At 44.2% G+C, this 57,671-nt stretch carries 27 protein-coding genes (1 of these 27 running past the window's edge); 9 read left to right on the forward strand and 18 right to left on the reverse strand.

The window, feature by feature from the left end:
- Positions 1-215 precede the first annotated feature (215 nt).
- The 3 genes from RMX69_RS16160 to RMX69_RS16170 are packed head-to-tail and all read left to right on the forward strand — an operon-like array spanning position 216 to position 3,096.
- A complete protein-coding gene (locus RMX69_RS16160; RefSeq protein ID WP_322638033.1) occupies positions 216-968 on the forward strand; it encodes a sterol desaturase family protein in 753 nt (250 codons plus the stop codon).
- Complete coding sequence (locus RMX69_RS16165; RefSeq protein WP_322638034.1) at positions 965-1,573, forward strand: acyl transferase; 609 nt, start codon at positions 965-967, stop codon at positions 1,571-1,573. The genes RMX69_RS16160 and RMX69_RS16165 overlap by 4 nt, the downstream gene beginning before the upstream one ends.
- Positions 1,573-3,096, forward strand: coding sequence for a GH3 family domain-containing protein (locus RMX69_RS16170; RefSeq protein ID WP_322638035.1), 1,524 nt, complete (start codon positions 1,573-1,575; stop codon positions 3,094-3,096). The genes RMX69_RS16165 and RMX69_RS16170 overlap by 1 nt, the downstream gene beginning before the upstream one ends.
- 103 nt (positions 3,097-3,199) lie before the next feature.
- Here the strand turns inward: RMX69_RS16170 and RMX69_RS16175 are convergent, their stop codons facing one another.
- The gene (locus RMX69_RS16175) at positions 3,200-3,547 is read right to left on the reverse strand and encodes a hypothetical protein (RefSeq protein ID WP_194045492.1); all 348 of its coding nucleotides are present in this window, start codon (positions 3,545-3,547) and stop codon (positions 3,200-3,202) included.
- Positions 3,548-3,714: 167 nt separating this feature from the next.
- Positions 3,715-5,208: a CIA30 family protein gene (locus RMX69_RS16180; RefSeq protein WP_322638036.1), complete on the reverse strand. Its 1,494-nt coding sequence runs from the start codon at positions 5,206-5,208 to the stop codon at positions 3,715-3,717.
- A 239-nt stretch (positions 5,209-5,447) separates the two neighbouring features.
- Between RMX69_RS16180 and RMX69_RS16185 the strand changes: the two genes are divergently transcribed.
- Together RMX69_RS16185 and RMX69_RS16190 are read left to right on the forward strand one after the other, a co-directional pair.
- On the forward strand, positions 5,448-6,248 hold the full coding sequence (locus RMX69_RS16185) for an RMD1 family protein (protein ID WP_289796010.1): 801 nt from the start codon (positions 5,448-5,450) through the stop codon (positions 6,246-6,248).
- A 203-nt stretch (positions 6,249-6,451) separates the two neighbouring features.
- On the forward strand, positions 6,452-6,973 hold the full coding sequence (locus RMX69_RS16190) for a type IV pilin-like G/H family protein (protein WP_289796011.1): 522 nt from the start codon (positions 6,452-6,454) through the stop codon (positions 6,971-6,973).
- Positions 6,974-7,297: 324 nt separating this feature from the next.
- Here the strand turns inward: RMX69_RS16190 and RMX69_RS16195 are convergent, their stop codons facing one another.
- From RMX69_RS16195 to RMX69_RS16270, 16 genes are all read right to left on the reverse strand, one after another.
- Positions 7,298-12,766, reverse strand: a complete 5,469-nt coding sequence (locus RMX69_RS16195) for an AAA family ATPase (protein WP_322638037.1) — start codon at positions 12,764-12,766, stop codon at positions 7,298-7,300.
- 603 nt (positions 12,767-13,369) lie between these two features.
- Positions 13,370-14,689 carry an ATP-binding cassette domain-containing protein gene (locus RMX69_RS16200; RefSeq protein WP_322638038.1) on the reverse strand — a complete coding sequence of 440 codons (1,320 nt, stop codon included), beginning with the start codon at positions 14,687-14,689 and terminating at the stop codon, positions 13,370-13,372.
- Between the two features lie 33 nt (positions 14,690-14,722).
- Positions 14,723-15,916 carry an ABC transporter permease DevC gene (devC, locus tag RMX69_RS16205; RefSeq protein ID WP_289796013.1) on the reverse strand — a complete coding sequence of 398 codons (1,194 nt, stop codon included), beginning with the start codon at positions 15,914-15,916 and terminating at the stop codon, positions 14,723-14,725.
- A complete protein-coding gene (gene devC, locus RMX69_RS16210) occupies positions 15,906-17,066 on the reverse strand; it encodes an ABC transporter permease DevC (protein WP_289796014.1) in 1,161 nt (386 codons plus the stop codon). Before devC (RMX69_RS16210) ends, devC (RMX69_RS16205) begins: the two co-directional genes overlap by 11 nt.
- 262 nt (positions 17,067-17,328) lie before the next feature.
- Positions 17,329-18,483, reverse strand: coding sequence for an efflux RND transporter periplasmic adaptor subunit (locus RMX69_RS16215; RefSeq protein ID WP_322638039.1), 1,155 nt, complete (start codon positions 18,481-18,483; stop codon positions 17,329-17,331).
- Between the two features lie 22 nt (positions 18,484-18,505).
- The gene (locus RMX69_RS16220) at positions 18,506-19,924 is read right to left on the reverse strand and encodes a lipase family protein (RefSeq protein ID WP_289796016.1); all 1,419 of its coding nucleotides are present in this window, start codon (positions 19,922-19,924) and stop codon (positions 18,506-18,508) included.
- Positions 19,925-20,226: 302 nt separating this feature from the next.
- The gene (locus RMX69_RS16225) at positions 20,227-23,151 is read right to left on the reverse strand and encodes an AMP-binding protein (RefSeq protein WP_322638040.1); all 2,925 of its coding nucleotides are present in this window, start codon (positions 23,149-23,151) and stop codon (positions 20,227-20,229) included.
- A gap of 62 nt (positions 23,152-23,213) precedes the next feature.
- Entirely contained in the window at positions 23,214-25,538 is a 2,325-nt protein-coding gene (locus tag RMX69_RS16230) for a type I polyketide synthase (protein ID WP_322638041.1), read from the reverse strand.
- Positions 25,535-26,638: a hypothetical protein gene (locus RMX69_RS16235; RefSeq protein ID WP_322638042.1), complete on the reverse strand. Its 1,104-nt coding sequence runs from the start codon at positions 26,636-26,638 to the stop codon at positions 25,535-25,537. Before RMX69_RS16235 ends, RMX69_RS16230 begins: the two co-directional genes overlap by 4 nt.
- 39 nt (positions 26,639-26,677) lie before the next feature.
- Complete coding sequence (locus RMX69_RS16240; protein ID WP_322638043.1) at positions 26,678-27,778, reverse strand: radical SAM protein; 1,101 nt, start codon at positions 27,776-27,778, stop codon at positions 26,678-26,680.
- Positions 27,779-28,051: 273 nt separating this feature from the next.
- On the reverse strand, positions 28,052-28,324 hold the full coding sequence (locus RMX69_RS16245; protein WP_289796022.1) for a phosphopantetheine-binding protein: 273 nt from the start codon (positions 28,322-28,324) through the stop codon (positions 28,052-28,054).
- A 39-nt stretch (positions 28,325-28,363) separates the two neighbouring features.
- On the reverse strand, positions 28,364-29,107 hold the full coding sequence (locus RMX69_RS16250) for a polyketide synthase (RefSeq protein ID WP_322638044.1): 744 nt from the start codon (positions 29,105-29,107) through the stop codon (positions 28,364-28,366).
- Positions 29,100-29,900, reverse strand: a complete 801-nt coding sequence (locus tag RMX69_RS16255) for an enoyl-CoA hydratase/isomerase family protein (RefSeq protein ID WP_322638045.1) — start codon at positions 29,898-29,900, stop codon at positions 29,100-29,102. The genes RMX69_RS16250 and RMX69_RS16255 overlap by 8 nt, the downstream gene beginning before the upstream one ends.
- Positions 29,891-31,111: a hydroxymethylglutaryl-CoA synthase family protein gene (locus RMX69_RS16260; protein ID WP_322638046.1), complete on the reverse strand. Its 1,221-nt coding sequence runs from the start codon at positions 31,109-31,111 to the stop codon at positions 29,891-29,893. Before RMX69_RS16260 ends, RMX69_RS16255 begins: the two co-directional genes overlap by 10 nt.
- Before the next feature lie 69 nt (positions 31,112-31,180).
- Positions 31,181-34,060, reverse strand: coding sequence for a type I polyketide synthase (locus RMX69_RS16265; RefSeq protein WP_322638048.1), 2,880 nt, complete (start codon positions 34,058-34,060; stop codon positions 31,181-31,183).
- A complete protein-coding gene (locus RMX69_RS16270) occupies positions 34,057-40,710 on the reverse strand; it encodes a polyketide synthase (protein ID WP_322638049.1) in 6,654 nt (2,217 codons plus the stop codon). Before RMX69_RS16270 ends, RMX69_RS16265 begins: the two co-directional genes overlap by 4 nt.
- Positions 40,711-41,128: 418 nt before the next feature.
- Here RMX69_RS16270 and RMX69_RS16275 point away from each other — a divergent pair, with 418 nt between their 5' ends.
- The 4 genes from RMX69_RS16275 to RMX69_RS16290 form a co-directional block, all read left to right on the forward strand.
- The gene (locus tag RMX69_RS16275) at positions 41,129-42,586 is read left to right on the forward strand and encodes a GAF domain-containing SpoIIE family protein phosphatase (protein ID WP_322638050.1); all 1,458 of its coding nucleotides are present in this window, start codon (positions 41,129-41,131) and stop codon (positions 42,584-42,586) included.
- A 36-nt stretch (positions 42,587-42,622) separates the two neighbouring features.
- Positions 42,623-43,054 (forward strand): ATP-binding protein, encoded by a 432-nt coding sequence (locus tag RMX69_RS16280; RefSeq protein ID WP_289796034.1) that lies wholly within the window; start codon positions 42,623-42,625, stop codon positions 43,052-43,054.
- Between the two features lie 707 nt (positions 43,055-43,761).
- Positions 43,762-54,831 (forward strand): SDR family NAD(P)-dependent oxidoreductase, encoded by an 11,070-nt coding sequence (locus RMX69_RS16285; protein WP_322638051.1) that lies wholly within the window; start codon positions 43,762-43,764, stop codon positions 54,829-54,831.
- Positions 54,828-57,671, forward strand: the 5' portion of a protein-coding gene (locus tag RMX69_RS16290; RefSeq protein ID WP_322638052.1) for a thioester reductase domain-containing protein. The gene runs 2,001 nt beyond the window's last position; 2,844 of the gene's 4,845 nt are visible here — the first part of the coding sequence; the start codon lies at positions 54,828-54,830; its stop codon lies beyond the right edge, outside the window. The genes RMX69_RS16285 and RMX69_RS16290 overlap by 4 nt, the downstream gene beginning before the upstream one ends.

A 57,671-nucleotide genomic window follows, 5' to 3' on the forward strand; every position in this document is an offset into this window, starting at 1 on the left:
CAATGGTCGAGTGAGAAAACTTTTTCTCTCCCGACAATTAATCCACCCTGCTTTTTAAGGGGGGTTGGGGGGATCAAAAGCTTATGAGGCAACTCTTAAAGACTTGTGTGTACACCGTAGCCCCGCAAGCGGGGTGGGGTACTTCAGGTTTAATAAGTAATCAAGCAGACATGATGTAATTGGGAATTAATCAATATCAGTGTGAGTAATCATAAGTGGAAATACAAAATTTTTCACAACTACTAATTTTTGGCTCTTTTATCGGATTAGTTGGTTGGACTATTAGTAATCAGGCTGGACGAACTCAACTTAAAGTTAAAAGTTGTGAAGATTGGTTGCTAGATGCTACAGGACTAACGATTCAAGGAATTTTGATTCCCTTACTACAAGCTACCTTAGTTTATTGGCTTTATCAATATTTACTACCCACTCAACAAGGATATTTAGAAGTATCATTAGTTCCGGCTTTTATTATCAGTTTTGTCATGGTTGATTATTTATATTATTGGAATCATCGTTTATTACATAATAAATTGTTGTGGAAAGTTCATCAAATTCATCATACTGTTACTCAGATGGATGTATTAGGAACTTCTCGCAACACACTTTGGACAAGCTTGTTAATTATATATTTATGGATACACACTTTATTTGTATATCTGTTAGCCGATCCCACAGGTTATTTACTTGGAGTCAGTCTAACTTCTGCCTTAGATTTATGGCGACATAGCCGTTTAATCATTCCTGCAAATACCAGGCTATATCAACTTTTATCTACTTGGTTAATCTTACCACAGGATCATGCTTGGCATCATTGCCGCGAAATCCACAATTATAACTATGGGGCTAATCTGAAAATTTGGGATAAGTTACATGGAACATATTATGAAAGCGAAAAATTGCCATCTATAATTGGAATTCCTATCTCATTAAACTTGTTCCAAAAACTTTTCTTCCCATTTTCATGACAGTTATAAGTAAAATTCTTTCGTTTTTCCCCACCTTTATATTATTGCTAACTGGTGCAGCAATAATTTACCTTGCCTATTCACCCAATATCTTCAGCATTTTGGCGGTGTTCCTTTCTATTTATGGGCTACCAGTGTTAGTTTACCGCTTGCATGAATGCGTTTATCCTGTGCGCGAGGGTATTAGTTATCTACTAGGTGAAGAATATAGTCCCTGGTGGGGTACTCATCAAATCCAGGTAATTTATATTGCAATTCCGGTGTTGGAAGCAGTGTTGCGATTGATTCCGGGGGTATTTTCCTGTTGGTTGCGATTGTGGGGTGCTAAAGTGGGGCGAGATGTATACTGGACAACAAGATTGGAGATTGCCGATCGCAGTTTATTAGAAATTGGCGATCGCGTCGTTATCGGACATGGTGTCGGTATCTATTGCCACATCATTAAACCCCGCAAGCAAAATTTAATGTTGTATGTCAAAAAAGTCAAGATTGGCAGCAATGTTTTTGTCGGTGCTGGATCTAATCTTGCTCCCGGTGTAGTCGTTGCTGATGGTTCTTATTTACCAGCAGCCACCAGGCTTTATCCTAATCAAAAGGTGCAATAATGCGTCCGATTATTCAGCTTTTTGGGCAAATTCTCGCACCAACGGCGAGGCGATTTTATCAAGCTTTGGATAACCCAGAGTTAACGCAGACATCTATACAGAAGGAAATTTGCGATCGCCTAACCAAGAGTGAGTATGGCAAAACTTTGGGTATCCATTCTGTAGACGATTGGCAGCGTGTGCCAATTGTAGATTATGATGCACTGGAACCCTGGTTAAATCAGAAACAGCAGCAAATTGCCCTCACACCAGAACCCATTTTGTTCTATGAAAAAACCTCTGGTAGTAGTGGAGCAGTAAAATGGATTCCTTATACTCAATCTTTGCGGCGATCGTTTAATCAAATGTTCTGTGTATGGGCGCATGATTTGATTGTACATGGCCCAAAATTTTCCACAGGGAAGCTTTATGCTTGTATCTCCCCGCAATTAAGTGTAGCGGAAAGCCAAACTTTACAAGATGATTTAGATTATTTAGATGACTGGTTGCGTTGGTTTTTGCGTCCTTGGTTGGTAATGCCAAATAAACTTAATCAACTGCATAACGCGAATTTGTTTAAACATCAACTGGCTTTGGCATTATTAGAGGCTGATAAACTAGAAATTATCTCTATTTGGAGTCCTAGTTTTCTACAAGTACATTTAAAATATATTCAAGAAAATCAGGATTTATTGCGAAAAGAATTATACAATCGAATTTCACATCATCGCTTGCAACTCCTTAGCAAAAGTAATATTCCCTGGATGCAACTTTGGCCAAATTTGAAACTGATTTCCTGCTGGGATAGCGCCAATGCAGCAGATCAAGCGCAAGGATTAAGATTAAAATTTCCTGGTGTATTAATTCAAGGTAAAGGACTACTAGCAACGGAAGCCCCAATAACGATTCCGTTGATTGTAGCTGGGGGATGTGTGCCGGTTCTTGATGAAATATTTTTCGAGTTCGAGGATGATACTGGTTCCTTGTATGGTTTACATGAACTCAACACTGGCAAGGAATACACGATTATTTTATCGCAGAAAGGCGGATTGTATCGTTATCGAATTGGCGATCGCATCCGGGTAACTCATTACTATCGCCACACTCCCTGTTTAGAGTTTCTCGGACGACATCAAGCTGTTAGCGATTTGGTGGGCGAAAAGTTGCAAGAAACTTTTGTAAAAAATGCTTTGACTCTCTTGAACTTGCAAGAAACTAATTTTAAAAGCTTAATGCCCATTGCCGATCCTCCACACTATATTCTATTACTAGATTCGGCAACACAAACCCCAGAAATTATTGCCGAACAGTTGGATCTGGCTTTATCAGAATCATATCATTACAAGAGAGCGCGATCGCTCGGTCAACTCGCACCACCACAGGTTTTAATTTCTAGTCAAATTCCTGAAATATTAGTTTCCCATCGTATCCGCACTGGAAGTGTCTGGGGAGGTATTAAACATCCAATTCTGGCAAAATCACCCATTAGCACTGAACTTTTACAAGAATTGAAGTTGAAAATTGCCGTCAAGACGAAAGACTGATTATTGTAGAGACGGCGATTCATCGCGTCTCTCGCCTTAATGTGTTCATTTTTAATTTTTAATTCCGCTTGCGGTACTACCCTTTTGAAATTTAATTAAATATTTACCGTGATTCTAATTTAGCAACTCGCTGCTCTAATTTGTTGACTTGTTGCTTCAATTCAACCACCAAAGTGGCAAGCCGATCAAACATCGGATCTTGCTGTGATAAGTTACCTCTAGAACGAGTTGATTGTCGTGGGGTAAGTGTTGTTCTTGAGGATGGAGACTGGCGAGTTTTACCTAGCTGAGACTCTAGCTGATTTAACCGCGACTCAACACGATTCAAATCCGCTTCCAGATTGTAGATGCGGGACTCTACTTGCTGCGATGAGGCAGTTTTAGAAAAAAAACTGCCCCAAATAATTGTTACTAAAATCCCGGCGATTACTAGCACCTTGATTTTTTTCATACCAATAGCTGACTTGTTAGAACAGTCTATCTAACCAGACTTGGTTGAGATAATTTACAGACTAAAAATCTGTAAATATTTTATCTCTTATACCGTTTCCTAATCATATAAGGTACATCATACTCCCCTCCTCGCTTGCGGGGAGGGGTGGGGTTCTTATACCTCACTCAACCGAGAACTTTTATATCTGGTTGTAAGTTAGAAAATAAACTCTGCCAATCGATATTGACAGTCTTTTCTCCCTGTTTAACCTCAAATGTGACGTTAGAAGCTTTTCCTAGTTTTAGCGCTTGCACGCAAAGTTCTGCCACATCTTCACGGCTGATTTTGCCTCTAATATTGTCACCTTGCTCAAATATTAATTCCTTACCCCCTGCCTCTTCAGTTAAAGCACAAGGTCTAATAATTGTATAAGGAATTCCGCTTTCTCTTAAACTATCTTCTCCCTTCAACTTCCAAGTTAAAATTCCTCCCAATTGGTCATTTAATTTCACTGCTGGCGGTTCTTCATCTAAATTAATGCCAGGGCGTCCGGGACGAGTAACACCTGCTGAACTGACTAGGATAAATTGTGGTAAAGCTGTCCCGCCATAAGCTTTAATTGATTCCAACTGGAAAGTAAAACCACCTGGGGAAAATTTGGGATTTAAAGCGCCATCGTATTCAAATTTGCTCAACATCAGTTGGAACGAACAAATTCTACTTTGCTCAATTGGCGGCGCATCTTTGACAACTTTTGCCCGAAAAACGGGAGTCAAATCTGCAAAGGGAATCTGAATATCTATCCAGGTATTAGCTACGGTATCGAAAGAATAGCTATATCCAATACCATCCCATTTTGTATCTGTCCGCAGAAAGATTTTATAACGCTGACCGTCACCTTTGACGCGCAATTTCACTCCTTCATAACCAGATAAGTTGAAGGGTGGATCAAAATTCTTCGTCCTGACAGAAGCAAATCCGCCAGAGTTAGCGGTGGAGACATTACCCGCAAATAAAGCTGTATTTTCTACTAATTGGATATTACTGGCACTGACGCCACCCATGACGACATCATCCAGCGCTCCCCAATTATCCTTTAATTCTGCTGATGGCTTGGTGAAATCAAATATTAGTTTTTCCTTTGGTTGGGGCAAATATTTTGCCGCCGCTTGGACTAAGTTTTTGACTCCTTGATATTCTACATTTTCGGGAGTGTCACCAACAATTTCTGGTTGGTAAAATTTGACACCTTGATAATATTTGGCTCTATCTGCTGTATCTCCCTCGACTGGTTGTACGCGCACTGCTGTGCAACAAATTACAGCTTGGATATCAGAAAGAACTAAAGGAGTTAAAGTTTCTGGTTGCGTAATATCCGCAACTACTAAATCGATATCATTACCAAGAATTGACCGCGCTTTGTCAATATCTCGAACTAGGGCGCGAACTTTATAACCTAGTTTACGCGATCGCTGCACTACTCGTTTACCGACACCACCTGTTGCACCTGCTACTAATATTACACCCACGTTGCTTCCTCCATTGGGTCTATATTGATTATCCTTAGGACGACCTTGGATTAATTGCTGTACCCAGTTAAGGAAAGGAATTACCTCAAAGTAAGTCAGGGTTTCGATAAACCTGCCTAAGTCCCATTGAGAACGATTTTTGTCAGTCATATTTGCGTCCTCATAACTTTATTTACTCTAACAATTTTGGGGAGAGTGGCGAATAATGTAGTTCAATTACTTGAAACGCGCTGCAATTTATTCAGAGCGCAAGAGTATCAAAAACAGGGTATGGGATGTAGAGGAAAGACGAAATGGTAAGCTGAGATTGTAGTTATTTCTGACAACAGGCATAAATTACTATCGCTACCAGAGCAGTAAAGCAGGCAGAATATAGCTTCCGGGCAACAATGCAAAAACTCCTTTTTAATGACAAAGATAAATTTAAAGCCCAGGCCCTATTCCTTGGTAAAAGTATTAACTTACAGACGCTAGATAATTACGTTTGCTTGGCGAGTATGCCAATACTGGTTAGAGTCGGTGAGGAAGGCTACGCAGTACTCCTGGGCTATGGTGCGGTTGTGCTGTTTAACCTTGAGCCTGTAGAAAAGGTAGCCTTTTTAACTAAACTATCCTCTCAAATTAGCGGCCCTTTTGCCGAGCCGGAAACAGAAGAGGTGGAAGTTCATCTCAGTATTAGTGAGAGTGAACGAGCTAAAGAAGGAAAAATTTTACTGCATGAATTGAGTATAGAACGCTTGCAAATAGTGGCTGATATCCTCGCTAAGAGTGTTGTACTGTCTCACTATGAAACCAGCCTAGCGACTGTATTCGATCAAATTGAACCATTTGCAGCTAGTCTCCAGCGTGAAAACAGGAGTAGACAACAAAGCCGGGAATTACTACGTCAACTTGGGACTACCCTATTAGTTCAACATAAGATTGTGGGTCAAGTAGAAATTATCGATAAGCCAGAGTTACTCTGGGAATCTCCACAGCTAGAAAACTTATATCTGCGCTTGGAAGATGAATACGAAATCCGTGAGCGTCATCATGCCCTGGAACGTAAACTAGAGCTAATTGCCCAAACCGCTCAAACGGTGCTGGAGTTTATGCAGCATAGCAGTAGTCAGCGAGTAGAGTGGTATGTGGTGATTCTGATTGTGGTAGAGGTTTTACTGTCACTGTACGATATCCTTTTCAAAGGCTAATGCTAAATTTGGGGTTGTGAGATAGCAAGGGAGCGATCGCAACTACTCAAAATTCAGTGCGAGAAATCGCTTCTCAGAGCGACACTATTAAAAAGTTGCAAGCTCGGCTACGAACTGAAACTAGGTAGAAAAAAGCAGCGATCGCCTTGCTTGATAATGCTAACTTGAAGTATCAATTCCTTCTCAAGTCGTATATGTCAGATATGACTAAACAAAATGACCGTACCAAAATTAACTTTAAAAGCATCTTGTTACTTGTTGGACTTGGAGGATTACCGCTTGGGATTTTAACTATTTTTATTCAAGTTACACCAAGCTGTGGCTGTAGTAATAGCAGTAAAAATACAATTGGAAGTTTTATTAGGGCACAACAAGCATATTTTTCCGAAAAATCAGTTTTCGCTCAATCGTATAGCTTGTTAGAGCTTGGAGATGGAGATGTACCAGCAGCTACAACCTACTATCGATATTCTGTAGAAATGGGTAAGAATAAGTCATTTATATATGCAACGCCTAAAAAAGAGCTACCAACTGATTTATTGAAATTAGGTCTGGCAAAAAAGGGTTTTAACAGCCTTGTAGGTGCAGTTGCTTACGATACAAAAAACAAAACTAATGTTTCAATAATGTGCCGTTCTGAGAAACAGACTTTAGATGAACCTCCCAAACCTGTTTTCAAGCAAGATAAGTTTAGCTGCCCTATCGGTTTTAAAACTATCAACTAAGATGCGTTGATGGAAGAAGAGGGTAGTGGTAAATATGTAGTGAAAACTGATATTTACCACTAAGCTAAAACACATCTAATTTGCAGATGAAAATTTTCTCAATATCTTGTGGGGTGGGCATCTTGCCCGCCCTGATTATGCAACTTGAATGCTGATATCATGTCCGCTTGATTGCTTATTAAACCCGAAGAACCCCACCCCGCCAAAGCTGTGCTTTGTCTCCCCTCCCCGCAGGCGGGGAGGGGGTTGGGGGTGGGGTTATTTTATTATGGGTAATTTGGCGGACATGATATGATTAGCTTACCCAGCAATGTTCTTGCGAACTTACTGGCAAACTGGAATACGGATTTGAAACTCCGCTCCCTCGCCGGGATCTGAAGTGCAAGAGAGTGAACCACCATGTTTTTCGGTAACAATTTGGTAGCTAATCGACAAGCCCATACCTGTTCCTTTACCCACAGGTTTTGTGGTAAAGAAAGGATCGAACAGGCGACGGCGAACAGGCTCTGGTATACTCATCCCATTGTCTGCAATCCGAATTTCGACTTGATGAGCATCAATTTGTGCAGTGTGAATAGTAATAGTTGGAATTTTTATTTGTCCTTGATTGTCCGTTAATGACTCTTCCAAAGCATCGATCGCATTACTCAACACATTCATAAATACTTGATTTAGCTGCCCTGCATAGCATTGCACTTGGGGCAAATTACCGTAATGTTTAACAAGCTCAATACCGGGACGATCTGACTTGGCTTTGAAGCGATGTTGCAGAATCATTATGGTACTGTCAATGCCCTCATGAATATTAACAGCTTTAATTTCGGCTTCGTCCATACGTGAGAAAGTTCGCAGAGAAGCGACAATTTGCCGAATTCGGTCTGCCCCAACCCACATAGAAGATAGTAGCTTCGGCAGGTCTTCTAGCACGAATTCTAGATCGATCGCCTCTGCTTCTGACTGAATCTCTGAATGGGGAGATGGGTAATGTTTCTGGTAAAGTTCCAGCAGTCTTAGTACATCTTGGGTGTAACTGTTGGCATGGGTCAGATTGCCAAAGATAAAATTGACTGGATTGTTGATTTCGTGAGCAACCCCAGCTACCAGTTGCCCCAAGCTCGACATTTTCTCGGTCTGCACAAGTTGAGCCTGGGTTTGTTGTAGTTTATACAGAGATTTTTCGATTTGTTCGGCTTTTTCTCGCTCTCGCGTTTCGGATGCTTGCAAAGCTGCATTTTTAGTTTCGAGTTCTTGTGATTTAGCTTCCAGTTGTTCTGAGTAAGCTTGCAGGTTGCTGTAAAGACGGGCGTTGTCGATCGCAATCGAAATTTGTGCTATCAATAAACTCAGCACATTTACCTGTTCTGAGGTAAATGCACCAGAAATGAGATTATTTTCCAGGTAAATAATACCAGTAAACTTGCCAGAATGAATCAACGGCAAACACAAAATTGACTTGGATTGGTAAGTGGTGATATAAGCATCAGCCACAAAACGTGAGTCTTTAACAGCATTGTCTAAAACCAGATTGTTTCTAGTTCTTTCGACATAATTTAATAAAGCAACCGGGAGTAAGGGGGAATTGGTTTTCTCCTCTGTGTTAACAACAACGCTAACCTCCTTACCTATAACTATTCCCGTCGCTTCTAACATCCATTGATTCTCGTGCTTGGCAATAAAGTAACCTTGTTGAGCGCCAGCATTTTCGACCACAATCTTCATCAATTTTTCGAGCAGCTGAGTTAGCACCATTTCTTCTGACAGCACTTGTGCAGCTTTCATCACTGTCATAAAGTCGAGAATCTGAGCGCCTCCTGTAGTCGTAGAGCTTGTTTGAAGAGTGTGCAGGTAATTCGTTTCTATTTTTTCTGTATTTGACCGCAAAATTAATTGCGGATAGCGTGCTTCTAAATCTTTAACTTTAGCAACAGCACCCCAATGACTATAAGCGTAGTAGGCATTGGTCATGTAGGCTTGAGCAATCGTTTCTTTACCCCATGACAAATAAAATTTGGCTGCGAGTTCGTGGGCGATCGCTTCTTCGTTGATATACTCGTTTTCTTTAGCAAGTGCGATCGCTTTTTCATACATCTCGATCGCTTCGATTTTCTCGCCTAAAACCCGATGCCGTTCTGCCTCTACCAAATAGAATTTGTGTAAATGATTCATTGGGGCATAATCCGCCCATTTTTGGATTTTTTCTTGATTAGCTTGGACGCGATCGAGGATGGCCTTTTGCTCTGATTCTTGGGTATTGGGATAGACTGCTAGCCGTACTAAAGAATCGTAAAAATTGAATATAGGGACAAGGGGCATTCCTACTACTGCATCTAAATACTTCTCTGCTATAGTGAGATTCTCAATCGCTTCCGAGTAATTTTCAAACCAATAACAAAGCAAAAATTTGTTCAAATATATGTAGCCAACTCCCCCATTGTCGTTTGCTTGCTGGTGCAGTGGCAACCTTATCTGTTCATCGCAGGCTTCACCCTTGAGCAGGCAGGGATTTTCATTTTTTCCCAGTAGATTTAAGGTAGCCTGCCAATAGATTTCTATATAATAAAGCGCTGTTTCTTGCTTGGTTTTATGGATAGCATCTCTGCTTCTTGCTATCTCTCTTTCAAGGACAGTCAGTTCTTTACCGCTAAAGTAAGCTAAACAGGAGTACTGGAGTAGACTATAGCCTGCATATTCTAAATCTCCTGTCTCCATTCCGCTAGAGTGACCTGACAGCAAAGGCTCTAAGCTTTCTTTCAGATGCTCTTTCCAATGTCGGATAAATAGATTTACGATGAAAACTGTCTTGGCTTTGATTTCTTGAGCATTTAACTTTGACACTAGATTTAAAGCCAACTGACCAAATTTATAACCTGAATCAATATCTCCCACAATGGCACAAAGAAGAAAACCATAATTGGCATAAGCAAAGGGAGAAACGGTAGCATTACCATATTCGACGGATAATTGTACTTGTTTGCACACCGTCAAGGGCAACAGTGCAGGAGCAACAATATATGCGGGAGCAAAGATACTTGACAAAAGTCTAATGGCTGCTAATTTATAGCGATCGCTCATTTGAGGTAGCTCAATTAAATCTTCAATTCGCGTTCCACTCAAAATTGCCGCAGTGTCCGCCAATCCTTGCCCAATGTCTGACGCGTTCGGTTCTTGAGGAAACTCCACCCCTAACAGCTTTAAAACTTGTAGCGCTGTGTTAACCGCTTCTAGCAGCCTGTTCTGCCCCATATAAGCTTGCATCTGGACTTCATACACTTTAATTTTGTCCAGTAGCGTCACAGCACAGTTTTGGACGATCTCAAACAATCTCTGCATTTCTTCAAAATCACCGCTCAAAAAAGCTGCCTCTGCCGCTTCTGAGTGTAGTGTTAATGTCAGTTCATATTCACACTTCCAGCTTTCTTCTGCTAACAGTCCCAAACCAACTTGCAAATATTTGATGGCGGAATCATGGGCTGTGGCTGCTTTTGCTCTTTGACCAGCGATGAGATTTAGTTCTGCAAGTTGATATTTTTCTGTTTCAGATATCAGTAAATCAGTACCGTAATTGAGTTGATTAACTAAAGCAAATATATTTTCTTTGCGTTCTTCTGGTGTTGTATTTTGTAGCAGTAATTGACCAATTTTCAGATGTGTTGCTTGCTTGCGATCGTCGGGAATTAGAGAGTACGCCGCTTGCTGTACTCTGTCATGTAAAAACTTGTAATCAACTTTGACATCAGTTAAAGTAATTCCGTCAGATTCTTCCTGATTAAACGCTAAGGGAATTTTGTAGTCCTGACTTAACGGTAGAATTAACCCAGCTTGCAGGGCTGGCCACAATTGCGCCGCAGTTGTAAGAGAAGATGCTTCGTTGACGATCGCTAATACATCTAAGTTAAAAGTATTACCAATACAAGCAGCCAGTTTCAGAACTTGTTGCGTTTCTAATGACAGTTTGCGAATATTTCTCGCTGTCAGTTCAACAACATTCAGGTCAGTAATACCAATCCCTTGAATATGTTGGATATTCCATTGCCATACTCCTGAATGGAAGTCGTATGTTAGTAAGTCTTCTTGGTGTAGGGTTTTCAGCAGTTGCGTTAAGAAGAAGGGGTTCCCACCGGTTTTATGGAATAGTAATTCTGCTAGTGGCTGACTGTGTTCTATGTGATTCAATGTATCACTAATTAACGCTTCCACATCCCTTAACTGCAATGGTGACAAAACGATGTTATTCACCACCGCACCAGAGGATTGAATTTTGGACAAACTCATCATCAATGGATGGGTGGGCGACACTTCATTATCACGGTATGCCCCGATTAGCAATAAATATTTGCGATCAGTATCCGTCATCAATAGCTCAATTAAGTTCAGTGATGCCGAATCTGCCCACTGCAAGTCATCCAGAAAGACAACTAAGGGATGGTCTTGGTTCGTAAATACCCCAATGAATTGCCCAAAAACGCGATTGAAACGGTTTTGAGATTCTGTCGCTCCCAATTGTGTTACAGGTGGCACAGTTCCAATAATGAGTTCGACTTCGGGAATCACATCAATAATGACTTGCCCGTTTTCTCCCAACGCGGTTAACAATTTCTCTTTCCACTCTTGGATTTGGGCAACGCTTTCGGTGAGTAATTGCCCAATCAAAGATTGGAACGCCTGAATCAACGACGTGTATGGAATATTGCGTTTGAACTGATCGAACTTACCTGCAATGAAATAACCTCTGGCCCCGACAATCGGTTTATGAACTTCATTGACGACACTCGTCTTGCCAATGCCCGAATAACCAGAGACGAGCATGAGTTCGCTGCTACCACCTGCCACACACTCAAATCCAGTCATTAATGTTGCTACTTCTGCTTCACGTCCGTAGAGTTGTTGTCCAATCAAAAAATGCCCAGATTTGTCTTGTCTCCCTGGTACGAAGTTTTCAATCTTGCCAATTACTTGAAGTTGAAACAAGCATTCCTCTAAATCCGCTTTCAGTCCCCAAGCGCTTTGATACCGATCCTCTGCTGTTTTCGCTAACAGTTTCAAAATAATTGCACTAATCCCCTCTGGCACATCTTCCAGAACACGACACACGGTTTTGCTACAGGGTGCGACTGGCATTTTGGCGATGTGACAGTGGATCAACTCCATCGGATCGCTAGCATAAAACGGCAGCGTACCAGTTAGCATTTCATACAAGGTGACACCCAACGAATAAAAGTCGGTGCGATAGTCGCACACCCGGTTCATTCTGCCTGTTTGCTCAGGCGACATATAGGCAAGTGTACCTTCAAGCAAATTAGGATTGCTCAAGGTGTGATTTTCTCGATCGAGGCGGGAGGAAATACTGAAGTCAATCAGTTTGATTTCCCCTGATTCGGGATTAATTAAAATATTGTGCGGCTTAATATCTTTATGTATAATTTTTTGGGCGTGTAGTTCTCCTAAAGTCTGTGCCAAATTAATTGCCACCTTGAGAAAAGTAATCAAGGTAGTTTTTTGAGTTGTAATCATTTCTTTGAGCAAGCAACCTGGAATATCTTCTAATACCAAAGCCAAACCATGCTGATAATTCTTTAACTCGTAGGCTTTAACAATGCCAGGAATTCGCAGGGACTCAATGATTTGATATTCATGGCGCAGTCGAGCAATATCTTCCAGAGGTGGATGTTCGCACTGAAGAGTTTTGATCGCCACAGAGACATTATCGGTTTCTCGCCGTCCACGATAAATGACGGTTTTACTACCGGAGTGAAGGGTTTCGAGGAGTTGATAACCAGATAAAGTAGCTGTCATTGTTTTTTCTTGCAATATAAGCATTCTTAATATGCCCATGCAAATTTAGCTTTGTAACATCTGAGACGAAAATAAGCATATATTTACGAGATGTTACATAAATAAATTGGAATAACAGTGTCTATTGTTACTTTATTTTCACGGTTTTTTGCATGTTTATTACCTGTGATGAAGTAACGCTTATCTTATTGCAGCCGCAAGTAAAGACATGACACCACAAATCAAAGCCAACGCCTATTTTCTCTTCAAATTGGATAATTTAGCATGGCTGCTATTTTTTGCAATTTTTTGCCTATCTCTTCTAACCCTCTTCTAAGAAACAGAAATGTTTCTTAGAAGAGGGTTATATCATGTCCGCTTGATTACTTACTAAACCCCAAGAACCCCACCCCGCCAAAGCTGCGCTTTGTCTCCCCTCCCGAAGAGCGGGGAGGGGCTGGGGGTGGGGTGCAATGACTCTGGGAATCATAACTAATTATGCGGACATGATATTAGTGGTGTTCAGATCCCCGACTTCTTGAAGAAGTCGGGGATCTAGCCGCCCCACAAAATTAATGAGACAGACCACTAGTGATGTAAAATCCCTCTTATTTCGCGACAAATCTATTGTTGTAACACCGAGAGAGTACCTTCTAGAATCACACTGAGCGGTGCAGTTAGTTCGCGAAGTAGACGTTCATCATTGGCATCAAAGGGGCTATCTCCTAGTTTATTAGTCAACACAACTACTGCAAACACTTGGTTTTTGCTATTGAACATGGGTAAGCAAAGGATGTTACAAGTGTGATATCCAGTTGCTCGATCGATTTCTCTATAGAACTGAGGATTTTGCTGAACATCAGTTATATTTACACTCTCACCAGTTGTGGCAACATAACCGCTAATACTAGCATTCATCGGCAGGAAAATTTCCACCGCTTCTTCATTTTCACTCCGGGAAACTTTAGACCAAAGCTGGTTTTTTTCCCGATCGACCACAAAGATAGTTGCTCGATCCGCACCCATAATTTGGGCAATTTTCCAGGCTAATGCCCTAATCACTTCCTCAATATTTGCTTTTAGCATTTGCTCGCTGAGAATATTCATTGCTTGCAAAACTTGTTCAAATTCTTCTTTGAGCTTCTGAAGCAAACTCAAAAACTGAGGGATTGTCAATTCTTCAAGCGTGCGGCTCAATTCCTCTTTTTTCGCTTTAACTAATGAGGTCGTTGTACTCTCAATGTCTAGAATTGCTTGCTCTGTAGGTGAGGCTAAACGACCATCTTCTAAATGAACAATGCGATCGGCAATATCTAAAATCCGGTTGTCATGGGTTACGAGCAAAATCGTACAATTTTGCTGCTTTGCCAGTTTTTGCATTAGTTCCACCACATCTCGACCGCTGGCTTTGTCTAGCGCTGCTGTTGGTTCATCTGCCAAAATCAGTTGGGGTCGGTTTACCAAAGCCCGCGCGATCGCTACTCGTTGTTTTTGTCCGCCTGATAACTGGTGTGGATAAGAATGAATCCGCTTTTGAAGCCCCACTTGCTCTAATATTGCTTGCGATCGCTCTTGCGCTTCTTCCATTGCGATCGCATCATTCAACACCAAAGACATTTGGACATTTTGGTTTGCGGTTAGGGAACCTAACAAATTATGAGCTTGAAAAATGAACCCGATCTGCTTGCGGACATTTTCCAATAACCGATTATTCACCCCGCTTAACTCGTGTCCTAATACTTGAAGGCTACCTTCCTGAACAGAACGCAATCCCCCAATTAAAGTCAGCAGTGTTGTCTTCCCAGACCCAGATGGGCCGGACATAATCACAATTTCTCCAGGATAAATCTTCAAAGAAATATCAAATAATATTTGTTTGCGTAATTGACCTTTTCCATAGTAATGATTGATGTTTTTGACTTGAATAACTGGTTGGGTAGACATTAGTTTAAATCAACATCTTATTCAAAAATTTTATTAATAAATATCAGCCGGATCTATCTTTTGCAGCTTTCTGGTTGCTATCAGTCCAGAAACAACACACATTAAAACCGTTAAACATAGCACAAAGCTGATAACGTGAAAATTCATCTCTAATTGCAGCCCTGTAGCCGTAGAAATTAACTGATAAAAAACAAAGCTTAAGCAAAAACCCGGAAAAAAACCAAAAAATGAAAGAATGATAGATTGGAGAAAAACAATACCGACAAGATAAAAATTAGAATGACCAATGGCTTTCAAAGTGCCATATTGAGGTAGATTATCTGCAACATTACTATAGATAATGTTGTAAACTACGACAATACCAACCACAAAACCGATGATTGTTCCTAGTCCAAAAATAGCCCCAATTCCAGATGATTGCGTCCAATAATCTAGTTCTTTGGCAATAAAATGTTGTTTCGTGTAAACAACTATATCAGATGGTAAAGATTGATTTAAAAACTTTTCTAGGCGATCGCTATTCGTTCCTGGAGTCACTTTGATTAGACCAATATCAACGTCGTTGAGCGATGAACGAAACTTGGAATCAATTCCAGAAGGTCTAGTTGCAAAGATTCTCAGAAAATTAAGATCGCTAACAATTAAATTACCATCAGTTACAAAGTCAGCACCCAGTTCAAAGGTTCCAATTACTTTGACTTGGACACCAGAAAGCTCAGTTGTCACACCCGGTTGCATAGAACCATAATCTTTGCGAGACCTGCTATCGGCCAATAGAGTGTTGGGCATTTGGAGGGCAAATTCAGCCGCTTGAATCTCAGGTAAGAGAAAAACAGGATCGTCTAGATTAAATCCAAACACTCGGATAGACCTTTCCTCAGCAGTTCCATAACGTCTCCAGCTACCGAGAGTGATATAAAGTGGATAAGCTGCTGCAACGCCTTCAAATTGTCTAACTTGATATAATCGACTTCGATTAAAAGTTTCGTCAATAACGGTAACATAGCGCCGCTGACTGAGCATGATTAAATCAGCATTGAATGCCTGAATAAACGCAACGTTACTATTCAACATTGCATTCTGAAATCCAAGTTGGGAAAACATGAGAAAAACCGCAAATGCGATCGCAGCTAATGCTGTGAAAAACTGCGATCGTTGCTGGAGCAGATTGCGCCAGGCCAGGGAAAACTTAAAGAGGGCAACTCGAACCTTTTTGCTAGAAAACATCGGCGGGATCTGCAACTAAAACTTTGCGAGCAACAACAAATCCAGACGCACTACATGTCACAATCGTCAGAACAAACACGAATAACATCCGACTAACAGTCATGGCGACTGGTAGTCTTGTGGCAATAAAAATGGCATGGTACATCCCCAAAGCCAGAAGGCAACCAGGAATAAACCCCAGCGTCGCCAGCACGAGCGCTTCCTGGATAACGACCGACAACAAACGCAAATTAGTATATCCAATGGCTTTTAAGGTTGCATACTCATGCAAGCGTTCATTGACATCAGAACTCAGGACTTGATACACAATCACAGTCGCAACTAGAAAAGCCATGATCACAGCAACACCAATGATATAACCGAGCGAAGTAGACTTAACCCAATATTCCCGATCTCTAGACATCGCTTCTTGACGACTGAATACTTTAATCGTTGCTGGCATGATTTGGCGTAAGTTTTGCACCACTTCATCAACCTTTACACCAGGCTCAACTGTAATCAACCCCAGACTTACATCATCTAGCGATCGCCCCGGATTCAAACGAATAAAATTTTGATCGCTAACAATTGCAGTGCCATCAGCACGGATAGTATTATTTAAGCTAAACAGCCCTACAATCTCAACTTCTTGCCTGTTCAGTTCAGTTTTCAGACCCACTTCTCTCGGGCCAAATTCAGAGCGTGAGAGGCTATTCATTAACAAGGTATCTTGACGTTGTAGGGCTGGTAAAGACTGATAAACTTCTGGCACGCGCAACACAGGATCTCGGTAATTAAACCCCAAAAGCAAAAGCGCTCGTATTCGCTTTGTTTCTACATTACGCCACGAGCGAAACGCGAGGTAAAGTGGTCTGGCAGCAGCAACGCCATTCGTCCCTCCTGCCTGATATAAATAACGTCGGGAAAAGGGTGGAACATAGGTGGACTCCGGCGACTTGGATGAAATCAATACAATGTCAAAATTGAGGCTGTCATAGAGGAGCGTCGCTCCCTTCATCACTCCGCTAAAGAGTCCAAGTTGCATAAATACTAAGGAAACTGCAAAGCTGATGGCTGATACTCCCGCGCCTAAGCGAGCTTTACTCTGAATTAAGTTTTGCCATGCCAATGGGGGTCCTTTCCAGTGTTTGCGGTGCTGACGGTTAGTCACATTCCCTGACTCCTGATAATTTAGAGACCTTTAAAAATTGTGAAAGTCCAAGTTCCGAATGCCACTAAGTTAAGATACAGCCCTTGCCCTAACTTCCAGCCTGGAGGCTCCGCCTCCATAACTTGACAAGAGGCAGAGCCTCTCATTCCTCGTTCCCAGCCTCCAGGCTGGGAACGAGGAACGAGGATACAATAAGTCTTTGGGCTTTTCTTAGTGCCATTCGCCCAAGTTCCCTATTCCCCTTTGAAAAACCTTTAGCCAATTAATTTAAATCAATCTCGGCATCTACTTGCAGATTACTTAGATCGGAGACAAGTTCGCTTCGATCTAGGCGGATTTTCACTTCTACCACTCGGACATCTGATTTTGCTGTCGGATCGTCCCCAATGATGTCGTTTTTAAACACCAATTGACCAATTTTTGTGACAGTGCCAGTCATTTTTTCTTCAAAAACCGGACTGGTAATTGTTGCTCGCTGTCCGACTTTAATCGACTTAACGTCTGTTTCAAACACCTCTGTTACTACATACATATTACGTGTGTTGCCCAGAGCTAGAAGTCCGCGATCGGAAATCACTTCCCCAGCCTGGGTATAAATCTTCAGGACTTGGCCGTTTTTGGGCGCACGGATAATAGTTTGCTCTAACTGTGCCTGAGCCAGTTTTAAATTTTGGATGGCTGAAATCAACCCACTATGGCTAGCGACTCGCTTTAAATTCATCTCTGAGCGTTTGAGGTTCTCTTGAGCTACTTTGATATCTGCTTGACGGGTGTTGGTTAATTGCTGTAACTTGGCTCTGACTTGACTTAAATTCTCCTGGGTTTGTACAACCAGTAACTTCCTAATCTCATAATCTTCTTTAGGAACTGCACCTTCAGCATAAAGTTTTGCATAGCGATCGCGTATGATAATTGCCTGTTGTAATTCTGCTTGCGATCGGCGAACAGCAGCCTCTTGAGAGCTAATTTCTTGCAAACGAGGAGTAGAAATCTGACTAATCTGTGCTTGTGCCTGACTAATCTCAATCTTATTGACGGAGCTATCTGTTTGTATCTGTTTTTGCACCTCTTCTACCTGGCTAGCAACCAAATTTCGTTTAGCCAGAACTTCTTGATGGCTTTTGAGATAAGCCAAGACTTGTCCGACTTTAACCCAATCACCCTCAGAAACTTTTAATTTATCAATCTGCGCCCCCACTGGAACTGCAACCTTGGTAATCTCCCCCTCTGGTTCCAACCGCCCCAATGCTAGGACTTTTGTTTTTTCAGGGGGCAACGATAACGAAGATGATGAGGCGTTGTTGGCGGGTGACGGGCTAGATACTTTAAACAGGAAAACGTATCCAGCCCCGATACTTAATGCCAGTAGACCAGCAAAGATACTAAGATTGCGAGCAGTAACAGTATGGGTCATCATAAGTAGCAAAAGTTACTAGTTCTTATTCGTTCTTCAAGTTCAGCCCCGATCGCTGAATTTCGCTTTTAAGTTCGTCTAGAGATTGTTTGAGACTACGAATTTCTTCAGATGTCTGTTCTTGAACCCCCCGCATTTGTTCTTCGGTAGTCATCACAATCTCAGCTTCCTGTTCCTGGAGCATTTCTTGTAAAAAGATGCTGAGAATTCCTCTAATGGGTTGCCACAACTGATGCCACCGTTTTTTGTCTTCTTGCAGCAGTTGAATGTAGGTATCGAAGCTGTGAGGAAAAGGAATACCTCCCATAAATTCTGCCGCTCCCCCAAAATTCAGAGAGACACCGTGATTTCCCAGTCCAATTACGTGATGAACTTCTCCCACATGTTCGTAATTGCCTAAGTAAAGTTCGCCCAATCTCAAGCCATTGCCAGCAACCATACTTAAAGGGAAAGGAAGGCTAAAGGGTACTAGGGTAAACAGATCCAGTTGATTTTCGATGCGGTAACTAAATCCTTCTCCTAACTGTTCGTTGTAGTAATTGGCAAAATGGTGATTGCCAACCTTCACAGATCCAAAGGTGTATACTTTGACTCGTAAAGCTGACTCTCCTAAAGAACTAAAACGGCGTTTTAAGAACAGAGCGCCGAGTTGAGCTAAACCACCACCCAAACTATGTCCCCCTACAAAAACTTCAATCCGACTGGCGTTTTTAGGTATCTTAGGTCTAGAACTCAAGCTAGTACCAACCCTGCGACTATTCGATAACTCACTCATTTCTCTAGAGATGTCTTCAAAGTTCAAGAGTTCATCGCGGGCAAAACTCCAGGCTCGATTCAGGTTGCCGATCGCATCATAAGAGAAGACTTCCGAAATTAGTTTTTTTAATCGGCGCTCAAAGGCTAATCCGAATCGGATTCCTCCAGCTGCCGCAATGGCATGGGCAATAGCAATTTGTTTGGCAGGATTTAAGGTTTGAAATATTTCAAAATCTTGAGCATTAATTTGACCTAAGAGAACCTGAAAAAAGGCAGCTAGTTCATCTTTGACGGCTTCAAATCCTTCAAAAAATCCCCGTGCGACTTTGACTCGCGTATCTGGTAGAGAACCATAGTTAATTAATGACCAATTGAGATCGGTCAAAATATCCGTTAATTCAATTTGACCGCGATCGGTAACAATAGTGCCTCGAAAAATCACCGCCAATTGATTACTTCCTTCCCGTTTAAAAATGAAACCTCGGATATTATTTTCATTATTCTGCAAGCTATGAACTAATTTCCAGCCCTCATTCTTATACAGAGAGTTATAGATATCTTGGACTTCGGCATCCTCAACAGAGCCTCCTCCGACTTGAAATATTTCATAACTTCGTTTGGAGAACTTAGCCATTAAAATCGCTTCATCAAAGCTAAAACCACTGCGAAGCTTTAAAGGTATACTCATAAGAAGTAGGTCGGTGTGAATATTTATTATTGGAATCAAGCAGCAGCCAGCTACGCTGGAGGCAGAAGGAAAAAGGATTTAAGCTATTTCATTTTTCTTTACATAGTTTGGTTTTTTGAAGTCGTTCTACTGATGTTTGACTTTTATCCTCTGAATATAGATGGTGACTTGATAGGATAATATCAGTTAGTGCTGTTTTATAACTATCAGTAATCAAATTGGAAACTTTGGTTATTATTTATTTTTATAAATCTCCTGATAGTATTATCAAGCTAATAGAAGACTGCTAGGAAAGGCAAAATCTACAACACCTCCATCTTTTGAACCTGCACGCGATCGAGACAAGCTTTTAGCTTTTCGGCAAGTACCTCTACATGGGGCGGGAGGACTAAATTCAGATGGTTTCCCGGAATTTGATGAATCTCAACTCCGCCGATCGCTAGATCGCCCCAGCCAAGGGTTGCATCTTGGGGATTTTTTCCAGTTTGTTTGCTCGTCCGAAAGAGGGTAACTTTACCTGGATAAGGCTGTGGCTTGTATTTGAGGAGGGCTGAGTTGTTAGCTTGTATGACTTGAAATAGCCGTCGCGCAGCTGGTTGGAAAAGCTTACTCAGCTTGGACTGGTGGGCGACAACCTTAGCTATACTCCCTGGCTCAACCAAAAAATGCAATGGCTTCGAGGTCTTAGTTCCAATCTGTTGGGTAAGTTGTCGTTCTTCGACAGCAGTCAGAAAATGGTCTACTGTCTCATCCAGATAAGGGCCAAGATTGCGAAGCACGGAATTCACCAGAAATTTAGCCATTTGGAAGAAATTCTGAGTGCGATTGTCGCAAAAGGCAGGAGTATCAATCAGTGCCAGTAAGACAATGGTCTGTCCTGCTTGCTGTAGCTGTTGGGCCATTTCAAATGCCACCAGCGCCCCAAAAGACCAACCTCCTAGACAATAGGGGCCTTCTGGCTGCACCTGTTGGATACCGTGGATATACTCAGCAGCAATGTCTTCTATACAATCTTTTGATTTGCCTTCGCCAGTAATCCCCGCAGATTGTAGCCCGTAGAAAGGTTGTTCTTGACCCAATAACTCTGCCAAGTCGGAGTAAACGGAAGCAACACCCATCACCGGATGAATGCAGAAAAAGGGTAGCTTTTCGCCTTGCTGCTGAGAATTGACTCCAGTCAATTGTCTGAGAATTTGAGCAGCGAGATTTGCGATCGTCACACCTTCGAGAAACTTGACTACAGGAACATTGACTCCTAGATCGACTTCGATTTGATGTTTAATCTCGATCGCAGTCAAGGAATCGAGGCCTAGCTGATGCAAGGGTTGTTGGGGATGGAGTTTTGCCAAGTCAACTTTCAATCCCCTGGCTAGTTTTGCTTGAATGTAAGACTCTAAGTGCTGCTGTCTTTGTGTAGGAGCGATCGCTAACAGTTCTGCTGCTGTGAGTTTATATTCGCTATCTGTGCCATCCCATTGGGGCAAGATGTCAGCAGCAATCATGTCCAAACTCTCTGTTTGAAATCCATTGCGGCAAGCAGTACGGGAAATCTTACCACTTGAAGTTTTGGGAATGCTGGCAGTCTTGAGCAACAACACTGCATAAACTGATAACTCATGAACCTGTGACACCGCTTGCCGAATTGCCGCGATCGCTTCATCTGCATTGAGCTTTCTTAAGTAAGTTCGCTCGATTTCTTGAGCCACGACGATTCTTTCTTCTCCTTCTACCTCAATGGCAAACACTGCTCCACAGCCTTGTCTGAGAGCCGAATGGCTTTCCTGCACCGTCAGTTCAATGTCTTGAGGATAGTAATTGCGACCTCGAATCACAATTAAATCCTTGAGTCGCCCGGTAACAAATAATTCACCATTATGCAGAAATCCCAGGTCGCCCGTTCGCAGAAACGAACCCCCGCCTGTATCGTCTAAACAGGCATAGAATGTTTCTTGCGTCTCTTGGGGTTTCTGCCAGTATCCTTGAGCAATACTCGCTCCTGTAACCCAAATTTCTCCAACTGTACCATCTGGACATCTCTGGAAAGATTGCGGATTGGCGATCGCAATTGTTTGACCTAACCCCGTTTTACCTTGCCCAACAATCTTGATACTATGCTGCTGTTGCTCTGCACACAGCACAACTTGGTTTTGTTCGAGAGCAGCACTTTCTAGATTACACACCGTTGGGTAGCACTCTTTTACCCCCCCGGAAATCAACAATGTGCCTTCAGCCATCCCATAGCAAGGATAAAAAGCTTCCGGGCGAAAGCCGTAAGGCTCAAACTTGCTAACAAATCGCTCTAGTGTTTGGGCACGAACTGGTTCGGCACCATTGAAAGCAACTTTCCAACTGCTCAGATCGAGACCCACTAATTGTTCTGGCTGAATCTTCTGTACACACAAATCATAAGCAAAATTCGGCCCGCCGCTAATCGTCGCTTGATAGTGGGAAATTGCTTCTAACCAACGATAGGGCTTCTGCAAAAACGCAACAGGCGACATCAAAATGATTGAGGAACCGACGTAGAGGGGTTGGAGGATGCCGCCGATTAAGCCCATATCATGATAAGGGGGCAGCCAGGATACGTCTAATTGGTTGGGAGTGGTTTGGAAAAACTGATGAATCAGTTCTAAATTGTGTAGTAAGTTGCCATGACTGACCATAACCCCCTTGGGCGTCCCGGTTGAGCCAGAGGTGTATTGCAGAAATGCGATCGCGTTTGGATCGATAACGGGTTCGTGCCATAACTCTGCTTGCTGATTCGCGATGGTGTCTGTAGTTAAAATCTGTTTTGTAGCCAGTTCTGGATGATGCGTAAACTGAGTAGCGATGGTAGTGAGCAGAGAGGTTGTAGTCAGGGCAACACTAGCCTGGGCATCTGCCATAATTGCCATCAGCCTGGAGATGGACTGATTTTGTCGAGGTGGATAAGCAGGAACGGCGATCGCACCAGCATATAAGCAGCCAAAGAAGGCAGTAATGAAATCAAGGCCAGGTGGGTAGAGAAGCAGGACACGCTCATGCTTGGCACTGACAGTTTGCAGTTGCACCGCGATCGCTCGTGCCGATAAATCTAGTTCTCCATAGGTGAGACTAATTACTTCCTTTTCTCCATCCAGCAAAAAACTATAGGCGAGGCGATCGGGTTGTTGTTCGGCGCGATAACGCGTCAACTCTACTAAATTTTTGACTGACAAACTAGATGTTAACAATTCATTGAATACCATATTTAGCCCTCTCCAAAACCCGATCTGCTTTTGCTTGTACTCGTCTCAATACCGAACTGAGGCTAAAGTGTTAACTCCTCTATTTCCTCAACAAAATTAGCAATCTGAATAGTTGGTATCAAATTTTTCAAAATTAATTGTTCGTGGCAAGCTTGAGCTAATTCCGCAATGCTAGGACTAGCAATAAACTGTTCAATTGGCAGTTCAATCTTTAAATTGGTGACAATGTGATTTCTGAGACTCACAGCCATCAGAGAATCGATGCCCATACTATTAAGTGGCTTTTGGACATCAACTTGAACAGCTTCACACTCTAAGGCTTGGACAACTTGTGCTTGAATGTAAGTGCTTAATAAATCGGTGCGTTGGCTATTTGCCGCTACTGACCATTGCTTTATAATATCAATCTGAGAACCGTTGGATATAACCGCACTAGAGGCTTGGGCAGTATTAGATTCTCCTAATCTATCTTGCCGTGAGGCTTCTGATTCCTGCCAGTAACGCTGTCGTTGCCACGGATAGGATGGCAAACGCACAAAACAACCACCATGAGGATAAAGAGCGTTCCAATCAATTGAATCTTCTAGGGTATAGCGCTCTGCTAAGGAATTCAATATCTGAGCGCGTTCAGTAGCAAAATTTAGAATTTTGAATTGAGGACTTCTCCCCTGCCCCTCTGCTCCTCGGTCACTGAGCTTGTCCTGAGCGTAGCCGAAGGGCGTAGCCGTTGGCGTTCGCGTTAGCGTCTCTGAAAGAGAAGCCTCTCGTAGAGAAGTGCTGCCCCTCTGCTCCCCCTGTTGCTCTACATAGCCAGAAAACATCGAGGGGCGGCTTTCTTGTGCGAGAAAAGCCATTAAATGCTCGGTGAGTTGTTTCTTAGAATCAACCACCATTGCCAAACGGTAGGAGTGATGGCTACGGCGCAGACTAGTTGTATAGCAAATGTCTGCCAATAAAATTGCCGCGTCATCCTGGGCAGTAAAAAACTCAATATAAGCTTTAGCAAAGGCTTTCAAAGCCTCTGGAGTACGAGCTGACATTAAAAAAATTTGTGGTTGATTAGCGATCGCAGTATCAATTGGCAAGGATTCTACACCTTGCAGAATCACATGAACATTCGTGCCCCCCAGACCAAAACCATTCACACTCACGATCGGTGGTTGATTATCCTTATTTGTTAGTGGTTCGAGAGATTGTGCCACGCGCAACCGTAGTTCTTGCCAAGGAATTTTGGGATTGGGGGTTTGAAAATGCAGATTGGCTGGAATCTGACGATGGCTAACTGCTAGCGCTGCTTTAATGAGTCCACCAATGCCGGCAGCCGCTTCCATGTGTCCAATATTTGTTTTTACAGATCCGATGGCGCATTCATTGCCCAAAGAGCGATCGCTGCCGATGACAGCCCCGATCGCTTTGGCTTCAATCTCATCCCCCATCGGTGAACCGGAGCCTTGAGTTTCTACATACTGCACCTGCTGAGGGAGAATTCCTGCCCGCTGATAGGCTTTTTCCATGACTACCTGCTGCGCCAAAGTTTCGGGGGCTGTAAAACTGCTGCTGCGACCATTCTGGTTGACAGCACTACTGCGGATCGTTGCATAAATAGCATCACCGTCAGCAAGGGCATGGGATAGCGGCTTCAGAACAACAACCCCCACCCCTTCAGCCCGGACAAAACCATCTGCTGCGGCATCAAAACTCTTGCAACGACCATCCGCAGACAGCAAAAATGCCTTACTCATGGCGATGCTGATTTCTGGTTTGAAGATGACATTGACCCCACCGGCGAGGGCAAGGCTACATTCACCATTCCAGAGACTAGAGCAAGCAAAGTGAACGGCGACTAATGACGAGGCACAGCCAGCGTCAATCGGCAGACTGGGGCCTGTGAAGTCAAAGCAATAGGAAATGCGATTTGGTACCAAGTTGAGGTTTGAGCTAACTATGGTATGGGCATTGATCGCATCACGATTGCGCTCATCCATTTGAATGTAACTGTAATCTCGGTTAAGTACCCCAATAAAAACCCCGGTATCGCTGCCAGCCAGATGTTCCGGTGCTTGCCCAGCATCTTCTAGCGCTTCCCACGCCGTTTCTAACAAGAGTCGTTGTTGAGGGTCAATCCGAGCCGCCTCAGCGCTGGAAATCCCAAAGAATTTGGCATCAAACTGGTCTATTTGGTCGAGAAACCCACCCCAACGGCTGTACATCTTACCTGGTTCTACCGGATCGGGATGATAAAATTTGTTGACGTTCCAGCGATCGCTAGGAATTTCTGTAATTGCATCCCTGCCATTTTGCAACAGGTTCCAGAAGCCAGCTGGGCTTTGGACACCTCCAGGAAAGCGACAACCAATACCAACAATTGCAATGGGTTCTGGAATCATAAGCTATTAACTCTTGTGTGAATCTCAGGTAAAACCTGAACGCCGGCTTCAAAGTCAATAGCTCTGGCAGTCAGGTAAAACATATACATTGTTGTCAGCCAGTTGGTAAACTCCTGCTTAGAACCTAAATGCCGCTCCATATTCAGCATAATCCAGCCAATCTGCGACCAGGTTTGATAACAGGTTGAGCAATCGGGATGTTCGCTGGTGCAGCATGTCCTGGTTGATTTGGCATCAGGATTGTAAGCACGAAAGTGGAGATTATAGGGTTTACCATTTTGGAATCGGGCTGCATTCTCTGGGCGATTTTCACTGATGCAAGGACAGACATCATAGCCCCAGGTTTCATCGTACATTTGCCCTGTAGTAAACACTTGATTCATGTATGAAGTCATCAAGATACGATCGGGATAGCGGGCAATCATCCGGTCGATTTCATGACGCACATCTGCAAACCCGCGATCGTCATCATAAACACCCCCTAACCCCGCTTTATCCCCGTAAAAGTTAAATATTACAAAGTTACCGTTCTCGACACATTGTTCAACAACTCGTTCGATTTCATGGGCATTACCAGCAGTGGTGGTGTAGTACCAAAAGACTCGGCGATCGTCTTTGTAATTTTTGAGAGCCTTGCTGAAAACATCTAATTTGCCTCCTCCGCGTAGCTTTTTATCGGTTTCGCGATCGCCCCACAGAGAAACACTGATTGTTATATTTTCAAACCCCTCATAAGGGATTTTGATCATCCCGTTTGTGACGACAATCATCCAAAAATTTTGCGCCAGCTTTCGCAATCGATCTAGCATTAGGGTAGGCTCACCTCCAACTGCTGTAATGTAGTTAGTGCCTCTAGCTTTTTCTTGTGCAATTAAAGCCTCAAATTCAGCATCGTCTTTAGGTGCTGCATTTTGATCCAAGTCGTCGGTGAAAAAACAACAACCCTCACACCGCAGATTACATAGATGAGTTAAGTCTACAGAGATTCCTTTAATGGCACCCGCCTTTCTAACCTGGGTGAATAGGTGATGTAGAAAGGGGTCTTCTAAATACTCCATTAAGGGATCTTGTACCTCGGTTTCTATTACCTGAGTAGCCATAGCAATTTATTTCCTTTGCGAAAAACCGAGCAATGATGATTAACAATTTACTCGTTGATGAATTTCCGGCAAAAGTTGCACACCGGATTCAAAGTCAACCATGCGGCACATCAAGTAAAACAGGTATGTCGTAGTCAGCCAGTTAGTAAATTCTTGTTTGGAACCGAGGTGTCGTTCCAAATTGATCATGATCCAACCAACCTGCGCCCAAGTTTGGTAACAGGTTGAGCAATCTTGATTATCACCCGTGCAACAACGCCGAGTTGATTTCAGATCGGGATTGTAAGCGCGATAATGGGGGTTATAACGTTTACCATTTTTAATCCGGTTGTGATTAATTTCATGATCTACAGTGAGGCTGGTGCAAACTTCATAACCCCAGGTTTCATCGTAAAGTTGCCGAGTGGTAAACACTTTGCTCATGTACGAAGTCATTAAAATTTTGTCAGGGTAGCGAGCGATCGCTTTGTCAATTTCACCTCGTACATGTTCAAACCCCAGATTGTGATCGTAAACTCCTCCTAAGTCAATGCGATCGCTGTAAAAGTTAAACAAGACGCGATTACCGTTGGCTACGCACTGCTCGACAACGCTAGCGATTTCATGGGCGTTACCCGGTGTGGTAGTGTAATGCCAAATAGCACGCGGATCGTCTTTGTAATTTTTTAAAGCTTTGCTAAAAACATCGAGTTTACCACCCCCTCGGAGTGTTTTGTCAGTTTCGCGATCGCCCCAAAGAGAAATAGCGATCGGCATTGTTTCAAACCCCTCATAAGGAATTTTGATCAGAGCGTTGGTAACAACCATTAATCGAAAATTCTGGTAAAGCTTCTGCAATCGCTCTAGCATCAGGCTGGGTTCTCCTCCAACCACTGTAATAAAATTTGTTCCTCTGCTCTTTTCGTGGTCAATAAATGTATCAAATTCGGCTTCATTTTTGGGTGCTTTGAATTGATCCAATTCATCTAAAAAGAAATAGCATCCCTGACACCGAAGATTGCACGCATGGGTTAAATCAACTGATATCCCTCTAATTTGTTCAGCTTTTCTGATTTGTTTAAAAAGGTAATTTAAAAATGGATCTTCTAAGTATTCTATTAATGAATCTTGGACATCGGACTCGACAACTTGAGTAACCATTTCCACCTGCTTTTATAAAAAGGATTGGGGATTGTGTAAATAGCAGAAAATCCTCCTTGCTTCAATCCCACGTTTTTAAGCGTGGGTTCCTCCTGCTTTATGCCTGGTTGTTGAGCGACTTACCCTGACTTGTACTGAGCGTAGTCGAAGTAGCGGAATCGTTGGCGTGGTCACTGAGCGTAGTCGTTCGCGCAGCGTCTCGTAGAGAAGTGCAGCCTCTCGTAGAGAAGGGAGTCGAAACACTGCTTCCTGCCTCCTTCACCGATCGCCCTTTTATTGCGTAACTTTAACTTCTTGAGAAGCTTCATCTTTAAACTTGGCAAACAATTCCACCAAGTCATTGATTGTCTTAAAGCTAGAAACTTCTGTTCTGGGAATTTTTATTTTGAGTTCTCGCATACAAGCAGAAACAATTTCTACGCCGTCAAGACTGCTGGCTCCATATTCTCCGATGGTTTTATGCGGATCTATTTCAACATTTTCTACTCCATCTACGTTGAGCTTGATATGTTTAATTACGACATTTAATACTTGCTCTCGATCCATGATGTTTTGTCTCCTATCTTGAAAATTTACAAACAAAATTTAGGCTAAATAGGCCGCTTCGATGTGTGCTAATGTCCCTGGAACCCCAAAACAGATTTTGTGCATTAGGTGTTCGCGGGACAATGCTGCTTGGAGCGCTTGACGCCGGGGTAATGACAGGGTGTCTTTTACCATCTCCAAAACATGTCTGGGTTTTTCGGCAATTCTCCGTGCCATATCCAAGGCTAAAGTCATAACTTCCTCATCTGGAACTATGTAGTTAAATAAACCTCGTCCCTTGAGTTCTTTGCCTTTGTAGAGCTTGGCGGTGAGGAGCATCTCGCTAGCGAAGTGATGCCCAACCATTGCAGGTAAGACAGATAAGATACCCATTCCGGGAGTAAATCCCAAATCTGTAAAATTAACTCCGTACCGACTGTTTTCGGATGCGATCGCCATATCGCAGTAGAGTGCTAACGCTAGTCCACCTCCCACAGCATGACCCTGCAAAGCTGCAATAATTGGTACGGGAAAGCTAAGTAGTTGGTTGGGCAGTGATAAATCTTTGACATCTGCATTGCCACTCACAACTTGTTTGATGGTGTCCAAGCTTGCTCCCGCACAGAAAACATCCGATCGCCCACTCAAAATCAAGACTTTCAGGCTCGGTTCTTTTGCTAGATGAGTCAGGGCTGTCATCAATTCATCACACAGTTCTTCGCTCAAACGATTTTCGTTTTCAGAATCATCGATTTGCAGTTGGAAGATGCCGTCTTCTAGATTGGTGAGCAAAATTTTAGACATGGGTTTTTCCCCTGTACTTTTGAAACCAAGGTGGCGAGAATCCCTCGGTGAAACTTTGAATTCCTTCTAAGACCTCCGGTTGTGCTAACCATGAAACAAGTTGATTCAGGGCAATATTGGTTTGTCGCTGCAAATCTGACCCATAGAGTTGTTCAAAATATTGTTTACTGGCAGCGATCGCTTCGGGAGAAGAACGAAATAGCCGTTGTAATTGTCGGTTCAAGGTGGTAGCCATACCTTCAGTTGCAACTTCATCCACTAACCCAAATGCTTTGGCTTCTAGGCTGTCAATACCCCGACTGCTGAGGGTTAAATAATTGAGCCGTGCTATGGTCAGACGACGCAGTAAGAAAGGTGCAATTAGAGCCGGAATCATGCCAATGATGACTTCTGGCAACATAAATATTGCGTTCTCGTTGGCAATAACCAGATCGCAAGCCGCAACTAAACCTAGTCCTCCACCTGTAACATTACCTTCAACACAGGCGATTACAGGTAAGTGAGAATGGCAAATCAGTTGCAGACAATTTATAAAGGCTTGAAAGAGTTCTATTTGAGGTCTTCCTCCCTGCTGTAATATCCATTCCAAGTCAAGTCCTTTGCAGAAGTCAGTTCCCTCAGCCCGAAGCACGATCGCCCGACAAGATGAATCGGCGATCGCAGCTTGTAACGCTTGACTAAGTTGATTAATTAAAGATGAATTGAGCGCATTACCTGTTTGGGGCTGCACCAAGGCAATCTGGGCAACTCCTGAATCGATTTTATAGCGGATGGTCTCTACTATTAACTCCATTTATATTGCCTATAGTAATTTTCAACATTGCTTAACACAAGTAAACCTTGGCCTCGATAGCGTTTTTCATAGCGTTCATCTAAATAGTTTTCTAAATTAAAGTCTCGGCGATCGCTATATTTTTCACGCGTCAATTCACTAGCTTCATAATCTGCAACGGATAAACGAAGTCGCTGATTGAGATGTTCGTCAATATTGAGCGATCGGACAATTTCAGTTGCAGCCTTTCCAATGGTGGCGCTGTAGAATTCTGCTTGGCAGCCACCACCATAAGCAAACAAAGAAATGCGATCGCCCGGATTAAGATCCTTGGCATAATTCAAAAGACTTAACAAACAAATAAAATTGGAACCTCCATAGGAACTACCAATTTGTTGAGCAAAATGTATACTCTCTGCAACTTTTGATTGAAAACTTAACTTAGCAGCCGCTTTCCCTACCGCCTCAAATCGGTTGAGTATGGTGCGATGTGCCTGAAACGTCATTGCTGGAAAGGGCGCATGATAAATGTGTTTTTTAAAATCAGCATCATAGTCTACAGAACCCACGATTTGCTCGTAGTGACTGAATGCTCCCTCCAAAGCATCTAAATAAGAGTAAAGACTCGTTTCACTTTTGATCACTTCGGTGTTGAAAGTGGGGCGCAGATAGTCAGAAATCTCTTTTGTCCAGTAACCCGCCTTATCTAGTTCAATTTCGAGAATTTGTGGATTAGTACTAACGAGCATCGCCACTGCACCACCTCCGCAGATAAACTCCTGATCGCTATTGAGCGTGACGCTGCTGAAGTCCGTGTTAATTACCAATGCCTTTTTTCCAGGTCTAGCCCCTGAAGCTACCCACGAAGCGGCCATTTTGAATGCCGCAGTGCCACCGTAACAAGCATGTTTCACCTCGAAGTTACGGCAATTAGGAGACAAATTACAAAACCGATGTACCCAGGTAGACAGGGATTTGCCACAATCAACCGCAGATTCTGTACCCACAATTAGTAGTTCGATATCTTCTAAGTCTTGAGGTGATAAGAGTTGTTTGGCTGCATTCACCGCCAGAGTAATAGCATCTTCATAGACCGGATAAACCGATCGCGTTTTGCACATTAAACTATCGGCAATCTGCTGGAAGTTTTTACCACGCGCTTCGGCAAGATCGGCAATATCTAGATAGAACTGCCCTGAGTAAAGATTAAGTTTCTCAATTCCTATAGGCATAGAGCGTCAGTTATAAGCTGTGCATTACTATTTAACTTCTAAAATTTACGTAAAAATTCTCTAAAACTCTTATTCCTCCGTGCCCTCTGCGTCCTCTGTGGTTCGATTTTCCCTTACCTCTGCGTAAGCCTTAATTCCAAAAGAATCATTCCAACAGCGTTGGCGCTGGAAAGGATAAGTGGGCAGAGCAACTCGTTGTCTGGGAGAATCTCGATGAAATTCCGACCAATTAATGTTTATACCCTTCTTGTATAAAGTAGCCAAACTGTCGAGCAGCGATCGCCAGTCATCGCGTTCTTGTCTTAAAGAAGACAACCAAGTGGCAGTGTTTTTCGGTAGACAGCGCTTACCCATACTTGCCAGAGTATCTGTTGGGCCAATTTCCAGAAAAATCTTATACCCCGCCTCTGCTAAAGTCTGGATACCTCCATCAAAACGCACCGGCGATCGCAGTTGGGAGCGCCAGTAGTTAGCATCTAGTACCCCTGCCTCAAATTCTCCCGAAAGATGAGAGATAAACGGTAGACAAGGTGGATGAAACTGCATTTGCTTCAAAGTTTGCTCAAAGGCATTTTGAATGGGGTCTACTAAGGGTGAGTGAAAGGCGTGGGCAACATTCAACTCGCGAGTCATAATGAAATCGGATTCCAGACGGGCAATTGCTGCTGCAACCGCTTGTCTATCGCCCGCAATCACAGTTTGAGTAGGGCCGTTAAAGGCCGCAATGGCAACAGCATCCTGATAAGATGCGATCGCCTCTTCTACAATCTCCTTAGCTGCAAACACCGCCACCATTTGCCCTTCTCTGGGCTGCGTTGCCATCAGTCGTCCCGGTTCGGCGCTCAAGTACAGCCCTTCCTCCAAGCTGAATACACCTGTCACGCAAGCAGCTACATACTCTCCGACGCTATGACCCATCACCGCATCGGGTTCAATGCCCCATGACTGCCACAATTTCACTAAGGCATACTCTACGGCAAAAAGAGCAGGTTGGGCATAGGCAGTTTCATCTAGAAGATGAGGCACTAAGTTTCTTTCCCTTTCCCCTTTCCCCTTTCCCCCTTCCCCTAATGGATACAGTACTTCCAGCAGTGGCCGATCCAAATAAGAGCGTAAGATGCGATCGCATTCGTCTAAGGCAGCACGGAAAATAGGTTGGCTGTTGTAAAGTTCCCATCCCATACCAACGTATTGCGAACCCTGTCCAGCGAACAAAAATGCAATCTTCGGGCGATTTGGCTGTAGCTGTCCTGTCGTCTGTTTGCTAGTGGCGAATGTCCTCAGTTCGGAGATTAAATGAGGTAAATCGCCTGATGAAATGATGGCATGACGATGGTTAAAATGCGATCGACCGATATTAGTTGTGAAACAGATATCGGGAATCGATTGAGCAGCATAGTTTAGAAAACTATCTGCATAGCAACTTGCTAGTTTCCGTAACGCTGTCTCAGTTTTTGCCGAAAGCGTCAACAGCGATTTGATATGCTCCCCTGCCCCCCCGGTTACTGAGCGTAGTCGAAGTATGCTCCCCTGCTCCCCTGCTCCCCGGTCACTGAGCGTAGTCGAAGTGCTGCCCTCCTCTGCTGCTTCCAGTACTACATGAGCATTAGTACCGCCAAAACCAAAAGAATTAACGCCAGCAAACCGAGGCTTGATATCTATCGGACGATCGATTGTAGGAATCAAAAATGGTGTTGACTTGATGTCAATATGAGGATTGATGGTTTTGAAATGGGGATGAGGGGGAATTTCTCCTTGTTGCAAACAGAGAACAGTTTTGATGAATGCGGCAATTCCACCAGCGGCTTCTAGGTTGCCAATATTAGTTTTTACAGAACCTAGTCCGCAGGGTTGGTCGAGGGTTCGCCCCTGTCCTAGCACCCCCAAGATTGCTTGTAGCTCGATGGCATCCCCCATTGGAGTACCCGTACCATGTGCCTCAACATAGTCAATTTCATGGGATGCCACCTTGGCATTTGCCAGTGCTTGCCGAATCACTGCTTGTTGAGCCAACCCATTTGGTGCAGTTAGGCCAACACTGCGGCCGTTATGATTTACGGCGGTTCCCCGCAGTAACGCTAGAATGCGATCGCCATCTTTGACTGCATCTGAAAGACGCTTCAGGATAACTATCCCACATCCTTCTCCTCGAACGTAGCCATCGGCTGTAGCATCAAAGCTTTTGCAGCGTCCATCAGATGACATCATGCCAGCTTGGGAAAAGGTAATATTCACCTCCGGTAACAACATAATATTCACGCCGCCCACCAATGCGAGATTTGACTCTCGATGCCGCAGACTTTGGCAAGCGGTATGAATGGCAACCAGGGACGACGAACAAGCTGTATCGATTGTGACGCTAGGGCCTCGCACATCCAAAAAGTAGGACAGGCGATTTGCCGCCATACTATTGGCAATACCTGTACCGGCTCTCGTGGGAATTGCGGTCATGGCTTTGTAATAATCACAAGTGGCAATTCCCATAAACACACCAGTCTGAGAACCAGCCAATTGTAAGGGGTCGTATCCAGCGTTTTCTAATGCCTCCCAACTTACTTCTAATAGCAGCCGTTGTTGGGGGTCAATACTAGCTGCTTCGCTCGTGGAAATTCCGAAAAAGCCGGGATCGAATTGATTGATATTTGCTAAAAAGCCACCCCAACGGGTGTTAGTTTTGTCATAACTACTTAAATCAGGATCGTAGTAAGCATCTACATCCCAGCGATCGCTAGGAACTTCGGCGATCGCATCACCACCATTTTTGCATAACAGCCATAACTCCTCTGGAGAGCTAACTCCTCCAGGAAAGCGGCAACCAATACCGATGACTGCAATGGGTTCAGTTGCAGCATGTTCGAGAGTATTCAGCTTTGCTTGGAGGGCTGATAGCTCCAGCAATGCGTTCTGCATCAATTGTCCATAATCTCTGGTTTCGGAAGGACGACTCATAGCAGTTTTCCCTCTCTGATTGATGCTAGTTTTGCAGCCAGCAAATCTGCAATTTCGTCAAGCGATTGCTCCGGCGATGACAATCTCACTCTCTTTTCTTCTAATGATGATTCTTCCAGTAAGGCTTGTTGCTGGAAATTCTCTGAGTTAAAGGCAGCCTCCTGGGTTGATGCTTGTGGATCTAAGTGCGACAACACTTGCGTTTCCAGATAATTCGCCAACGCTGCCACCGTCGGGTAATCAAATAGTGTGGTTGGGGAAAGGGAACAGCCTAAACTATTTTGCAATTGCTCTTTCAACTCCGTAGCAGTTAATGAATCCATCCCTAATTCAAAGAAACCTTGCTGCAAACCGATGGACTGGGGTTGCTTTAAGCCTAAAACTTTGGCTACTAATGAGCGGAGATGAGTAATTAATTCCTCCTGTCGCACTCGTGGAGGCATGGCTATTAGCGATTGGAGAAATGTTGATTGTGGCGTGTTGATGGTGGCAGGAATGGGCGATGGAAGATGATTAGACTTCTCGCATAAGTCGGGAAAAGGGGAAGGTGGGGTCCCCTCTGGGGATAAGGGGCGGGGGGGAAAGGGTAAAGGTTTTGTATTGTCCCCTTCCCCTTCCCCTTTAACCTTTTCCCTTTTCCCAACTCTTGCAAAAGTGTTTTTTGCAAGAAGTCTATTGTGGTTAACTGGGTTATCGGTGCTAATGCTCTGAGCCAGGATGACAACCTGTTGGAATGAATCGCCGATGGCTTGGGAATCAGGCGCAAGATGCACAGCCTCTTGAAACCCACAATCAGACAACAATTCCAGCCAGTCAGTCACCGCTAACAAAGGGTAGAATGGTCGCAACTCGTAGTCTGAGAATTTCCACCACCCTGGCGTTAATCCAAAGACCAAATCTAACCAACGTCGGGGACTTGTTCCCTCCAGCAACACTAACAATCCTCCTGGTGCTAATAAGCTGCGAACGTGACGTAAGGTTTGCTGTAAATCCTCGGTTGCGTGCAGAACATTTGCTGCCACAATGATGTCGTATTGATGGTTAGTAAATCCCTGCGATTGGGGGTCTTGTTCGATGTCTAAAGACTGATAGCAAATAAATGGGTAATCTCGGAATTTCTCTTGAGCCTTAGCAGTGAACCATGTTCCTAAGTCTGTGAACACATATTCAGTTCGATCTGCTGGGAGATGAGGTAGGAGGTAAGCAGTTGTTCCGCCAGTTCCGGCTCCAATTTCCAAAATACGCACTGTATCAGTAGAAATCGCGGTTGAGATTGCCTTTTGGACTAGTGCGTTCATCACCTTTGCGCCGGGGGAATCCTGGTAAAGCTGGGTTAATGCTGTCAAATCGCCTTGAGGAAATAGCAACTCCAGTGGGCGAGTTTCACCTTGGAGTACTTGAGCCAGGTGCGAACCGCAACGCTCTAGCAGTGTCAGTTCTGCATTTGCTTGGGGATATTGCGATCGCAAATTATCCAGTTGCGCTTCTGGTGTCGGTAACTCTAGTATTCGAGTTACTTCCCACTGATTACCAATTCGCTGAAGAATTCCTTCTTCAACCAGCATTTCCAACAGGCGCAGTGCGAGTTTCTGATGTTGCTCGATGACTCCTAGTTTGGTGAGTTGGGGGATGGAATAGCGATCGCCTAGCTGCAAACTCCACCCCATCTGCCGGAATGCCGCTACCACATAAGGAATACTCAGTGATTCCAAAGTACTTAGAGCTTCCCCATAGTTTTTTAGACTCAGTTGGGCTGTCAATTCAGCCAACTGGGGCACGAGCAAATGCTTGATTTCGGCTGGCGAACAGAGCGATTCTCTAGCAGTCACGTTATTAGATGCAGTTTCCATCCAGAAGCGCGATCGCTCAAAGGGATAATTGGGCAATATTACCCGACGATGTTGAGAGCCATGATGAAAGCCTACCCAATCAACTGATATTCCAGACTCGTACAAAGTTGCCAAACTGGACAACATCTGCTGAGAATTCGATTCCTTTTTGAGGCTGGGAAGCCACACATACTCGTTACTCGGTAAGCACTGGCGACCCATTCCCAACAAAATCGGTTGCGGCCCTACTTCCAAATACGCTAAGGCTCCCAGTTCTGCTAGAGTTGCCATCCCATCAGCAAACCGGACTGGCTGGATCACATGTTTTACCCAATATTCAGGCGTGGCGATCTCTGCTTTTGCTAGTTGACCGGTGAGATTAGAAATAAAGCGAATATCGGGGTTTGGCGGATAGTAGTTTACTTGCTGGACAATTTGTTCAAACTCCGCCAGCATGGGTTGCATCAATGGCGAATGAAAAGCATGGGAAACCTCAAGTGGTTTTGTCTTCACTCCCTTTGCTTCTAACCTGGCCACAGCCGATGTAATAGATTGATATCCACCTGAGATGATCAGATGTGCGCCGTTCATTGCTGCGATCGCCAAATCTGAATACTCATCAATAATGCTCGATACTTCTTGCAACTGGGCAAAAACCGCTACCATTGCTCCTACAGACGGTAACGCTTGCATCAGTCTTCCCCGTGCGGCAATCAACTTCAGTCCATCTTCTAGACTAAACACTCCTGCTACACAAGCAGCAACATACTCGCCGATGCTGTGTCCCATCACCACACTCGGTTTGATTCCCCAGGACTGCCATAGCTTAGACAATGCATATTCCAATGCAAATAAAGCAGGTTGAGTATAAGCAGTTTCATTAATAGAGGCTTGAGTTGTGTTGTCTAACTCACTTATAGGATATAGAACCTCTAATAGAGGTTGATTTAAGTATGGCTGCAAGATTTCAGCACAGCGTTCTATGGCTTGCCGGAAAACGGGTTGCGTGTTGTAAATTTCCCGCCCCATACCGATATATTGCGAACCTTGACCGGTGAACAGGAAAGCAACTCCCTGACAACGATCGCCTGTTCTAGAAGGTGAATTATAAATGAACGCTGCGAGTTCCTCGCAAAATTCCTCAGAGGATTCTGCAACCAGAGCTAGTCGATGGTTAAAATGCGATCGCCCCACATTGCTCGTATAACAAATATCCCCCAGAGCTACTTCTGAATGAAACTCCAAAAACGCCACATACCGCCGAACTAATTCCCGTAACGCTATTTCACTTTTTGCCGAAATTGTCAATAGCAATTTGCCGTGAAAATCTACTCCCCAGCTTTCCAGTTCCCCAGCTCTCCCTGCTCCCTGCCCCCTGCCCCCTGCCCCCCTACTCTCCCCCGGTGCTTCCTCCAAAACAACATGGGCATTCGTACCGCCAAAGCCAAAGGAACTTACTCCTGCAAAACGTTGCTCCCCAAAACCAGACCACTTCTGAGTTTCGCTAGGAATTGAAAAAGGCGTGTCTTGGATGGTAATCTTCGGATTTAGCTCCTTGAGATGAAGCGTACCGGGAATCTCTTCATGTTGCAAAGCCAGTACAACTTTTATTAACCCTGCAATTCCGGCTGCTGATTCTAAATGACCGATATTAGTCTTTACCGAACCGATCGCACAAGGTTGGTTTGGGGAACGACCTGACATCAACACTGATTGCAACGAGTTAACTTCAATCGGGTCGCCCAAAGCTGTACCTGTCCCATGAGCTTCCACATAGCTAATGGCTGCGGGTGCGACTCCAGCATTCACAAGCGCCTGATGGATAACGCCTTGTTGGGCAATTCCTCTAGGAGCAGTCAGTCCATTGCTGTGACCATCCTGATTGACTGCCGAGCCGCGAATCAGCGCCAGGATATTATCCCCATCGTTGATGGCATCAGTAAAACGCTTCAGCACTACAATCCCACAACCTTCTCCCCGGACATAACCATCTGCATCCGCATCAAAGGTTTTACAGCGACCATCCCCCGACATGAATCTTGCTTGGGAGAGGGCGATTGTCATTTGGGGGGTGAGAATTAAATTAACACCACCTGCCAAAGCCAAGTCACATTCCCCTAAACGCAAACTCTGACAAGCCTGGTGAACTGCAACCAAAGATGAAGAACAGGCAGTATCGACAGCCCAACTGGGCCCGTGCCAATCGAACTGATAGGATAGGCGGTTAGCGGCAATACTCAGAGCGTTGCCTGTGCTGGCATAGATATCAATATCAGACAACCGCTCAAACTGGAATCGAGCATAGTCATTGGTACTGATGCCGATAAATACACCACTGTTGCTGCCTGTCAAGCGATCGCTTGCTAATCCAGCATTTTCTAGTGCCTGCCAACTCACTTCTAGTAACAGCCTTTGCTGCGGGTCTATCCGCTCGGCTTCACGAGGAGAAATACCAAAAAATTGGGGATCGAATTGGTCAACTTGCTCGATAAATCCACCCCAACGAGTACTCATTTTCCCTGGTTGGGCAGGGATGGGGTTATAGAAAAGATGAGAATCCCAACGATTGGCGGGAATTTGCTCAATGGCACTTTTACCATTGCGTAGTAATTGCCAAAAGGCTTCTGGGTTATTAGCTCCGGGAAAGCGGCAGTCAAGGCCAATAATCGCGATCGCCTCGACAGATTTAAGATTACGTGTAGGTTGTGGAGATTCTCGCCGTTGGGATAAAGTTTCTGTGAGATAGGCTGATAGAGTTGCGATCGTCGGGTAATCGTAAGCCAAAGTAGGCAACAACTGACAACCTAACCAATCCTCTAAATCTGCCGACAGGCTGACTGCGGCAATAGAATCCAACCCATAGTAAGCAAACGATTCACGCGGATCTATTGATTGGGGTGCAATGTTTTGTCGCTGAGCAATCTTATTTACCAACCAATCTTGAATTTCCGCCGCTCCCTTTTCTCCTGACTTGCGACTTCTCAATTCCCCCTGCTCCCCTGCTCCCCCTGCTCCCCCTACTCCTCGGTCACTGAGCGTAGCCGTTGGCGAAGCCTCTCGTAGAGAAGTGCTACCCCCCTGCTCCCCTGCCTTCCTCCACTCTCCCACCACTTCCAAAGTCCCCGCCAAAAATCCTGCGCGAGTGGCATAGCGCTGAATCTTCCCACTAGAAGTCTTGGGGATACTGACTGGCTTCAACAGCAAGACGGCATAAACTTCTAATTCGTGCTGTGTTGTGACTGCTTGTCGGATGGAGCCAATTACTTCACTTGCATCAAGCTTCCGCATAGCAGTTCGCTCGACTTCACACGCCACAACGAGTTGCTCTTCACCGTCTACCTCGATCGTAAATGCGGCTACTCCCTGCGTTCCCAAAGCCGAATGACTATTTGTAACTGTGAGTTCAATGTCTTGAGGATAATGATTATGTCCTCGAATAATAATTAAATCCTTGAGTCTTCCGGTGATAAATAGCTCGTCATTTTGCAAAAAGCCTAAGTCTCCCGTGCGGAGAAACGGGCCTTCTCCTGTATCTGCTAAATAGGCTGCAAATGTATGTTTTGTTTCTTCAAGTCGCTGCCAATAGCCTTGGGTGATACTTGCTCCTGCTACCCAAATCTCGCCGACTTCATCGGGTAAACATCGCGTCAACAATTCAGGATGAACGATCGCTATTTGTGTATCGCCTTGCCTGTGATTGCCACATCCAACCAAAAGCCGCACATTGGGATGGTCTGCTGTTGCTGACACTACTCGATTTTGTGTCAGCGCGGTTGCCTCAACCTTGCTAATAATCGCCTCGGCTTGTGTTTGCACGGCAGTTACTTTCAATGTTGCCTCAGCGAGTCCGTAACCCGGACAGAAAGCTGTTGCTTGAAACCCACAAGAAGCAAATGCTTTGGCAAACTGTTCCAACGTTTCTGCTTTGACTGGTTCAGCAGCATTTAAAGCCATCTGCCAACAACTGAGATTCAGGCTGGCACGTTGTTCTGGGGTAATTTTACGAATGCACAGATCGTAGGCGAAGTTTGGCGCACTAGTATGTGTTGCTTGATAGTGAGAAATAGCTTGGAGCCAGCGAATGGGACGCGCTATAAAGGCTACAGGTGGCATGATGTAACAAGGGAATCCCTTGTACAAGGGTTGGAGTACTCCATAAATCAGCCCCATATCGTGAAAGAATGGAATCCACGTCACCATGACGCTATCGGATGTGTGTTCCCAACCGTGATCCAGATAGGCTAAATTGTGCAACAGATTACTGTGACTTACCATCACCCCTTTGGGCGTTCCCGTGGAACCGGAGGTGTATTGCAGGAAAGCTAAAGTCTTTCCATTGATATTAGGTGCTTTCCATTCCTGTGCGATTGCCTCAGAAATCACATCGCTGGCTAAGACTTTTAGAGATGCTAGTTCTGGATTGTCTGCAAAGTAGTTCTTAACGATTGGCAATAGTGCTGTTGTTGTCAGGATAGCAGTTGCTTGGGCGTCGGAAACGATCGCACCCAACCTAGCAATCGACTGATTTTGCCGAGGCGGATAAGCAGGAATCGCAATCGTACCAGCATATAAGCAGCCAAAAAAGGCACTAATAAATTCTAAACCAGGTGGGTAGAGTAGGAGTACGCGATCGCCTGGCTTTGCAAATGTTTGCAAGTAGGTAGCGATCGCCCTTGCCAGTTTATCCAGTGCTCCATACGTGAGTCTACTTCCCTCAGATTCACCATCTACCAAAAAGGTATAGCCTAGCGTCTGAGGTTGGTGAATAGCTCTGTAGCGCAATACGTCTACTAGCGTCTCACTAGTATGTTGTTTTTCCATGCATGGCTACTCCTATAAACCTGGAAATTGTTCAGATCGCTAATCTCTAGCACATTGACAAGCCAACATCTGCAATTAAATGAAGGTATTGAACATTCATCAGACTGATGAAGCCATCAGTTTGATAAATCTTGGTGTTCTCCGAAAAATCTTGGTGTTCTCCGAAAAATCTTGGTGTTCTCCGAAAAATCTTGGTATTCTCCGAGAAAATCTTGGTATTGTTCAGGATACCAAGATTTCACTCTTCACGCACAAATTTTATAAATTCTCAACTATTTAAGGGATGACTTTTACATGAAAATAACTTAATAGTTAGCGCCGGAGACTTGTAATATTTCTACCTATTAGCAGATACATTGAATCAGTTGAGGATTGCCATGCTAAATCTTACCCCTATAATAAAGCGACAGGTTCATTCATGATCCAACAATCTGATGAAGAGAATGGCATAGCAGAGAATCAACAGCTAATTGAGGAACTGAAGTCTCTGCGGCGAGAGGTAGCTGAATTAAAAACAGAAAAAGCTGCTTTCCAAGCTCAAAAAAAGCTGCTGGAGCATTCAGTAGCGACAATCATCCGTGCTTCACCCGAAGAAGAGATGTTGAAAGCTACTTTACAAGACACGTTAGATGTTTGTAGTCAGCTTACTGGTGCCCAAAAAGGCAGTCTGTTTTTACTCGATCGCCAGGGTGCTGTCACCGATAGTATTCTCACGCAAAGGGAGACAGCACTGAAGGAGCGCGATCGCCTGATTGGTTGCGTTTTAGCACAGGGGCTTGCCGGTTGGGTATACAGACAGCGCCAGATCGGATTGATCGTAGACACTGAGACCGACGATCGTTGGTTGCAGTTGCCCAATCAGCCTTACACTGTACGTTCAGCATTAGCTGTTCCCATTCTCAGGAATGAAGAGGTCTTAGGTATTCTTACCTTGCTACACCAAGAACCGGGGCACTTTAGCCTAGAAATTGCCCATCTGATGCAGCTCACTGCTGACCAAATCGCGATAGTTTTAGAAAATGCCCAGCTCTATGGGAAAATTGAAACCTATTCCAAAGCGCTCAACTACGAATTAGAAAAAGGGCGGCAAATCCAAAGAGATTTTCTACCCAACGAAATCCCACAGCTACCTAATTTAGAGATTGCCACGTTTTTCTCTCCTGCGCGTCAAGTTGCTGGAGACTTCTACGACGTTTTTATGCTACCTGGTGACTACTTGGGGCTAGTTATTGCTGATGTCGCCGACAAAGGTGTAGGTGCTGCATTATTTATGGCTTTGTTTCGGAGCTTAATCCGTATTTTTTCTGGACAAATTAGTTTGGGCGGACTCTCTATTATTGCCAATGAGGAGGAATTATCGATTTTACTGGAGTCAGAGATGGCAACCAATTTATACCAAATTAACCCCCTGAAAGCAGTAGCGCTCACGAATAACTACATCGCCCAACAGCACGCCCAGATGAGTATGTTTGCCACGCTGTTTTTTGGCGTGCTAGATCCGGCAACTGGCATTCTCACCTACATCAATGGTGGACACGAAACTCTGTTTGTTGTTGGTGAGGCTGGTATCAAAGCCAGTCTCAACTCAACCGGGCCAGCGGTAGGGATGATGCCTAATATGAAATTTAAAATTCAACAAGTACAGTTGGAACCAGGCGATATCTTAATTGGCTATACCGATGGGGTAACTGAGGCACGCAGCCCCAGCGGTAAGTTTTTTACTGAAAAGCGACTGCGATCGCTCCTAGATCAATCTGCACTTTTGCCATCTCCCCTGCTAGAGCGCATTACAACTGATTTGTTCGCTCACATCAGCAACGCACCTCAGTATGATGACATCACAATGCTGATTGTGCAGAGAAAGGCATCAGACTAAAATTTCAACCTTTCACTCACTCCCAATCCGTAAAATATGGAACCTTTAACTGTGCCTGGAACACTGGACTCTTTAAAGGCGATCGCAGAATATGTGATGGCAGCAGCAATGGTAGCAGGTTTGAATAAAAAAACCTCCTATAGACTGCGTTTAGCGGTCGATGAAATCGCTACAAACATCATTAATTACGGTTATCAGGCAGCAAATCGCCAAGGCATATTGATTTTAAAAGCCGATCTTGATGATCGCTCCTTGACCATTACGATTAAAGATACTGGTGTTCCCTTCAACCCTACCCAGAAGTTAACTCCAAATGATTTGAACAAGTCGCTACAGCAACGACAGATTGGCGGTTTGGGAGTTTATCTAGCTCTGAAGAGCGTAGATCGGTTTATTTACCAACAAGACGGAAACCAAAATTGTAATATTTTAATTGTGAATCGTGACGATGGATTGGGAATCAGTTAAGTAAGTTCGCAGGAATATTAATTATTAAAAACAAAGAATAATGAACTTAACAGGATACAAGTTTGTGGGGTGGGCAACATGAGCGCCCTAAATCTGGGACGGGTGGGGACACCCATCCCACAAGAAAATTTGGGATGTTTTTTTATTTGGAAGTCCCCAACAACAAGAGTTACAAGTTAATTTATTTTTATTTACATAGTTTTGTTTTTCGATACCGTTGCACTTAAAACTGAGTGATTATTGTCCAAAAATCTTCCTAAAACTTGCTAGCAAATATTTACAAAGCTTTAAGCCCAATCCTTCCAGATTCTCTTTTAACGTCACTTGTTACAAATGGTCACGAAGTTAGTGACTACAAAAAAATTTCATGTATTCTCAATATTCACAAGGTAGCGAACTTAAACAGCAAATATGTCAAAAACGGCCGAAAAACGCATATATAGCAGTTGCCTTGGTAGGTTAGGACATCAACCGAACATGAAGATTACTCTAAGCCGAGGCACGGGCTAAACGCCCCGCTATCGCTAACAGCACTCAGGACTGAGTGTTGTCAAACCCCGACACCAAGGACTTTTGAGCCTGTTGCCTATTACCTGTTGCCTATTAGCTGTTGCCTGTTATATAAAACCACCAACTAATAGGGTTGCTTGTAGAAGTGAAGACATCCCGCAACAGCAAACGTGTCTAAGTTAGTTTGGAGCTTATAGATGTTGGAGAAAATTAATACCCTCAATGGGTTTCAGGCAAACTTAGCAGACCAAGCAGCACTGGAAACTGCGCTCCTGACCCATCCAGAAATTGAAGAGTGTCGGGTATTAATCCGAGAAACAGAAACCGCAGATATGTGGTTAGTTGCCTACATAGTTGCATCAGGAAAATGTTCGTTGGCACAACTAAATGCATATTTGCGGGTTCATTTGCCAAACAATATCCTGCCTCAATCCTACGTTTGGTTATCCAGATTGCCGCTTACCAGTGAGGGACTGATTGACGATCGCCGACTAACTGATTTGGTGGCAATCGACATCGATTTGGTTAATCGATGGGAGTCGTCTTTGCGATCGCTCTCCTCGATTAACCAAGTCGCAGTTATCGTACAAGAGCAGAGGAAACAACTACCACCATTACACGTTTGGGATTTGCTAGGTAATCCACAAGGAACAAAGCTCAATTTTCAATTAGAGGATTCTGAAAAACTAGAATTAGATGGTGTCAATCAACAATTTGAGCCTTCACAATCTCAGATTTCCCAGCCAAAAGCCAAAGCAATTAGTCATGGCGAACCTTTACAACTGGGAACAGACGCAACTACTAACTTACCAAAACTACTTCAAAGGGCAGCGTTACAAAGCTCAAAAGGAATTACTTACATCCAACCCGATGATACTTACCAAAATCAATCCTACGAAGATTTATTAGACGCAGCTCAACGCATTTTGGCGGGTTTAAGAAAGTTGGGGCTTGTGCCTCAAGATAGAATTCTCTTTCAATTTGACCAACCTCAAGATTTCATTCCTGCTTTCTGGAGCTGTATTTTGGGCGGATTCATCCCAATTCCTTTATCCGTTCCTCACGCCTACGATCGCTCTGATGGTTTCGTGAATAAATTAGCTCAAATCTGGCAAAGACTAAAACCAAGCTTGGTACTAACTAACGAGCGATTAGCACCGGAACTCAAACTTTCCTTGGCAGATTTACCACTTGACAATTTGGCGATCGCTACCATCAATGAGTTGCAATCTCACCATCCCGATCCTAACTGGTATGTTGCTGCCCCAGATGATTTGGCAGTACTGTTTCTCACTTCTGGCAGTACAGGTACGCCGAAAGCAGTTATGCAAAGCCATCGCAGTCTCATCTGTCGGTCGGCTGCGAGTGTCCAGATGAATGGGTTTACCCAAGAAGATGTTTCCTTGAACTGGATGCCACTCGATCACGTTGCCGGATTAGTGTATTTCCATATTCGGGATGTGTATGTGGGTTGTCAACAAATTCATGCTGTCACCGATTGGGTATTGCAACAACCCCTGAAATGGCTTGATTGGATATCTAACTATCGCGTGAGTGTGACCTTTGCACCGAATTTTGCTTATGGGCTAATCAATGCAGCCGAAGCAAAACTTTCTCAGGGGCATTGGGATTTATCATCAGTGCGATACATCTTTAACGGAGCAGAAGCCATTGTCGGCAAAACTGCAAGAAGATTTCTCGAATTGCTGACAGCGCAGGGACTTCCGACTACGGCAATACATCCGGCTTGGGGAATGGCTGAAACTTGTTCGGGAGTGACTTACTCTCACAACTTTTCTGGAGAATCAACTACAGATGAAGATGCATTCGTAGAAGTTGGAGCGCCGATTCCCGGATTTTCTCTACGGATAGTTGATGCTCAAGACCAGCTCGTTGAGGAAGGAGCCATCGGACGACTGCAAGTTAAAGGACTGACAGTCACATCAGGTTATTTTGGTCAACCGGAACTGAATTCAGAGGTTTTTACAGAAGATGGCTGGTTCAAGACGGGAGATTTAGCTTTCTTACGACAAGGACGTTTAACAATTACAGGCAGAGAGAAAGACGTTATTATCGTCAATGGCCTGAATTACTATAGTCATGAAATCGAAGCAGTTGTTGAAGAAATTGCAGGCGTAGTTGTTTCCTACACTGCCGCCGTGGCTGTACGTGATGGAGAAAGTTCAGAACAGCTAGCTATCTTTTTCCATGCAGGTGGCGCGAATGAAATGCAAATTTCAACATTGATGCAAACCATTCGCCAAAAAATTGTCCAACGTTGTGGGATCAATCCCAGCTATATAATTCCAGTTGAAAAATCTGTGATTCCAAAAACGGCCATTGGCAAGATCCAGCGATCGCAACTGGTTAAACGCTTTGAATCAGGTGAATTTAAACCTATCCTGCGTCAGTTTGATATCCTGAGTGGCAATGCCAACACAATACCTGACTGGTTTTATCGCCGAATTTGGTGTGTTAAGCAGTTAAGTCACAAACATCGGCAGCCAGTTAAACTTCCGACTCAGAAATCCCTCGTGTTTCTCGATGGTTTAGGTTTAGGAAATTACCTGTGTACAGAACTCAAACGCCATAACCAATCTTATATCTGCGTTGAAGCAGGTTCGGATTTTATCAAATCTGAGCAAGGCGATCGCTTTACCATCAATCCCGAAAATCCCGATCACTATCGGCGGTTGCTAGAGTCTTTGGCATCGGATATTCCCACTCAGATTTTGCATTTATGGACATATAACGAGTTTATGAGTCAGGTTTCTAGTCTAGAGGAACTAGAACGTGCCCAATACTTAGGACTATATAGCATTCTATTTTTAGTGCAAGCCTTAGCAAATGCCAAGGAAAAACACCAACTACTAGATGTAGACATTCAGTTACAAGTCATTTCTAACAACGTCCAGTTAACTAGCAGCGATGATGCGATCGCTTATGAAAAATCCACACTTATCGGATTATTGAAAACAATTCCTTTAGAACTATCTTGGTTGCACTGTCGCCACATTGACTTGGAAGTTGGGTCACTGGAAACAAATGCTAACTATGTGTTTAAAGAATTAAATATTACTAAATATGATAGTGAAATTGCTTACCGTCAAGGTCAACGGCTAGTCTCGTCACTTGCCAAAGTCGATATGCTTGCTAGTCCAACCCAAGAAATACCAATTAAACCAGGGCAGACTTATCTGGTAACAGGCGGATTGGGTGGAATTGGGGCTTCAGTTTGCCAATATTTACTTAAGCAATTTGGTGTGCGATTGCTGATTGTTGGCAGAACAAATTTGCCACCAGAAACAGAATGGTCGCAGCATCTCGAACAGAATACAGCGATCGCCAAGCGATTGAAAAATTATCAATCTCTCTTAGCGATAAGTGGTGATTTATTATACAAATCTCTTGATGTCTGCGATTTAACTTGTTTGCAACAGGCTGTCACGGAGGCAGAGTTGAGATGGAATCAACCCTTGGCAGGAATTATTCATCTCGCAGGTGAAGGCGACCTCAAACACCACTGGACGGTGATGGAAAATCACTGGATAGCTGCGGCTACATTAGAAAGCTTTCGTACCATGCTGCGCCCGAAAGTTCAGGGCACTTGGACACTTTTTCAACTGATTCAGAATCGACCAGATGCCCTTTTCATCGGCTTTTCTTCCGTAAATAGTGTGTTTGGCGGAGCAACCTTTAGTGCCTATGCTGCTGCCAACAGTTTCTTAGATGGTTGTTGTCAGTATCAGCAATACCATTACCATCCTGAGACTTACTGCTTTAACTGGAGCCAGTGGGATGATGTTGGCATGAGCGAAGGAAACCCCATCCACAGCCGGGAAGCAGCTCATCGCTTGGGCTATCAAAGTATTACTCAAGAACAGGGTTGGCGTTCCTTGCTGGCAGGTTTATCGCGTCATCAACCGCAGCTGATTGTCGGTTTAGATGGCAGCAATCGCCATATTCGTCGATATCTGAAGACAGAAGTCGATAACGTCGAGAAATTAACCGCTTATGTCACCACTGTGGATGGTGCAGAGGTGCATGATTGGGAGCAAATGAGAGTTAGCGATCGCTTTGGGACTCCTAGCCATTGTGAAATTGTACAGCTTGCGGAAATGCCTTTGACACAAACGGGTACGATAGACATTGCCAAAATTATTGGCAGCAATCAGAAGCACAACCAACCTTGGCAAGTCGTTTTGCCCCAAACTGACATTCAACGCCAGATAGCTCAAATATGGCAAGATGTCTTGGGCATTTCTTCGGTGAGTATCGATCGCAACTTTTTTGAACTAGGTGGCAGTTCGCTCACCTTGGTTCGGGTTCACGATCGGTTACAAAAACAATTTGGGCAACATCTGTCACTGATTGACTTGTTCCAATATCCAACGATTCAGACGCTAGCAGAGTTTCTGAATCAAGCTCAAATGCCATTGTCGGAGCGATCGCAATTATCGCCATCCCATCACCTGGGTGAAATGAAAAGTACCCAGCAATTAGAAATTGCCATCATCGGTATGTCTGGGCGTTTTCCAGGAGCCAAAACACTCGATGAATTCTGGCAAAACTGCTGTAATGGCGTGGAATCGATTTCATTCTTCAGTGATGAAGAACTGGAGTTAACCGGAATCGATTCTTCATCCTTGAATGATGCCAATTATGTGAAAGCTAGTGGTATCTTATCTGACATAGATTTATTTGATGCCGCGTTTTTCGATATCTCGCCCAAAGAAGCTCAAATCCTCGACCCGCAACATCGCCTGTTTCTAGAGTGTGCTTGGGAAACACTCGAAAATGCTGGTTACGACCCCGCAACTTATACAGGATTAATCGGGGTTTATGCTGGCATGGGGATGAATCTTTATGCAGGTCGAACTTACTGGAATCACAATCTTTACCCAAATCGCGATCGCCTAGAACACGTTGATGACACACAACTGGCGATCGCTAATGGTGCGGATTTTCTCCCCACGCGGGTTTCATACAAATTCAACTTGCAAGGGCCGAGCGTCAACGTCCAAACTGCTTGCTCAACTTCCTTAGTTGCAGTTCATCAAGCCTGTCGGAGTTTGATTCAGGGAGAATGCGATATGGCTCTGGCTGGTGCTGCGGCGATCGCAGTACCCCAAAAATCTGGTTATCGGTATCAGCCAGGAATGATTCTTTCACCCGATGGTCACTGCCGAGCATTTGACGCTAACTCCCAAGGAACCGTTGGCGGCAATGGCGTTGGCATTGTGATGTTAAAACGATTGGCAGATGCGATCGCCGATGGAGATCATATTTACGCCGTCATTAAGGGTTCTGCGATTAATAACGATGGCTCCCAAAAAATCAGCTATACGGCTCCCAGCGTTCAGAGACAGGCAGCAATGATTGCCCAAGCCCAAGCGATCGCAGATATCAATCCAGAAACTATTACTTACATCGAAACCCACGGAACCGGAACGACTCTCGGCGATCCGATTGAAATTGCAGCCTTAACCCAGGCATTTCGTAGTAAAACACAGAAGCAACAATTTTGCGCCATCGGTTCTGTAAAGACTAACATCGGACATTTAGATACAGCTTCAGGCATAGCAGGATTGATTAAAACAGTTTTGGCACTCAAACACCGATTACTGCCGCCTAGCCTAAATTTTAAACATCCCAATCCCAAGATTGATTTTGCTAACAGTCCATTTTATGTAAATACAACTCTATCAGACTGGCAAACAGACCAAACGCCTCGGCGGGCTGGCGTAACTTCTTTGGGTGTTGGGGGTACGAATGTCCATGTGATTTTGGAGGAAGCACCGGGGGAGAGTAGGGGGGCAGGGGGCAGGGGGCAGGGGGCAGGGGAGCATGTCAAATCCCTGTTGACGCTTTCGGCAAAAAGTGAAACAGCGTTATGGGAATTAGCTGGGCGGTATGTGGGGTTTTTGGAGTCTTGCTCAGAAGTATCTTTGAGGGATATTTGTTATACGAGTAATGTGGGGCGATCGCATTTTGATTATCGGCTGGCTTTGGTTGCCGATTCACCCGCACAATTGAGAAATCAACTAACAACATTTATTGCCGAAAATTCGCGCACTCGCTTTCAGGCTTCAGGGGTAGCTTTCCTATTTACTGGACAAGGTTCGCAGTATATCGGTATGGGACGAGAACTTTACGAAACCCAACCTGTTTTTCGGCAAGCCCTCGAACGCTGTGCCCAAATCCTGGACTCGTTATTAGAGCAACCATTGTTAGAAGTGCTGTATCCATTAGGGGAAAGGGGAAAGGGGAAAGGGGAAAGGGAAAAGAACTTAGGGGGTCATATTCTGGATGAAACGGGCTATACCCAACCTGTCTTATTTGCTTTGGAATATGCATTGTCTGAGCTATGGCAATCTTGGGGTATCAAGCCTAGTGTTGTGATGGGTCATAGTGTGGGCGAATATGTTGCCGCAACTGTTGCAGGTGTATTCAGTCTAGAAGATGGATTGAAACTCATTGCTGCACGGGGTAAATTGATGCAAGCACTACCGCAGACAGGGGCAATGGTAGCGGTATTTACTGATTTGGCACAAGTATCTGCGGTAATTGATTCATTGCCGGAGGTGGCGATAGCTGGAATCAACGCACCAAGGCAAATCGTTATCTCTGGTGCAGCTGGGGCGATCGCATCGGCTGTGGCTATCTTAGAAGCCAGAGGAGTGCAAACAAAGTCACTGAAAGTTTCCCATGCTTTTCATTCGCCATTGATGCAACCAATGGTGGCAGAGTTTGGGCAGATTGCCCAGCAAGTGAGCTACCGTACACCAAACCCGAATATTCGATTTATTTCCAATATCACAGGGCAATTGGCAGGAGTGGAGATTAGCACGCCTGAATATTGGGTGCAGCATATTTTGCAGCCAGTGCAATTTGCTAACAGTATTGTCAGCCTGTCAGCGTTAGGAAATTTGGCTTGTTTGGAAGTGGGGCCGCACCCAATTTTAGTAAGCATGGGTCGTCAGTGTATCCCAGAATCGGGACATCTGTGGCTGGCAAGCCTCAAATCGCAAGAATCGGATTGGCAGCAGATGTTGGGCAGTTTAGCGGCGTTGTATGAGCAGGGAATATTGGTGAACTGGTCAGAGTTTCATCGGGGATCTGAGCATCGGCGCGTGGTGTTGCCGAATTATCCCTTTGAGCGATCGCGTTTTTGGGTTGAACCAAACAAAGACAGCAGCCAAAAAAAGGTTCAACTCTCCTCTGCAAATCTTAAATCTTCTCATCCTCTGCTCGGTTCTAGATTGCACTTGGCAGACTCGAAAGAGATTCGTTTCCAGACGCAAATCAATTCTCATTTCCCCGCTTTTTTAGCTGACCATCGCGTTTACGGAAAAGTTATCGTGCCAGGAACAGCCTATCTAGAGATGGTTTTAGGGGCAGCAGCGAAGGTTTTGAAATGCAAAAATTTAATTTTAGAAAATGTCCTATATAAACGGGCATTAACTCTATCAGAAAATGAAGTTAAAACACTCCAGCTAATTCTTCACCCAACGGAACAACAGGGATATTCCTTTGAAATTTTTAGTTGTGAACTAGATGAAGAAGATTCTTCACCCTCTTGGATACTGCATGTTTCTGGAAATGTCAGCGCATCCAGTCTCAAACCATCGATGGAACTCTCTGCAACGCCCTGGCTCCCCAAAGAAGTAGCTTCCCATCAGCAAGACGAACATTATCAACAGTTTCTTCAACGGGGAGTTGATTATGGTGCTAGTTTTCGGGGAGTTAAAAACTTGTGGTTGGATTTAGAAGTAGTGAGAGGGGAAATTGAGTTACCCCAAATATGCGTTTTAGAAACAGACGTTTATCAGTTTCATCCAGCATTCTTGGATGCCTGTTTTCAAGTTTTACAAGCTACGTTCCCACAAGATGGTAGCAAAGAGGCTTATGTACCGATCGCCATCAAGCGATTGCAAGTTTGCGATCGCCCCAACAACCGACTATGGAGTTTTGCCAAAGTACATCCTAGCCAGAACAGTGGCAAAACACTCATTAGCGATTTGCAATTAGTTACAGATGATGGTGAGACTCTAGCGGTTGTTGAAGGTCTGCAACTTCAAAGGGTCGCTTCGGCTACATTGACCTCTCCTCAAGTTCCCCCAGACTGGTTTTATCAAATCGAGTGGCGACCTCAAGCCCGAATGGGGCGATCGCTCTCACCGGACTACTTGCTCAATCCCAAGGACATCAGCCACAACCTGATTCCTCAATTGGCTGAACTTCTAACAACAATCTCATTAAACGATGAATTTTTACCCCAACTCGAAGCCCTCAGTGTGTCTTATGTAATCAGTGCCTTACAACAACTAGGATGGGACTTTCAACTCGGATTGCAGTTCTCCTTTACAGAAATAGCAGAACAGTTGGGGGTGATTAGCCAGTATCACCAACTGCTACATCGGTTTCTGGATATTTTGACTGAAGCAGGGTGGCTCAGACCTCTTGATTATGCCAACGGCAGATATCACTGGGAAGTAATTAGCGTCCTCGATCGCCAAACGCCGCAACCAGACCAACTGTTAGTCCAATTCCCTACCGGAGATACTGAGATCGCCCTAGTAGAACGCTGTGGTGCCAGCTTACCAGAGGTACTTCAGGGAAAACTTGACCCGCTACAATTACTATTTCCCAATGGTGATTTCACCCTGCTGACGCAACTGTATCAAGATGCCCCAGCTGCTAGAGTGATGAATACATTGGTGCAAAAGGCAGTTTCCGCTGCACTGCTGCGAGTACCACAGGGAAGCAAGATCCGCTTGCTAGAAATTGGAGCGGGAACTGGCAGCACAACCGCTTACATTCTGCCGCAATTGAATAATTATCAAGCTGAATACACCTTCACAGACATTTCACCTCTGTTTGCAGCCAAAGCACGGGAGAAGTTTCGGGATTACCCATTTGTCCGCTATCAGGCTTTAGATATCAGCCGAGATCCAGCGACTCAAGGCTTGGAAGGGCAACAATACGATGTGATTCTGGCAGCCAATGTGTTACACGCGACACCAGATTTACAACAAACATTGGCCCACGTCCACAGCTTATTAGCACCAGGCGGAATTCTGGTGATGTTAGAAGTCACCGATCGCCATTGTTGGCTAGATTTGAGCTTCGGTTTGACCCCAGGTTGGTGGTTGTTTGCCGATCGCTGGTTACGACCGAATTACCCGCTCTTAAGTAGTGCCGAGTGGCAAGATGTGTTGCAAGCGAATGGATTTACATCGGCGGTGGCGATCGCACCTAAAAATCAAGTCATCGGTTCCCTGGCTCAGGCTGTGATTGTTGCCCAAAAAGGAACCGAGAGCCATATACCACAAAACTGGCTAATTTTAGCAGATAGTCAAGGTATCAGTCAGAAACTTGCTCGACGGTTTCAAGAACGAGGAGATACTTGTACTCTAGTTTTTCCCGGACAGGAATACGAACTGTTGAGCGAGTTCGAGTTTAGGATTAATCCTCAGAAACCGGAAGATTTTCAGCGGTTGGTTTCGCACATACTTAGGAAGCGATCGCGTCTCTCAGGGGTGGTACATTTGTGGAGCTTGGAGAGTGGAGAAACTGCACCAACCTTAAGCGTCGAAGATTTGCAAGCAGCAACCCGTATTGGCTGTGGCAGTACTCTGTATTTGGTGCAAGCCCTAGTTAAAAAGATGGGTATAACGCCACCTCAGTTATGGGTAATAACTAGAGGAGCAGTTGCCGATAAAGCTGGATTAGTTCAATCGCCTCTATGGGGAATGGGGAAGGCAATCGTCAAAGAACACCCAGAATTACAGCTTCGTTTGATAGATTTAGACCTCCAAGAAAATTATCGGCTAACTCAAAATCCCCTTGATGCATTATTTGCAGAGTTGACATCACCAGATCGAGAAAATCAAATTGCATTCCGTAATGGGATGCGTCAGGTGGCAAGACTGGTTCCTTACCGTAATCCCAATGAAAAAGTAGGGGAGCAGGGAGCAAGGGAGCAGGGGGAAAAATCACCCACAAGGGGTGAGTTTTCAACCAACGGGGAAAAAGAGCAAGGGAGCTTTCACCCACAAGGGGTGAGGTTTGTACCTTTAGTTCCCCCTGCCCCCTGCCCCCTGCCCCCTGCCTCTTATCAAGCAGATATCCCCATCCACCCAGATAGTACCTACTTAATTACTGGTGGATTAGGGGGACTGGGACTGCTAATTGCCCATTGGTTAGGAGAACGTGGGGCAAAGCACTTAGTTCTCATGGGACGCAGGGGAACAAACGAACAGAGCGATCGCCAGATTCAGCAACTTCAGGCACAAGGTGTATCGGTGATGGTAATGCAAGCTGACGTGTCTGTGCAGTCACAAGTGGCGGAGGTATTGGCAGAAATTGGCCGCAGCCACCCACCTCTACACGGCATTATCCATGCAGCCGGAGTGTTAGATGACGGTGTTTTACTCCAGCAAACTTGGGAGCGCTTTCATCGAGTCATGGCACCAAAAGTACAAGGTGCTTGGAATCTGCACGCATTAACCCAAGCCCTACCGCTCGATTTCTTCATCTTGTTTTCTTCGGCTGCTTCTGTTTTGGGTTCTGCCGGTCAAGCTAATCACTGCGCTGCCAATGCCTTTTTAGACGCTTTAGCACATTATCGTCATCAATTGGGATTACCGGGATTGAGTATTAACTGGGGAGCTTGGGCTGAAATTGGTGCAGCAGCCGAGCGTCAGTTCGGTAAGCAACTCCAACATCAGGGAATGGAAATGATGTCGCCATCCCAAGGTTTACAGGCTTTGGAGCAGAGCTTTTCTTGGGAGGTTGCTCAAGTAGGTGTGATGCCACTCAATTGGCTGACATTTATGCAGCAATTCTCACCGGAGACTTGTCCGGCATATTTGGCAGAGTTTTCTCAGGTGGGGATTGCTCAATCGCTATTACCACCGCCGATGGAAATTCAGCAGCAATTGCAAACTCATGACTTTGGCGATCGCTTGCAGATTTTAACCATTTATCTGAAAGAAAAGATTGCCAAAGTGTTGGGTTGTTCTGTGGAGCGAGTCGATGCCAATCAAGCACTGAGCAAAGCCGGACTAGATTCTTTGATGGCGATTGAAATCCGCAATCGCATCATCACAGAACTGGGAATTGACCTTTCTTTAGAAAAGTTTGTTGAAGGTTCCAGCATCAACCAACTAGCAGACCTGCTATTGAAACAACTAGCTTTACAGGGACTAAACGAAAATTCGGCAACTGAAATCACTGAGGATGTGGAAGAAATAATACTATGAACCTAAATGCCCTTTTAGCCGAGCTTTCAGACCGGGGAGTGAAATTATTAGTTGATGGGGAACAACTCCGCATTCAAGCACCTAAAGGAGTTATTACTCCCGATTTACGGAATGCTTTAGCTAACAATAAAGTAGAGCTAATCCGGTTACTACATCAGAACAAAATCGGGGCTGCTTCCATTCCTTTGGTTCCGCTTTCACAAACGCAAAATGTGCCGGTATCTTTCCAGCAGGAACGCCTGTGGATTTTGGCCCAGTTAGCTGCTGTAGAATCTGCTCATAATATTGCTCAAGCCTTGCGGCTGAATGGCGATTTAGATTTAAACTGCCTGGAAAAAAGTCTGAATGAAATTTTCCGTCGCCACGATGTCTTTGGGACAACATTTGGGGTGTGGGAAGGGAATCCCGTGCAAAATATCGCTGCACCAGAACCTTTTAAATTATCTGTTTTAAATCTTGAGCATTTAGATGCAACCGAACAATTAAAAACTTTCTGGCAAATTGCCGATGAAGCAGCCGAAGCTCCCTTTGATTTGGCGATCGCTCCTTTATGGCGGATTAAACTCATTCGCTTAAATGCACGCGAGCATATTCTTTTGCTCGTCATTCATCACATTATCAGCGATATGATCTCGATGGGTTTATGGATTCGAGAACTGGCGACAGTCTACAGTCATTTCTACAAGGGGCAACCTTCCCCACTGCCAGAACCTTCCATCCAATATCGAGACTTTGCCGTATGGCAACGCCAGTGGCTCAACAATGATGCACTCAAAAGCGAACTAGCTTACTGGAAACAGCAACTAGAGGGGGCATCATTTGAATTAAAATTGCCCATCGACCATCCCCGACCGCCACTCCAGAATTTCCAGGGTCGGCGAAAGTTTTTTAAACTTGATCCTGTTCTGTGGGCTGCAATCAAACAACGAAGTCACGAACAAATGGGAATTACTTCCTTTATGACTTTCGTCGCGGCGTTTAAGGCTTTGATTTACCTGTGTTCTCAGCAGGAAGATATTTTAATTGGCTTTACCGCCTCTGGTCGAGTTCATCCGCAAGTGGAGTCGCTGATTGGTTTTTTTGGCTACCCTTTGTTGTTGCGTACAGATTTGTCTGGCAATCCCACTTTTACCGAAGTACTTAGCCGAGTGCGATCGGTGTTGTTATCTGCATACGCTCACCAAAATGTCCCCTTTGGTAAAGTCGTTGAAGTCATGGGGTCGAGTCGGGTTGCCCAAGATACTCCCTTTTTTCAAACATTCCGCACCGGATTAAGCTATGTCAATAGTCAACTGCCCAGCGACTTGACAAATTTACCAAATCTGACGTTTTCATTAATTGACGAGGGGATTTGGGGGCCGACTGATTTAGATTTATATACCTATATTTACGAAGTCGGTGCAGATTTACAAATAGGAATTGCATATAACACCGACATATTTGAAAGTGAAACAATCGACGCTTTTGGTAACGCTTTATTTCAAATTTTAGAACAATGGGTTGAGTCAAAAGATATTCGCCTCAATGAATTGAGTCTACCGACAGACCTTGAGAGAAAAGCAAAATTAGCCAGGAGTCGATACCAAAAGCAAAAGCTGGCGATCGCAGCTACTTTTACCGCCGATTCGGTTGGAGATTCTCTAAATTTCTGGACGCAGCAACTCAATTTACCCTCAGAAATTACCTTTGCTCCCTATAACCAGGTTTTCCAACAACTGCTGACTCCTGATAGTCTGTTATCGCAAAATGAAACGGGAGTCAATATTCTTCTAGTGCGGTTAGAAGATTGGGTTAGGTCTGAGGATTCACAAGAGTTATCTAGTAAGGAACAAAAGAATTCCATTGAGCGCAATACTAAGGATTTAGTTATAGCATTACGTCAATCCTGTGAACGGACTCAAATTCCCCATTTGCTTTGTTTATTGCCAAGTAATTCAATAATTGCTGATGCAGAAATGGCAATTTTTTTGGGACAAATAGAAGTAAATTTATTAACAGAACTTGCCGATATTATTGGACTGCATATTATTAATTATCAGGAGTTAGCAACAAGCTACCCAGTAACTAACTTCTATGATGCTTATAGCGATGAAATCGGACATATTCCATTTACGCCAGCATTTTTCACCGCGTTAGGAACAATGTTGGCGAGAAAAATTCACTGCCTACAGAGAGCGCCTTATAAAGTAATTGTCTTGGACTGCGATCAAACCTTATGGCAAGGTGTTTGTGGTGAGGATGGAGTTGAGGGCATTGTCATAGATTCATCCTATCAAGCATTGCAAGAATTTATGATTGAGCAGTGCGATCGCGGGATGTTGCTATGTTTGTGCAGCAAAAATAATCAAGCAGATGTCTTTGCTGTATTAGATCAACGTTCCGATATGCGGCTAAAGCGTCACCATCTAGCAGCTTGGCAAATTAATTGGCAGACTAAATCAGAAAACTTAAAATTGCTGTCTCAAGAATTAGGGCTGAGTTTAGATAGCTTCATCTTTATTGATGACAACCCCATCGAATGCGCTGAAGTCCGGCATCACTGTCCAGAAGTTTTAACCCTGCAATTGCCCACAAATACCACTGAAATTCCCCAATTCCTGGCTCATATCTGGGCATTCGATCGTCTCAAGATCACTGTAGAGGATCGACAGCGAACGATTGTTTACCAGCAAAATCGCCAACGTCAGCAAGCAGCTAGCGAATCTCTTTCGTTGCGAGATTTCCTCAATAGCCTCAATCTGCAAGTGGATATTATGGAAATGCAGCCCTCCCAGGTAGATCGTGTTGCTCAACTAACGCAGCGAACAAATCAATTTAATACCACCACCTTACGCAGAACG

Source organism: Nostoc sp. EspVER01, assembly GCF_034530635.1.
GTDB lineage: Bacteria > Cyanobacteriota > Cyanobacteriia > Cyanobacteriales > Nostocaceae > Nostoc.

Excerpts from the sequence above, each read along its gene's own strand:
- RMX69_RS16220 (WP_289796016.1), bottom strand. The coding sequence starts at position 19,924 with ATGAGTATACCTTTAAAGCTTCGCAGTGGTTTTAGCTTTGATGAAGCG.
- RMX69_RS16265 (WP_322638048.1), bottom strand. The coding sequence starts at position 34,060 with ATGAGTCGTCCTTCCGAAACCAGAGATTATGGACAATTGATGCAGAAC.
- RMX69_RS16185 (WP_289796010.1), top strand. The coding sequence starts at position 5,448 with ATGCAAAAACTCCTTTTTAATGACAAAGATAAATTTAAAGCCCAGGCC.
- RMX69_RS16250 (WP_322638044.1), bottom strand. The coding sequence starts at position 29,107 with ATGTCTAAAATTTTGCTCACCAATCTAGAAGACGGCATCTTCCAACTG.
- RMX69_RS16255 (WP_322638045.1), bottom strand. The coding sequence starts at position 29,900 with ATGGAGTTAATAGTAGAGACCATCCGCTATAAAATCGATTCAGGAGTT.
- RMX69_RS16270 (WP_322638049.1), bottom strand. The coding sequence starts at position 40,710 with ATGGAAAAACAACATACTAGTGAGACGCTAGTAGACGTATTGCGCTAC.
- RMX69_RS16260 (WP_322638046.1), bottom strand. The coding sequence starts at position 31,111 with ATGCCTATAGGAATTGAGAAACTTAATCTTTACTCAGGGCAGTTCTAT.
- RMX69_RS16275 (WP_322638050.1), top strand. The coding sequence starts at position 41,129 with ATGATCCAACAATCTGATGAAGAGAATGGCATAGCAGAGAATCAACAG.
- RMX69_RS16240 (WP_322638043.1), bottom strand. The coding sequence starts at position 27,778 with ATGGTTACTCAAGTTGTCGAGTCCGATGTCCAAGATTCATTAATAGAA.
- RMX69_RS16200 (WP_322638038.1), bottom strand. The coding sequence starts at position 14,689 with ATGTCTACCCAACCAGTTATTCAAGTCAAAAACATCAATCATTACTAT.
- RMX69_RS16225 (WP_322638040.1), bottom strand. The coding sequence starts at position 23,151 with ATGGTATTCAATGAATTGTTAACATCTAGTTTGTCAGTCAAAAATTTA.
- devC (WP_289796013.1), bottom strand. The coding sequence starts at position 15,916 with ATGTTTTCTAGCAAAAAGGTTCGAGTTGCCCTCTTTAAGTTTTCCCTG.
- RMX69_RS16165 (WP_322638034.1), top strand. The coding sequence starts at position 965 with ATGACAGTTATAAGTAAAATTCTTTCGTTTTTCCCCACCTTTATATTA.
- RMX69_RS16280 (WP_289796034.1), top strand. The coding sequence starts at position 42,623 with ATGGAACCTTTAACTGTGCCTGGAACACTGGACTCTTTAAAGGCGATC.
- RMX69_RS16245 (WP_289796022.1), bottom strand. The coding sequence starts at position 28,324 with ATGGATCGAGAGCAAGTATTAAATGTCGTAATTAAACATATCAAGCTC.
- RMX69_RS16230 (WP_322638041.1), bottom strand. The coding sequence starts at position 25,538 with ATGATTCCAGAACCCATTGCAATTGTTGGTATTGGTTGTCGCTTTCCT.
- RMX69_RS16170 (WP_322638035.1), top strand. The coding sequence starts at position 1,573 with ATGCGTCCGATTATTCAGCTTTTTGGGCAAATTCTCGCACCAACGGCG.
- RMX69_RS16175 (WP_194045492.1), bottom strand. The coding sequence starts at position 3,547 with ATGAAAAAAATCAAGGTGCTAGTAATCGCCGGGATTTTAGTAACAATT.
- RMX69_RS16195 (WP_322638037.1), bottom strand. The coding sequence starts at position 12,766 with ATGACAGCTACTTTATCTGGTTATCAACTCCTCGAAACCCTTCACTCC.
- RMX69_RS16180 (WP_322638036.1), bottom strand. The coding sequence starts at position 5,208 with ATGACTGACAAAAATCGTTCTCAATGGGACTTAGGCAGGTTTATCGAA.
- RMX69_RS16235 (WP_322638042.1), bottom strand. The coding sequence starts at position 26,638 with ATGGCTACTCAGGTAATAGAAACCGAGGTACAAGATCCCTTAATGGAG.
- RMX69_RS16285 (WP_322638051.1), top strand. The coding sequence starts at position 43,762 with ATGTTGGAGAAAATTAATACCCTCAATGGGTTTCAGGCAAACTTAGCA.
- RMX69_RS16215 (WP_322638039.1), bottom strand. The coding sequence starts at position 18,483 with ATGATGACCCATACTGTTACTGCTCGCAATCTTAGTATCTTTGCTGGT.
- RMX69_RS16190 (WP_289796011.1), top strand. The coding sequence starts at position 6,452 with ATGACTAAACAAAATGACCGTACCAAAATTAACTTTAAAAGCATCTTG.